Source organism: Mameliella sp. CS4, from assembly GCF_019392335.1.
Lineage (GTDB): Bacteria > Pseudomonadota > Alphaproteobacteria > Rhodobacterales > Rhodobacteraceae > Antarctobacter.
Genome location: NZ_JAHXRQ010000007.1, coordinates 1 through 57,671, shown reverse-complemented (window position 1 = coordinate 57,671; position 57,671 = coordinate 1). Strand labels below are relative to the sequence as shown.

Below are 57,671 nucleotides of genomic sequence, written 5' to 3'. Positions count from 1 at the left end.
ACTACGAGTTCCTCTACAACGCGGGGGTCAAGGCGATCTTTGGCCCGGGCACCAACATCCCCGAAGCGGCGCAGGATATCCTGCGGCTGATCCGCGACGCCCGCGCTGACGCGGCCTGAATTGGGTTTCGGCCCGCTGACGCGGGCCGATCCGCGCGCGCCCTGGCGGGCGCGCGAAGCGGGCCCTGCGGCCCCGGTTTTGAGTATTTTCAGAGAGAAGAAACAGGGGGCGCTCCTGGCATGGCAGCCCGGGGAGAGAGCTGGTCTGTGGTCCTGTTCATTCCGGCGATGTGGGTCTATCGTCGCCGCCGGATTGGGGTGAAAGGGCCTGCGCGATGATGGAACTCGATCATGTGGCCGTTGCTGGCAAGGATCTGGCGGCGGCGGTTGCCTTTTGCGAGGCGGCATTGGGCGTTCCGATGGGGCCGGGCGGTCAGCATGCGCGGTATGGTACCCACAACCGGCTGATCGGACTGGTGCCGCAGATGTATCTCGAGGCCATTGCCATTGATCCCGATGCCCCGCCGCCGCCCGATGCGCGCTGGTTCGGGCTGGACGATTTCAGCGGGCCGGCGCGGCTCGACAAGTGGATCTGCCGGGTGCGGGACATCGACGCGGCCATCGCCGCCCTGCCGATGGCCGGGCGCCGGGTGGACCTGGACCGCGACGGGCTGCGCTGGTCGATGGCGGTGCCTGAGGATGGGCGGCTGCCATTTGACGGGCTGTTCCCCGCGCTGATCCAGTGGCACGTGCCGACCCCGCCGGGACAGAGCCTGCCGCCTTCGGGGCTGGTGCTGGACCGCCTGACCGTGGCCCATCCCGAGGCCGGGCACTTGCAGGCGCTGCTGGCGCCGCACCTGCAGGCGCCGCTGGTGCGGTTCGAACCCGCCGAGGCCCCGCGTCTTTCGGCCGGGCTGACCGGCCCGCAGGGCGCTTTGCGCCTCTGACCCGCGACGGGTGTTCGCAGGTGCAGAATTTTCCCCGATCCGCCCCTGACAGCGCCTGCCGGAGCGCGTAGACTTGCCCCATGTCGATCTGGACACGCATATCCCGGGCCCTGCAGGCCCTGACCTCGGGCGAGGGGCTGACGGCCGTCTTTGACCGGCTGCGCGCGCCGCCCGAGCGCAGCGTGGCCTTTACCATCGCCGTGATTGCGCTTTCGGCCAAGATGGCCAAGGCCGACGGGCTGGTGACGCGTGACGAGGTGACGGCCTTTCGCGAGGTGTTCCAAATCGCCCGCGAGGACGAGGCCGGGGCGGCGCGGGTCTTCAACCTCGCGCGGCAGGACGTGGCGGGATATGAGGATTACGCGCGCCGCATCGCCACCATGTTCGGGCAGGGCACCGGCACGCTCTGCGACCTGATGGAGGGGCTGTTCCACATCGCGCTGGCCGACGGCACCTATCACCCGGCAGAGGATGCCTTTCTTGCCGAAGTCGCGGCCATCTTCGGCATGGACGAAAGCCAGTTCCGCACCCTGCGCAGCCGTTTCGTGCCCGATGCCGCGCCCGATCCCTACACGGTGCTGGGGGTCAGCCCGGACATGCCGCTGGACCAGATCCGCAAGACCTGGCGGCAGCTGGTCCGCGAAAGCCACCCGGACGCGATGATTGCCCGTGGCGTGCCCGCGGAGGCGGTCAAGATCGCCGAGAAGCGCCTGATCGACATCAACCGCGCCTGGGAAGAGATTTCCGCGCGCGAAACCGCCTGACGGGCCATGCGCCTGGCCAGCTACAACGTCGAATGGTTCGACTCGCTGTTCGACGACAAGGGCCGTCCCCTGATCGACAACGAACTGGGCGGGCGCCATCGCATCGCCCGAGGCGACCAGCTGGAGGCGCTGGGCTATGTGTTTCGGCGGATGGAGGCGGATGCGATCATGGTGATCGAGGCGCCCGACACCAATCGCCGCCGGTCCACCACCCGCGCCTTGACCAATTTCGCCGAGGCCGCGGGGCTGCGCACGCGCGCGGTGGCCACGGGGTTTGCCAACAACACCCAGCAGGAAATCGCGCTGCTGTACGATGCGGACAAGCTGCGCGTGCGCCACGATCCGCAGGACAGCAAGGCGGCGCCGCGCTTTGACACCGAGTTCGAGATCGATCTGGACATCGATGCCCGTGCCGACCGCGTGGCCTTTTCCAAGCCGCCGCTGGAACTGGCGGTCGAGACCATGAGCGGCGAGAGCCTGCGCATTGTCGGCGCGCATCTGAAATCCAAGGCGCCGCACGGGGCGAAGGGCCGTGAAGAGGTCATGAGACTGGCCATCGCCAACCGCCGCAAGCAACTGGCCCAGGCGGTCTGGCTGCGCCGGCGGATAGCGGCGCACCTGGCGGCGGGCGAGGACCTGGTGCTGATGGGCGACCTGAACGACGGTCCCGGTCTGGACAGCTATGAGGGCCTCTTCGGGCGCAGTTCGGTCGAGATCCTCCTGGGCGATGGTGACGGCGCAGAGATGCATCTTTACGATCCGCACGCGGCCGAGGCGCTGCAGCGGCGGCTGGGGGCGCAGCCCACGACCGCGCGCTTTTTCCTTTATGACGAGAAACGTTACCTTCAGGCGCTGCTGGACTACGTGATGATTTCCCCGGGTCTTCGGGCGCGGAACCCGCGCTGGCGCATCTGGCATCCATTCGACGATGCGGAATGCTGGCAGGACGAGGCCCTGCGTGCCTCGTTGCTGGTGGCCTCGGACCATTTCCCCGTCACGCTGGACATCGACCTCTGAACCCTTCCCAGCGCCCCGGGTCCTGCCTATATCTAAGGGCATGAAACAGCTTGCCATGCCCGCCCTCGTCCTGACCCTTGTCGCCGCGCCGCTGGCCGCCGAGGAAGAACCGGATGGTTTGAACCTGATGGAGGAGGGGGCCAAGCTCTTTCTGCGCGGGTTGATGACCGAGATGGAACCGGCGCTGGAGGAGATGGACAAGACCCTGCGCGAGATGCAGCCCATGATGCGCGATTTCGCTGCCGAGATGGGCCCCGCGCTGGGCGAGATCCTGGAGCAGGTCGAGGACTGGACGCTCTATCACCCGCCCGAGATGCTGGAGAACGGCGACATCATCATCCGTCGCCGCGTGCCGTTGGAGCCGGAAGCGCCCGAGCTGCCAGAGCCCGAGGTGGCGCCGGACGAAAAGATCGACCTGTAGTCCCGCCGGGCCGCAGTCGGGGTCAGACGATCGTGACGTCGCGGCTGTCCGCCCCCAGCGCATCGGCCAGGGATTTCAGGCGCGACTCGCCGACCTCGCCGTAAAGCGGGGCGGTGGTGCCATCCAGGCGCAGTTCCAGCGCCCTGGTCTCGGCATCCCAGGCCAGCCGCGGACCGGTTCCGTCCGCCTTGAGCGTCCAGAGCATCGCGCCAAAGCGCAGCGCCTTGCCCAGAACCTCTGCCTCTGTCTGGTGCGGTTCGTCCAGCAGGGCAAAGAGATCCTCGAACCGGGTGCCTTCGCGCTTGTTGCGATAGCGGTGCAGCAGCGCCAGCCCTAGGTAGACCCGCTCCCAGTGTTTCAGCCCGCCCATGTTGGCGCGCGTGGCGTTGTCGAAACAGACCTCGGCGCGATAGTCGGGATGCGCGCGCCAGCTGACGTCGTGCAACAGGCAGGCGGCGTGGATCAGCCGCCGCCGTGAGGCGCTGGCATCAGGAAAGAGCGGCAGCACGAAATCATAAAGCGCGGCGCCAAAGCCGGGCATCCGCGCATCCTTGGCCTCGGCAAAGCGGCAGGCCTCGACCAGCGGGTCGCGGTCGCGCAACTCTTGCGGCATCTGTTCGAACAGCATGCCCTCACGGATGCCGTAGCTGGAAATCGCGATATCCTTGGGTTCGAAACACTCCAGCAGGCGCAGCAGGACCTCGCTGGCGAAGGGGACCAGGGCCATCCGCGTGGCCGAGACGCCGCAGGCCTTGCGCAGCGTGTCGTGATCCTCGGTCTCTTCGATATAGGCGACGGTCTCGCGGACCGACTCGGCGTCCATCCGGTATTCGTGCAGCACCTGCAGCGGATAGCCCCGGCGGTGCATGTCGATCCGTGCAATCGCCCGCCAGCTGCCGCCGACCAGGAACAGCCGGTCGCGCTGGGTGCCCATGTGCTCTGCCAGGGCCTTGAGTTCGCGCTTGATCTGCTTGTCGCGCGCCTTGCGCCCGCCTTCGATGTCGCGCAGCTTCAGCGGCCCCAGCGGCGATGTCACCCGGCGGCCGACCTCGCCGTCGTGGATCTCGGCCAGTTCCATCGACGAGCCGCCGATGTCGCAGACAAGGCCGTAGCTGCCGGGCCAGCCCAGCAGCACGCCCTGTGCCGAAAGCCGTGCCTCCTCGGCGCCGTCGATCACCCAGACCCGCAGGCCGGTGGCGGATTCGAGCACCCGGCGAAACTCTTCTCCGTCCTCGGCGTCGCGCATGGCGGCGGTTGCCACGACCGTCAGGTCGGGCAGGTCCATGCCATTGGCCAGCGCACGAAAGCGCAGCATGGCGCGCAGCGCGCGTTCGCGCCCCTCCGGATTCAGGCGGCCGGTTTCGGCCATCCCGGCGCCCAGGCCGCACATGATCTTTTCGTTGTAGAAATAGGCCGGGCTGCGTGCAGCCCCGTCAAAGACCACCAGCCGGACCGAGTTCGAGCCGATGTCCACGACACCCACCCGGGACAGGGCCCGCGCTTTCGGATCGTTGAAAAGCGGTCTGCCAAACGGGTCCCAGTGCCCGTGCGTTTCCTCTTGCCCGTCCATCCGAATCCCGCTGTCGCTTGGCGGGGTTATGACCCTTTCGGACTGGGGGGGTCAATCAAAAGCACCAGACCTTGCGCGGCTGTGTCGCCCCGTTCTCAAGGTCTGGTGCCACTTGCTTAGCGGAACAGCGACAGCAGGGACTGCGGCGCGCGGTTGGCGATCGACAGGGCCTGCATGGCCAGCTGCTGCTGGACCTGCTGCGCCTGCAACTTGGCCGAGACCTCTTCGAGATCGGCGTCCACCAGCGTTCCGATGCCCGATTTCAGCGCGTCCGTCAGGCCCGAGACAAAGTCTTTCTGCGTGTCCAGGCGCATCTCGGCAGAGCCGAAGGCGGCGGCCGCGTCGATGGAGGTCTGGATCAGGCCCTCGATCTCGGTCAGGGCGCTGTCGACCCCGGCCTCGGAGGTGACGTCGATGTTGCCCAGTTCCGCCAGACCGCCGCCGATGGTGCTGGAGGCATCGGCAGCGTATTGCTGCACGGTGATCGAGAAGTTGTCACCCACCTGGTCGGCGCCGGTAAAGGTGATCTGGTTGCCGCTGGCGCTGGCGTCGATGGTGCCCTCGTTGCCAGCGCCCAGGTCGTCGGTGACATAGCTGTTGAAGGCGGCGGCAAGACCCGCGGCCACGTCCTCCATCGTGTCGCCGTCACGGGCGACATAGGAAATGTCGTTGCGCCCGCCGGTGTTGGACGGTGCGTTGGCCGCCGTGGCCGAGATCTCGACCGAGAAACCCGTGCCCGCGGCAACGGTGGTGGTGGCCGCGGCGCCAAAGGTGGTGGTGCCGGTGGGGGCGGTGGCCGCGCCGGTCAGGGTGGCGGCAGCAGCATCGCCGGTGCCGGTGACGTCATTGGCGCCGGCGGTCAGCGCGGTCAGCCCGCTGCCGATGCTGGCGGCGCCCTGGCCCAGATCCTGCTTGGACACGCGGATGTCGCTGGAGGTCACACCATCCATCGTCCGGTTGATCGAGGACAGCACGTTGATCCCGCCGGACCCTGCGGTCTGGTCGGTATTGGTCAGCATGGCCTGGCCGTTGAACTGCGCCGCGCTCACGATCGAGCCGATCTGGTCGCGCAGGGCGTCGATATCGGTCTGGATCTTGGCCCGGTCGACGTTTTCTTCCTGCGCGGCGACGATCTTGCCCTTCACCTCTGTCAGCAGGTCGGTGACCGTCTCGGCCCCCTGGCGGGCGACGGAAATCGTCGCCTGGCCCAGGCTGAGGCTGTCCGAGACGCGCTGGAAGCCCTCCACGTCGGCCTCCATGACCTTGGAAATCGCCCAGACGGCGGCATTGTCCTGCGAGGACGCCACCTTTTTGCCGGTCGCGATCTGGTTCTGGGTGTCTCCCATCGAGGCGTTGATCGCCTTCAGGGTCTGCAGGGCCGCCGTGGCCCCTGGATTGGAATTGATACTCGACATTTAGCTTTCGCCTTTCTCGTCAGAGGGCGCGTTTCGCGCCCGGCAACATGGCCGCCGTTCTGACGCTGCGGACGACATCAGGTCGCCCGCGCCACGAAAAGCTCGTGCAGGGTGACTATTGCCCCTCTGTCTTTAACCCGTCTTTAACGATTTGCGGCGCTGGGGCGGTCATAGTGAGGCAAGACTATGGCGAGGATTGTCCGGGATTTTTTGAGGTTCTGGAAACGGAGGTTGCCGATTTCGAAACAGGGCGGGGGCCTGTCCCGCATATCCATAACCTGACCAGTCGAGCGGAAATCATCGTGCTGCGGTGTCCGGCGAAATCTTGACAGACCGACGGAGGGAACCCCGGCTGTGGAAAGGACTGCCTTTCAAAGCTGAGACCGGCTGTGACGAAAACGCGGCTCGGGGGGGAGGACCGTTGCAGAGAGGAAATCGCCATTGCCGGGTGAGCACGGGTCCCTTTCCCAAGTGCCGGGCGCACTCTCGACGGCCACCGACCTCGCTGCCGGCAACCCGACGGGCTCCGCGGACGGTTCTGGCGGTCCGCCTTGGGCGCAGGTTGGGGGTGGAGGAAGACGCCCTGACCGCGCTCTACTACGCCTGCATCACCCGTTTCATCGGCTGTACCTCGACCTCCGAAGACACCGCCGCCATGACCTTGGGCGACGAACTGACCCGGTATTTCGCCTTCAGCCTTGCGGACCTTGCCGACCCGGATGGTGTGCGGGGCGAGCTGGAGGCCCGCGCCGTGCCCGATGCGCCGCAAGAGGCGCGGGAGGCGTTGTTACGGCCTCGTTGCCATAGGGCCCGAGGTGCTGCGGCTGGGGGGCGCGCAGTGTGCGCAGGCCGTGTCCCTGACCCGCCGGCTGCCTGCGCGGACCGCTCCGACGCGCCGTGGTGCGACGCGGCCTTGCTTGCCGGGCCGCAGCCGCGCGACGCGGTCCGCCTGGTGCTGGACCAGACCGGGCAGAGCTCCGCTGGTCCCCGCGTCTATCCTGACGGCATGACCCCGCGCGAGGCCGAGGTTCTGAAACACCTCGCGCGGGGCAAGACCAACAAGGAAATCACCCGCGATCTGGATGTGTCGCCCAAGACCGTCGACAACCACCTGCAAAACCTGTTCCGCAAGATCGGTGCGAACACACGGTCCGTCGCGGCCATGTAGGCCTTTGAACAGGGGATCTTCGATCCCTGGGGTATTCCCCCTATAGGGCGGATCCCTTTGGAACGATGGGCTTTTCTGCATCCCCGGACGCGGTGTCCGGGCCAACGGAAAGGAACGTTCCATGTTCAGTTTCATCAAGAGTTCGGCGCGCGTTGCGGCAGCCCTGTCCGTCCTCCTGTCGCCCGGCGTCGCATATGCCGAGGGCCATATGGCACGAGACGCAATCAACCCGGTGACCTGGCCGGCAGCCATCTTCAACCAGGGCGAGGTTGTCACCGCGCCGTGCCGGTTTCTCACCATCGCCGGACAGGCGTCGTTGCAGACCGATCCTGACGCGCCCTTCGGCGTTTCGACCCTGCATCCCGGCGACATGCGGGCACAGATGACCGAGGTTCTGAGCAATATCGACGCCGTTCTGGAGGGCGCCGGAATGACCAGAGACGACCTGACCGAGTTGACGGTCTACGTCACGGACAGCGGGGCCGCACTCGGCAATTACGACGTCCTGATGGGGTGGCTCGGCGATGCCCGGTCACGCTGACGTCCGGTTTCTTTCCTGCGTGGCCATTGGCCCCAGGCGCGCCAAAACCACCTCTTCTGGTCTGACCGCCTCCTTGATCGCAACCGGCACCGACCGGAGCCTCGCCAAGACGGCATCGCTGCGGCACGGCTTTCCAGACACGGGTGTTCGTGGGCTCTGCAACACCCTCCGGCAGGTCAAGCTCCGTAGAGCGCACGGCGGTATCGGTCGCCGCGTGGCTGTGACGGCCTGCTAATTCTTGAGCGATCTGGCGACAGACCAAATCAGCCTCAAACCGATCCGCAAAGACGTTTCTCCATCGCGAAATTGGTCAGCGTTACGCCCGCTCGCTCGATCCGTTGTTCCTGTACAACCATCCATCCCTGCTGCTCAAAGAGGCCCCGGACCAAATAGCTTGCATCCGAGTAAAGGCGTTGGATCCCCGCCTCGCGCGCCAAAGCTTCAATCCGTGTGTAGAGCAGTCTGCCGACACCCCGGCGCTGAAACGCAGGAGCAACAAAAGCCTGGTCGATATAGCCGTCGTCTGTGAGTGTCATGAAGCCGACCGGCCGCTCCGACTGACGCGCAACCATTGTACGTTGCGAGGTCAGCCGGTAGGCCCAGTTTGGCCCTGACGGCACTTTTGACGCCCAGGCCCGCCGCTGATCGTCATCGTAGACGCCTGCCGCGCTCTCGCGTACGGCGTCGAAGAAGATGATGCCAAGCTGATCCGCTTCGACAGGGGTGAAAGAACCGATCTTGATGGGCGCGTCATACATACCGCTATCTAGGTCGGGAAAGCAGGCAGAGGAAGCCCCGACGGTCGCGGCACGCTTCGCAATTGCAGCCATTCACGCCGGGAGCAGCGTCCCGTAAATCTGGCTCGAAGCGGACTTGTAGGGTTGCGCCTGCGGCTTCGGGCCCATCGTGGACAACCGGGCGATGCTTGCCAAATGACCGGAGCCATCGCCGGGCGGACATGCAGTGGTCTGGACGCGACACCCTTTTTGTTCCGATGCTGACCTGTTCAGGCAGAGGTGTTACCCCGCGAACCTGGGCTCTGAACCCGGGCAAACCCCGGTCTCCCCAACCTTGATGGGCGTCGGGAAGTCGAGGCAAAGGCCGAAAGTAATGCTTTGGATTCAAGGGCAAAGAGAGGACGCTATTCACGGTGGGCGATCTTGCACTAGGTCGTTGGTAATACTGCTTCGATGGAAAAGAGGTGTTGAAACCTATGGCCGCACCAGCTCAGGTGACTTGGGCGGAGTTAGCCGAAAACGGCGCGGAGGTTGCCGCGATTGGAGGAATCCGCAGAACTTTGTTCGGAAAAACGCGGTGGCGTCTTTCGGTGGACGACGCGATTGAACTGATGGAAATGGACGAGTGGCGTTTCTTCATAGAGACCGATGAAGAAAAGAACTGGCTCGACATATGCGAGGACGGCGACGGGGCGAAGACAATCAGCGCCGACGGGCCGATCAAAACCCTGCTCTGACAAGTCTTGCGGGGCACTCCGAAAATGCCTGCGCGGTGCCTGTCACGCCCCCTGGGGTTGAAACGCACCAGGGGCGGGCTAACCTTTTGTGCAGAAACCGACGAAGACCCAGCTCGCCGGGATCGCATCTCCCCTCATCGGTGTTTGCGTGGACGACGAGAGTGGGCGCATGCCTGTGCGCCATTGGGTCCGACTGAAGAGAGGACAAGTAATGACCGACAAGAACCCGGAAAAGGGATATGTTGCCCTGCTCGGCTGGAGCCTCAACGCCATCGACGCCGTCGATCGTTTCGACCGCCGTTACGTGGTGGTCGCTCCGCCCTGGGCCGAGGACTACTGCAATCAGAACGGCATTCCCTTTGTCCCCTGGGACTTTGACCGGCTCAATGAACGCTCGCATGAACTGGCGCATCAACTGGACGAGATGGGCGTCGACGTGGCCATCCCGATCTTCGAGGAAACTGTTGAATGGGCTGGTGCGGTGAATGCCGTCCTGCTGAAGAACCCGCGCCTGCTGGGCCAGGCGATGCTGTTCCGCGACAAGTCGCTGATGAAGCGCCGCGCGCAACTGGGCGGCATCCGCGTGGGCGTCTTCGAAGAGGCGCATGACCGCGGTGACGTGATCCGCTTTCTCAAGCGGGTGAACCAGACGCTGCTGAAGCTGGACGGCGACCCGAACGACCCGATCCACTTCAAGGCCTTCGACAAGTCCGGCACCGCCGGGCACCGGGTGATCCGGACGCCGGAAGATGTGGACAACATCCCCGACGAGGAGTTTCCCGCGCTGCTGGAAAGCCACCTGGATGGCTGGGAGTTTGCCGTCGAGGCATGGATCAAGAACGGCAAGATCCAGTTCCTGAACATCTCGGAATACGTGACGCTGGGCTATTCGGTTTTTGTCCCCGCCACGCCCGAGCTTGAGGCGCACAGGGACCGGATCACCGAGGAGATCGAAAAGCTGATCGAGGTTTTCGACATCGATTTCGGCTTTATCCACCCGGAATACTTCCTGACCAGCGACAACAAGCTCTACTTCGGCGAGGTTGCCTATCGTCCGCCGGGCTTCAACGCACTGGAACTGATCGAACGCGCCTATGGCTTTAACGGTTACCAGGGCCTCGTGCTGGCCTTCGATCCGAAGACGACGCAGGAAGAGCTCGACGCCTTCTTCCCGAAAGAGATCGAGGACGCCAAGGGTCATGCGGGCTGTTTCGGCGTCTATCCCCGCCGCCGTGTCGTCAGCCGGCTGGAGATCCCGGAGGAAACCGCGAACCACCCCTATTTCGAGTTCCACGAACTGTCGGATCCGCGCGAGCAGAAGGTGGCCAAACGGTCAGCTTTCGGCACGCATTGGGGTCTTGCCTATTTCTTCGGTGACAATGCCCACGACTTGCGGGACCTTCTGAAGAAACAGGAAGAGTTGGATTACTACGTCTGATGACAGTAAAGGACACGTCCGCCACGGATGGACAAAGCGGAGACGCCGCGCTGGCGCGGCTCTCCGGAACGCTCGATGTGGCGATCGAGCGGCTGGAGCGGGCCCGCCCCTTTGCAAAGGCCCGCTACCAGGGCCCGGTGCTGGACGTGCTGGGCCGCATCATCGCGCAGCCCGGCGGGCTGGGCGTGGTGCGTCAGCGCGCCGCCCGCATGGATGCCGCGGGTCTTTTCGCGGGGTCGGACTGGGACCGGCCCGAGGTGCTGATGCCGCAGCTTGTCGGCGGAACGCTGATGTCGGAAGATCCGGCGTTTCAGGCGCTTGAGGCCGCGAACCTCGCGCGTTTCCTTGCCGTGGCGGATGGAGAAGCGCGGCACGACAATCTGCACCAGGAGGGGGCGCGGCATTTCCTGACACAGGTTCTGGCGCTCAACCTGAAGGACATCTTCGGTGTGCCGGACGAGGCGGCCCGGACCTTGGGCGCCCGCTATGATCTGAAACGCAAGGTTCTGACCCATATCGCCGATCACGTTGGCCTGAACGACGTGCTCAGCGTGCTGGTGTCGGAAATCTGGCGCCTGCTGGAGCAGCGGTCCGTCCAGGTCGGCGTGGTCAAGGACATGATCGCGCAGATCGCCATCGCCCTGAACGAAAAGGGGACGGCGCCGGGCAGCTCGCGTCTTGGGGCCGAACGGCTGGTCAGCGCCCTGTTCGGCCCGACCACCGCCTCGCGCGATGATCCGGGCATCGCGGTCTATCTCGAACGCCTCTCGGTCTCGGATGAAAGCGGCCTCTCGCGTGAGGCAATGGGCTTTGCCCGGGCGATGCACGATACCGGCCTCGTGTCGGACTATCATGCCGCATTCCTGACCTGGGCCCTGGAGTACGGAGACCGTCCGCTGATCCCCGAGGCGCTTGGCCTCGGGAGCACCGGGCTTGACTGCTGGCGGCACTACCGCGGTCTGATCGAGAACCTCGTGCGCAGGGCGGTGACACCTGCGACGCCGCAGGCCGCCTATGGTCTTGCCATGTTGCTGGACCGCGGCATCCTGCATCACGCGCCTATGGTGCCCGCGCTGGAGCGGCAGCTTGCTCTGCGGATCGGCGGCGTCGCGCGAGAGCGCATCGCGCTTGGCTTTGGTCCGGCCGTATCGCCAGAGACCTATTTGCTTGCCGGTGTCCTGCGGGTGCTGGGGCAGCCGCTGGGCGTCGGTCAGGGCGCCAACCCGACGTGCCAATCGGCCCGGGCCATCGCGCTCTGGGCGCTGAACGATCCCGATTACCTGCTGCATCTCATCACGCAGGTGGCCGAGTTCGACACGCTTCTGATGCAGTTCGAAGGCACACCGATCAATTCCGCCGATCTGCCCGCCGGCCTTGCCGGCACTGGCCCGATCGACGCGGACCCGGTGTCCGTCCTTCTGGTCGCCCATCTCGACCGGATCTATGCCGAGATGGGGCGTCTCTGCGCCGGGCGGCCCGGTGATCCCCACACCTGGATCAACCCGCAGTTCCACGGCTGGTGGGTGTCGCGCGACTGCGCCGTGGCCGTTGACGTGGCGACCGGGAAACTGGCGGATTACGACGACTTCCTGCGCCGGTTCTTTGCGGCCTATCATCCAGACTACAACGGCGGGCGCCCGATGGGCCATCCGCAACCCGCCGGCATCGCGGTCACCGACGCGCAACAGACCTTTGTCGGCTGGCATGCAATCGCCATCCTCCGGGTGGCCGAGGACCAGTCCGGCCGGATGCGCGTCTACTTTTACAACCCGAACAACGACAGCGGTCAGGACTGGGGCGATGGTGTCGTCGTCTCCACCTCGGGCCAGGGGGAACGCTATGGAGAAGGCTCGCTCGAATTCGAAGCCTTCCTGTCTCGCGTCTATCTCTTCCACGACGAACCCCTTCGGAGCCAGTTCGGCCAGGAGATCCCGGAAGAGGTGATCCGCATCGCAAGGGATCAGGCCATATCCAGCTGGGCTGCCGACAGACAGACCGGGTGACCGAACCCGGTCTCTAGGCTCCGGAGTTGAATTTTGAGGCGCACAACCGCGTCCCGCCTCGGGTCATGGACGCTGCGCCCAGCCATCGACCTGTCTGCGGACACCCAAACACTGGAAAACGCAAAAAGCGCCCCCGAGTGGGGGGCTTTCGGTCCGTGTTCCAAGGGTCGCGTCAGTCGCTGGTATGGGTCAGCTTGGGCACGTCCGAGGCGCCCGCAGAGCCGCGCCCGGACAGGGACGGGTTCTCCATGAAGAAGCGGTGACAGTTGAAGGCGAACTTGCCCTCGGGCACCGGGTGCCGCACGAACTTCCCCGACGGTTCCATGATCCAGCTTTGTGCCGTGTCGGCGAGGTTCGCCGCCATGACCTGGCTGACGATCTGCGCCTTGACCGTCGGGTTGTGGATCTCGACCCCGGTTTCGACCCGGCGGTTCAGGTTGCGGCCCATCCAGTCGGCGGAGGAAATGAAGACCCGCGCCTTTTTGCTGGGCAAGCCGTGGCCATTGCCGAAACAGACGATGCGCGAATGCTCCAGGAACCGCCCGACGATGCTTTTCACCCGGATGTTGTCGGAAAGCCCCTTGATGCCCGGACGCAGCCCGCAGATGCCGCGCACGATGCAATCGACCTGCACGCCGCCCTGGCTGGCGCGATAGAGCGCGTCGATCATGTCCGGCTCGATCAGCGAGTTCATCTTGATCCAGATATGCGCCGGACGGCCCGCCTTGGCGTGCTCGATCTCCTGGTCGATCATCGCGATCATGCCGGTTTTCAGCGAATGCGGCGAGATCAGCAGGTTCTCCAGCCCGGCAGGCATGGCATAGCCCGAGAGGTAGTTGAAGATCTTGGCCGCGTCGCGTCCCAGCGCCGCGTCACAGGTAAAGAACGACAGGTCGGTATAGATCTTGGCGGTGATGGGATGGTAGTTGCCGGTCCCCCAGTGGGTATAGGTCACCAGCCGGTCGCCCTCGCGCCGGACCACCTGGGAAATCTTGGCGTGGGTCTTCCAGTCGAGGAAACCATAGACCACATGCGCGCCCGACCGTTCCAGCCGCCGCGACTGGCGGATGTTGGCGGCCTCGTCGAAGCGCGCCTTGAGTTCCACCAGCGCGGTCACCGATTTGCCGTCCTCCGAGGCCTCGCAGAGCGCCTCGACGATGGGAGAGTTCTTGGACGTCCGGTACAGCGTCTGCTTGATGGCCACCACGTCCGGGTCCTGCGCCGCCTGGTGCAGAAAGCGCACCACCATGTCGAAGGTCTCGTAGGGGTGGTGCAGCAGCATGTCCTTCTGCTTGATCGCCTCGAACATGTTGCCGTCATGGTCCTGCACCCGTTCGGGCACCCGGGGCGTGAACGTGGGCCACAGAAGGTCGGGGCGCGCGTCGATCACCAGTTCCTTGGTGTCGGCCACGCCGATCATGCCTTCCAGTTCGATCACTTCCTCGGGGCGGGCGTGCAGCTCGTCCATGACGATCTTGCGCAGGCCCTCGGGCGCGCCCTTGGTGACGGTCAGGCGCACGACCTCGCCCCGGCGGCGTCGCTTCAGCGCCACTTCGAATTCGCGCACCAGGTCTTCGGCCTCTTCCTCGACTTCCAGGTCGCTGTCGCGCAACACGCGGAAGCCGAAGTGATCCTTGATCCGGTAGCCCGGGAAGAGGCTGTCGATATGCAGCAGCAGCACTTCTTCGAGCTGGATGAACCGGTGCTGTCCATCGCTGCCGGGCAGTTCGATGAAGCGGTTGATCTGTTGCGGAATGGGCAGCAGCGCCTGCAAGGGGCGCTTGTCGCGGATGCGTTCCAGTTGCAGCGCCAGGCAAAAGCCCATGTTGGCGATGAAGGGGAAAGGGTGCGCCGGGTCGATCGCCAGCGGCGAGAGCACCGGGAAAACCTGCGCCAGGAAGGCCTCGGCGAGGAATTTGACATCCGACTCTGTCAGATCGGACCGGGTGACGATGGACATGCCTTCTTCGGCCATCAGCCCGCGCAGCTGCGTCAGCACGCGCTGCTGTTCGGCCATCAGCCTGCGGGCGTCCTCGTCGATCAGCACCAGCTGTTCGGCCGGGGTCAGCCCGTCGGCGGCGGGCGTGGTGTTGCCCGCGTGGGCCAGTTCGCGCAGGCCGGCGACGCGGACGGTATAGAATTCGTCCAGGTTCGCCGCCGAGATCGACAGGAAGCGCAGCCGTTCCAGCAGCGGAACACGGGCGTTTTCGGCCTCTTCCAACACGCGCCAGTTGAAGCCGAGCCAGCTCAGCTCGCGGTTGTGGAAGCGTCCCGGGCCTGACGGATCGAGGTCCGGCAGGTCGGTAGCGGGCGGCAGCGGGGCTTTGAGAAAGTCGGCTTGGGTCATGGGGCGCTTATGCCTCCGCAAGTGAAACAGGTTTATGACGGCGCGCGGGTGGCGTGCCAGTAGATCGTGGCCGGGGCTGCCCGGCAAGGGCCGGGGCGGATGGATCAGTCCTGCGCGCCACCGGGATCGTGCCGCGAGGTGCCGCGATCCTCGGCCCCGGGCGGCACCAGCCGCGACAGGACCCGCGCGGCCATCGGCCGGGTGATGTCGCGCTGATGGGCCAGGGCCTCGGCATCCAATGCCGCCACCAGCCGCGCGGCTGTGGCATAGCTGCGCGGCATATGGCGCACAAGATAGGACAGAACCTCTGGCCCGGGCAGCAACTGTCTGTCGGCGAACAGCTTGGCCAGCAGGGCCGCCAGCAGGGAATCGTCGGGCTCGCTGATCTGGGCCAGCTGGGCGTGCATCATGCGGCTGGCCAGGTCCGGCAGGGCCAGCGGCCAATGCGCCGGCGCGCGCGTGGCGGTGACCATCAGCGTGCCGCCGTTCGCCAGCACCAGGTTGTGCAGGTGAAACAGCATTTCCTCGGACGGGCGGTCGCCGGCGATCTCCTCGATGTCCTCGACGCAGACGGGGCAGCCCGCCAGCGCCGGGATGGTTTCGGCGTCCAGGTCGCGGGCCTTGACGATCCGCGCGCCCGACTGCGCCGCCCAGACATGGGCGAGGTGGGTCTTGCCCGATCCCGGCGGACCGACCAGCACCAGCTTGTGCGCAGGCCAGGCGCGCCAGCCTTCGATCTGGGCGACCGCCAGCATGTTGGCGGGGCTGACAAAGAAATCCTCCCAACCCAGCGCCGTGCGCGACGGCAGGGGCAGGGGCAACTGACTGGCTGTGCTCATCTATCGTCGCTTTCGAAAAAGCTGCTGCCCGCGGAGATGCCCAGGAACAGGCGAGAGCCCTTGTACTGCTGGATCGCAAAGCGGATCAGCACCCCCAGGGCCGCCGCCAGCGGCACCGCCACCAGCAGGCCGACAAACCCGAACAGCGTGCCGAAGACCGACAGCGCCAGGAGCAGCCAGACCGGATGCAGACCGACCGAGTTGCCCACCAGGTTCGGCGTCAGGATATTGCCCTCGACGAACTGGCCGAACTGGAAGATGGCGTAGACCGCCAGGATCCACCACCATTCGCCCCAGAACTGGAAGATCGCCAGCCCCACGGCCAGCAGGCCACCGACGATGGCGCCGACATAGGGGATAAAGGTCAGCGCCCCGGCGATCACGCCCACCACCGGCCCGAACTGCAGCCCGACCGCCCAGAGCGCCAGCGCATAATAGGTGCCCAGGATCAGGCAGACAGAGCCCATGCCGCGAATGAAGCCCGCCAGCACCCGGTCGACCTCTGCCGCCAGGCGGCGGATCACCGGCTTGTGGTCCAGCGGCAGCATCTCGTCGACGCGCCCGACCATCCGGTCCCAGTCCATCAGCAGGTAGACCGCCACCACCGGCGTGATCAGCAGCAGCGTGACCAGGTTCAGCAGCGAGCCGACAGAGGCCAGCGCCGCCTGGATCAACTGACCGCCGCGCTGCTTGATCGCGTCGCCCAGGTCGATCAGAGTGCTTTGTACCACGCTGCCCTCGTCCATCATGTTGGGAAAGCGTTCGGTCAGAAAGGCCTGCAGGTCGCGGAACAGCTGCGGCGCGAATTCGAACAGCGCGATGGCCTGCTGGATCAGCAGCGGGATCACCGCCAGTGTCATGATGACGAAGAGGATCAGCGCCACCACCGTGATCACCGCCGTCGCCGCCCCGCGCTTCAGCCCCGCGCGTTCCAGCGCATCGGCCACCGGGTCCAGGCAATAGGCGATGGCGCCGCCCAGGATGAAGGGCAAGAGCACATCTCCCAGGAACCAGAGCACGACGGAAAAGACCGCCGCGGCGATCCCCCAGTACTTCATCTGATCCCTTACGGGCAGGGCCATGCGCTATCCTTTCGAGTACGTCCTTCATCGCCCGTATATGGCCGGGATTCAAGGATTTGCGCGTCTCGAAGCGGTGAAAACTGGGGAGCGTTCCGTGGAGGACTGGCCTTGATGGATCACCTTGCCGTGTCCTTGGGCAATCCCGGCCCGTAGGGCGGGGTTTGCCCCGCCGCTCACTCTGCCGGCTGTTCCGCCGCATCGTCCGGCGGCTCGGGCGGCTCATACCTCTCAGGATCGGCCTGCCACTTGCGCCATTCGTCGCGGAAGGCGTGCTCTCCGAGGAAAGGCAAGACCCATGCCGGCCATTTTTTGGGCCAGGCCACGCCCTCGGGCAAGGTCACGCTGCCATCACCAAACATGGCATTGACCTGCTCTTGCGACAGGTCGATTCTGGACAGGTCAACCTCCTTCAGCGCGGTGGCCGTCAATGAGGCCACCGCGCTGAAGGAGGTTGAAAGCCGCGCCTCCCCGAGGAACGCCCCCTCCATCCGCGCCCGCCAGAGGAACGCCCCTTCCATCCGCGCCTCCCCGAGGAACGCCCCCTCCATCCGCGCCCCCCAGAGGAACGCCCCCTCCATCCGCGCCTCCCCGAGGAACGCCCCCTCCATCCGCGCCTCCCCGAGGTCCGTCCCCTCCAATCGCGCCTCCCCGAAGAACGCCCCCTCCATCCGCGCGCCCCAGAGGTCCGCCCCCTCCATCCGCACCCGCCTGAGGTCCGCCCCCTCCATCCGCGCCTGCCCGAGGTCCGCCCCTTCCATCCGCGCCTCCCCGAGGAACGCCCCCTCCATCCGCGCCGCGTCAAGGCGCACGCCGGAGAGGGTCAGTTTGGACAGATCGGCCTTTTGCAGGTTGGTCTTGCGCAGATCGGGCCGATAGCCGGAATAGCCTGAAATCTTCCCATTCCAGTCTTGCAGCTTTTGCTTATAGCTTTTGATGGCCCCTTCCGGGTGGCGCTTTCCTTCGGGCGGTTCCGGCAGGTACGGGCAAGGCGTGTCAAAGACCCACTCGGCCTTGTCAGAAGCCTCCGGCCCCCAGCGCGCCTCGACACGCAACTGCTCCTTGTCCCGACGTCCGATGATCCGCAGCGCGAGGGCGATATCCGCACGGGGGTCGGGCAGCGATTGGGCCCACTCCTGTGCCTTTGATCCGTTCTCGCCTTCGAAGCGATCCTCGCGTTTCTTGACGTGGTTTTCCCGCTCTTCCTCGGTGGCATCGTCTTTCAACGGCTCCCACTCCGGCAACGGGAAATCAACTGCGTCCTCTGCCGGCGCGTTCTCACGCACATAGGCGCAGAGAATCTCCATCACCCGCACATGGTCGCGCCCCTTGTCGTAATTCGTCGAATCCTGCGCGATGCGTTCCAGCGACAACAACCCGCCGATCCGCACCTCGATGTTGGGCACCGTTTCTTCCGGTTTGCCATCGCGCTTGACGCTCTTCTCCGCCCCAAGCTGTTCCACCGCCTTGGAAATCCGCTCGGTGATATGGCCTTCCTTCTGGAACTCCACCGTCCGGTGTTTCAGCACCGCGCCCCAGATCACGAAGGGCCCGCCCAGAAAGGCCGCGACCACCGCGCCCATGCCAAAGCCCACGTTGTCCAGGAACGAGTCCAGCCCCGAGAACAGCAGCCACAGGTGCCAAAGCGTCCCCGCCAGCAGCAGGAACCAGAATGGCAGCAGGACCCAGCCAAGGGCCGTCAAGGCGTCCGTCAGCAGATCGCGCCGTCGCTCGGCCCGGTCGGGGGCGTTCAGCATCAGCCAGACCAGCCCGCTGCTCAGGATCAGCCCAAGCATCGCAAGCAGGACCTTAGCCCCCGTCAGCGTAATCGGGAGCGTCACGGTCAGCCATTCGGGTGTCACGGGGTCCCCGAACAGCCAATCCAATATCCACATACCCCAAATCCCCGTCGCCAATCAGCGTCAGTCTGGCCCATCGCGGCGCGTCGGGAAAGGGGGCAGGCGGGGCGCGCGCGCCAGGCCATCCCCGCGCGCCCTTGCCTGCCTGCATCCAACCGGCTACGAGGGGAAAAACCGCTGTTCCAGAGGACCCTTATGCGCCTGTCCCGCTACTTCCTGCCCGTTCTCAAGGAAACGCCCTCCGAGGCGCAGATCGTCAGCCACCGCTACATGCTGCGCGCCGGCATGATCAAGCAGGCCTCCGCCGGGATCTATTCCTGGCTGCCGCTGGGTTTCAAGATCCTGCGCAAGATCGAGAACATCATCCACGAAGAGCAGGCCCGCGCCGGCCATATCGCGATGCTGATGCCGACGATCCAGTCGGCCGATCTGTGGCAGGAATCGGGACGCTACAACGCCTACGGGCCCGAGATGCTGCGAATCCGCGACCGGCACGACCGCGACATGCTGTTCACGCCCACCGCCGAAGAGCTGATCACCGACATCTTCCGCGCCAATGTCTCGTCCTACAAGGACCTGCCGCTGACGCTCTACCAGATCCAGTGGAAATTCCGCGACGAGATCCGCCCGCGCTTCGGCGTGATGCGCGGCCGCGAATTCCTGATGAAGGACGGCTACAACTTCGACCTGACGAAGGAAGACGCGCTGCACGCCTACAACCGCCACCTGGTCAGCTACCTGCGCACCTATGAGCGCATGGGCCTTCAGGCGATCCCGATGCGCGCCGACAGCGGCCCCATCGGCGGCGACGACACGCATGAATTCCTCGTGCTGGCCGAGACCGGCGAATCCGAGGTGTTCTACGATGCCGAGATCACCGACCTGAAATTCGGCTCGCGCGACATCGACTTCGACAGCGTGGAACAGTGCCAGGCGGTTCTCGAGGAGTTCACCTCGCGCTATGCCCGCACCGACGAGACCCATGACGAGGCGCTGTTCAACCAGATCCCCGAAGAGCGCCGCCGCACCGCGCGCGGCATCGAGGTCGGGCAGATCTTCTATTTCGGCACAAAATACTCCGAGCCGCTGGGCGCCACGGTGCAGACGCCGGACGGCAACAAGGTGCCGGTGCACATGGGCTCTCACGGGATCGGTGTCTCGCGCCTGCTGGGGGCCATCATCGAGGCCAGCCACGACGACAAGGGCATCATCTGGCCGGAGGGCGTGACGCCCTTCCATTGCGGGATCGTCAACCTGAAATCCGGCGATGCCGAGGCCGATGCCGCCTGCGAGGCGATCTATGCCTCGCTGACAGCATTGGGGCTGGAGCCGCTTTACGACGACACCAACGAGCGGGCGGGCGGCAAATTTGCCACGATGGACCTGATCGGCCTGCCCTGGCGGATCACCGTCGGGCCGCGCGGGCTCAAGAACGGCGTCGTCGAACTGACCTCGCGCCGCACGGGCGAGAGCGAAGAACTGCCGCCGGAACAGGCGGTGGCGCGGATCGCGGCGATTTACAACAAGGTGCTGCCGGGGGCATGATCCGGGGGCATTTGCCCGCGGAGTCCCCATGCGTCATGTCATCCTGTCACTGTGTCTCGGGCTGGGCCTGACCGGCCCGGTCCTGTCGGAAACCGTGGGGCGCTTTGGCGTCTCGGCCAGCTTGCCCGAGGGCTACGAGATCGACTCGCGCCCGGGCAATGACGACGGGCGGGCCTTCTTCTATCCCGATGGCGCGGAAATCCGTCTTTGGGGCGGCTGGGTGATGGAGCCGCTGGCCGTGGAGCGCGCCAACCGGCGTGGGTACTACTTACAGGACGGCGCCGAGATCACCTATGACGCGGCGGGGGCGGACTGGTTCGTGCTCTCGGGCTACGCCGGCGAGACCATCTTTTACCTGCGGGTCGAGGCGGGCCGCACCTGCGGCGGAGAAGAGGCGCTGGCCTCGTTGGAAATCCGCTATCCCGAAGCGCTGCGACCCCGCTATGATCCGCAAATCGGGGATATCGCCGGATCTCTGGGGTTCGGCCCGTGCTGAGGGCACTTGCGCTGCTGCTGACACTGGCCGCCGCGCCGGTCCTGGCACAGTCCGACCGCGTGGCGCTGGAATGGAACAAATGGCTGGAGGCGCAGGGAAATCCGCCCGGCGTGCTGGTCTTCATGATCGGGGACAGCCCGTTGCTGGCGCAGGACAGCGGCTATGACCCCGATTTGGCGGTGCCCGTCGCCAGCCTGTCCAAGGGGATCACCGCGCTTTGTGCCGCGGCCTTGGTGGACGAGGGCCTGATGGCCTGGGACGATCCGCTGAACCGCTGGATCGAGGGCGGTGGCCCAATCACGCTGGGCGAACTCGTGACCCATACCTCGGGCCTCTGGCCGGACCAGACGCAGGGCGCGATGGCCGAATGGCGCGGGGACACCGCGCGCCGCTGGCAGGAGGTGACCGCCCGGGCGCTTGACCGGCCCCGGCAAGAGGGAACGCGCGGGCAATACCGCTACAACAACGAGAATTACGCCGTGCTTGGCCTGGTGATCGAGGAAGTTGCGGGGGATTGGTACGACAAGGCCTGCGCTCCCCGGGTGCTGGCGCCGCTGGGGATCACCACGGCGCGACTCTCACCCGAGTATGGCGGCTATGGCCCCTGGGGCGGCTGGCAGATGTCGATCAGGGACTACGCGCGGCTGATGCGCGGCGCTTTCGCGAGGATGGACCCAAGGGACACCCCCTCCGCCGACCTGGGCGGCGGCGTCCACTACGGTTTGGGGATGCTGTTCCGTACCTCGCGCGACACGGCCAACCATTGGCATTTCGGCGCGCTGTGTTTCAAGGACGCGGGCCTGGGCGCCTTCGCGGTCAACTGGGCAGGGAAATACACCCTGGTCGCGGCCTATGGTGCCTGTGTCGACGGGGACGCGATGGTGGCGCTGGATGCGGCACTGGCGCGCGCGGTTTTCGCCGACTGACGCCCGGCACGCGCTTTCCCCTCGTCCGGGGAGGGGTTTTCTGGCATCCTGTCCTCAAGATCGCCAAAAGACGCGACGGGAGGCACAGGCAGATGTTCTTGCGGGTAGTGACCCTTGCGGCCGGGCTGACAGGCGCGGCGGGCCTGTCGCAGTTCCCCGAGTTTTCCCAGCAATACATGCAGCGCCTCGGCGGCGCGGTGGACGAGCTTTCCCGACAGGTCACGCGGTACGAGGGTGACGCCGCGCGGATGGGGATGCAGCTGGACGGCTACCTGGCGGCCCTGGCCGAAGAGGGAGAGATGGCACGTACCCAGGCGGGCAACATGGCCAGCGACATTGCCCGGCACGAGCGCCTCTCGGCGGCGCTGGCGCAACTGGAAGGGGCCGGGCCCTTCATGCGGGCAAAACTGGCTTTCGAGGTGCTGCCCGACAGCGAAGTAGCCAAGCGCGCGCTGGAGACGTTCAAACCCGCGGTGCCGGCCACCTTCGAAGGCGCGATCTTTGCCGGGGCGGGGTTCCTGGCGGGCTGGGCGGCGCTGGCGCTGGCTTTCTCGATCCTGCGTCGGTCCTGGCGGATCATGACCGCCCCCCTGCGCGGGCGGGGCGAGACCCCGAACCGGGGCGAGGCCTGAGGCGGAGGGCGCTTTTCGGGAGGCCTGTCCCGGCGGCGCGGCAAAACGGCGAGAGGTCCCGGGTCACGCCCGGGACTCGGTGGCGAAAACGGTCAGGCGACCGCCTCGACCTCGGCCACGATGCCGTTGACGACCTGGCTCAGCAGGTCCTCGTCCTCGCATTCGGCCATGACGCGGATCAGCGGTTCGGTGCCCGACTTGCGGATCAGCAGGCGGCCCTTGCCGGTCAGCATCCCCTCGGCGTCCTCGATCGCCTTTTTCACGCTGTCCACGTCCAGCGGCAGCGCGCCGGCGCCATAGCGCACGTTCTTGAGCAATTGCGGCACGCGGGTAAAGCTCTGGGTCAGGTCCGAGGCGCGCTTGCCCGTGCGCACCATTTCCGACAGGAATTGCATTCCGGCCATCAGCCCGTCGCCGGTGGTGGCGTAATCGGTCATCACGATATGGCCGGACTGTTCGCCGCCCAGGTTCCACCCGCCCGAGCGCATCGCCTCGACGACGTAGCGGTCGCCGACCTTGGTCCGCTCAAGCCGCAGGCCCCGGTCGTCCAGGAACCGTTCCAGCCCGAGGTTGGACATCACCGTGGCCACCAGCGTGCCGCCCTTCAAGCGGTCCTCTTCGGCCCAGCGGGCCGCCAACAGGGCCATGAACTGGTCGCCGTCGGCGACCTGGCCGTTCTCGTCGATCAGGATGATCCGGTCGGCATCGCCATCCAGGCACAGGCCCACGTCGGCGCCGTGCCGGCGCACCGCCTCGGCGGCGGCGGCGGGTTTGGTCGAGCCGCAGTTGTCGTTGATGTTCAGACCGTTGGGCGCGGTGCCGATCTGCACCACGTCGGCCCCCAGCTCCCAGAGGACCTCGGGCGCGGTCTTGTAGGCGGCGCCGTTGGCGCAATCGACCACCACCTTGATCCCGTCCAGCCGCAACCCGTGGGGCAGGGTGCTCTTGACCCGTTCCTGGTAACGGAAACGGCCATCGTCGATCCGCCGGGCGCGGCCGATGTTGTCGGGCATGGCGGGGCGCACGCCGGCCTCGACCAGCGCCTCGATCTCGGATTCGACCCCATCGGACAGCTTGAAGCCGTCGGGGCCGAAGAACTTGATGCCATTGTCGGCGGCGGGGTTGTGGCTGGCCGAGATCATGATCCCCAGATCGGCCCGCATCGAAGTGGTCAGCAGCCCCACGGCGGGCGTGGGCACCGGGCCAAGCAACAGCACGTTCATACCGGTCGAGGTCAGACCGGCGGTCAGCGCGTTTTCGAACATGTAGCCCGACAGGCGCGTGTCCTTGCCGATCACCACCCGGTGCACGCCCGAGTGTTCATTGCGGAAATAGCGCCCCACGGCCGCGCCCAGCATCAAGGCCATCTCGGCGGTCATCGGGTAGGTGTTGGCGGTCCCGCGCACACCGTCGGTGCCAAAAAGCTTGCGGCTCATGGAAAGCTTCCTTTCGAAATGGCCCGCCACATGGCCAGCGCCTGGGCGGTTGCTGAAACATCGTGGACACGGACGATCTGCACCCCCTGGGCGGCCACCGCCTGGGCCACGGCAACAGAGCCGGACACCCGTTCGGCCGAGGTCTCGACACCGGAAATCTTGCCGATGAAGCCCTTGCGCGAGGCGCCCACCAATACCGGGCAGCCGATGCCGTGGAACAGCGCCACGTCACGCAACAATGTCAGGTTGTGCTCGATCGTCTTGCCAAAGCCGATACCGGGATCGACGATGATCCGCGCCCGCGGAATGCCCATCTCTTCGAGCATGGCGACCTGCGCGGCCAGGAAGTCGTAGACGTCCAGCAGCACATCGTCGTAGCGCGGGTCCTGCTGCATGGTTTCCGGATCGCCGCGCGCGTGCATCACGCAGACGGGCAGCTTCCGGTCGCGGCAGTAATGCGCCAGCATCGGATCGTAGGTGAAGCCCGAGACATCGTTGACCAGCGCCGCGCCGGCGCTGACCGCCGCATCCGCCACGGCGGACTTGCGCGTGTCGATCGAGATCGGCGTGGCCAGTTCGCGCGACAGGGCGGTGATGACCGGCTCTACCCGCGCGATCTCGGCCTCTTTGGGGACGGGCTGGGCGCCGGGGCGCGTGCTTTCGCCGCCGATGTCGATGATATGCGCGCCCGAGCTGACCATGCGGCGCGCCCGTTGCACCGCCTTGGCGGCGGTCTGGTGGTTGCCGCCGTCCGAGAAACTGTCCGGCGTGACGTTGAGGATGCCCATGATGCGCGGGCTGTCCAGGACCATGCCGGCGATGGCGGGCCGGGGGGCGGACAGGCGCGTGCGCCAGTCCTCGGGGATCTCGGACAGGGCAACGGTGCGCGGCGGCGCATCGCGGCGATGACAGACGGCCTCCGAGAACCAGCCCGGCCCCCCCGCAAGGTCGAGCGCCTCATCGGGGCGGAGGCTGTCAAATCGGACGACGGGACGGAAATAGACGCTCATGCGGGGTGACTGACCGATCCGGAAAGACTTGGCAAGCGGTTAGAACAGCGTGGGGCCCGGGGGCAGGGCGCGGGCGGGAACCCTGGCCTCTTCCGGCAGGTCTTCGCCGATCACCAGCAGTTCGCAGGCATCCAGTTCGTCCGCGAACCAGGCCGCCAGCGCGACGGAGTCGCGCGGTTTCGCCTGCGGACCCTGGGTCGCGTCCAGCACGATTTTGGAGGGCGCCCAGACGCAGATCTGGCCGTTCTTCATCGCCCAGTCCAGTTCCGTGCGGGTGGCGACGACCTTGGCGCGGTCGTCGCGCGCGGCCAGGCACCAGGCGTTCTGTTCGATCGACAACAGGTCGACCCGGCGCTGCGTCATCTTGTGGCCGGTCTGCGGGATCTCTGTGTCGGGACGCCCGACACAGAGGATCAACGGCGCGCGGCGGGCCTCCAGTTGGTCCAGCCAGGAGGGCAGGCGGGGATCGACCATTGCCGCGTTCGACAGGTAGACGACGCGCGCATGGGGACGCTCCTGCGCCATTTCCTCGGCGATCTCGCCCAGCTGGTCGGCCACGTCGCGGCGTGAGCGTACGATTTCCACCCCCAGCGCGCCGGGGCCACGATCCAGCTTTTCGACCCGCACGAAGGCGCGCAGGGCCTGGGGTTCCAGCAGGATACGTTCCGCAATGCGTTCGGCCAGCGTTTCCAGCAGGTTGAGGCGTTCCGCCTCCAGCTCGTGGCTGATCGCCTCTGTCACCCGGTCATAGGACAGGATGCGGTCGACGTCGTCGTCCAGCGTGCCGATGAAGGGGATGACCTCGACCACCACGTTGAACCGCACGCGCTGTTTCTGGCCGCGTTCGGCCTGGAAGGCGCCGATATCGACCTCGACCACATGGTCGCGGACCGAGATCCGGTCATGTGGCGTGTCGCCGGCGGTGGCCACGCTGCGTTCGGAAGGATGGGCAAAGGCTAGGCGGATGTCGCTGGGCATGTCGGCCCCTGTCTGTTGTCTGATGGCCCGTGGTAACGAAAAGGGCGCCCGACGGCCAGCCGCAGGCGCCCTTTTGCGAACCGTTGGCGACGGATTATTCGCCGCGCCAGGTGTGCCGGTAGAAGATATGGACCCCGTGCGCAAAGGTCTTGGTGTATTTGCGCGACCAGTCGGGCGAGACCCAGGTGGCATGGTAATGCGTGGCGCCCTTGGTCAGGCCGGTGGCCTTGCCGTCCAGCACCGCGCGGGCGACCTTGCCCACCCGGGTCCAGGCGCGCTTGTCGCCGATGTGCTCCGGGCGGCCGTCGCAGGTATAGGTGAACTGGCAGGCGAACTTGCGCCCGGTGCCCTGGTTCACCACGCCGCAGACCGAGTTCGGAAAGCGTTTCGACGACACGCGGTTCATGATGACCTCGGAGACGGCGAAAAGCCCTTCGACGGTCTCGCCCCGTGCCTCGAAATACAGCGCCTCGGCCAGGCAGCGCCATTGCGGGCCGCCTTCGGGCGCGGGCTGCCGGGACAGCCAGGTCTTGTCATAGAGAAAGCCGCCGCCGCCGGTCACCGTGCCTGCCGCGACAGGTATCGGTTTCACAGGCGTGACAAGCCCCTTCAGATGGGCATTGCCGACGCGCGCCAGCGCGCGGCTTTCCAGCGAAAGAAGTGTCTGCGCGCTTCGGGCCGGGTCGGCAGAAACCGGGCCGGAAGTCAGGGCCAGAGGTGCGGCAACAAGCGAAAAGGCCGCAAGAACAAGGCCACGGCGCAGGGCAGTGGTCAGTAGTTTCATGTCGAAAACATCCCCCAATCGAACATGCATCGCGTGGTGCCTCACGTCACGCGACGGACCCAGCCATACCGAATAATGACATTTGCGTAAAGAATACCCGGGGACGCACCGGCGGATTGCCCCCGAACTGTGACCCCGGACCCGCGCCCAGAGCGATTTCGGCCTTGCAGGCTTAGCGATTGCGCGGTCCGTCCAGTCCCCGGTCGCGCAGCGCAAGCTGGGCCGCGGCCAGTCGTGCGACCGGCACCCGGAAGGGCGAACAGCTGACGTAATCCATCCCCGCCGAGCGGCAGAAGGCAATCGATTCGGGGTTGCCGCCATGTTCGCCGCAGATCGACAGGGTGACCGACGGGTTGGTCGCCCGCCCGCGCTGCACGCCTGTCGCCACCAGCTCTCCGACGCCGTCGATGTCGAGGACGTGGAACGGGTCTTCGCGGAACACGCCCTGGCTGACGTAATCCGACATGAACCGGCCTGCATCGTCGCGCGACAGCCCGTAGGTCATCTGGGTCAGGTCGTTGGTCCCGAACGACAGGAAATGCGAAAAGGGTGCGATCTCGTCGGCCCGCAGGCAGGCGCGCGGGGTTTCGACCATGACGCCCAGCCGGTAGGTGATGTCGCGCCCGCGTTCGGTGCGCACCTCGGCGGCGACGGTCTCGATCCGGGTGCGCAGGATGTCGACCTCGCGCTTGGCCGAGACCAGCGGCAGCATGATCTCGGGCACCACTGGCGGCGCACCCTCGCGGCTGGCGTCCAGCGTCGCCTCGAAGATGGCGCGCGCCTGCATGTCGTAGATTTCGGGCACGGTGATGCCAAGCCGCACGCCGCGCAGGCCCAGCATGGGGTTGTATTCCCCCATCGACTGCACCCGGCGCGTGACGTCCGAGACCGGCAGATCCAGAGCCTCGGCCAGGTCGCGCAGGCCCGCGCGGTCGGTGGGCAGGAATTCGTGCAAGGGAGGATCGAACAGGCGGATGCAGACCGGCAGCCCCTCCATGATGCGGAAAAGTTCCGTGAAATCATTGCGCTGCATCGGCAATAGCACCGACAGCGCCGCCTGCCGGTCCTCGACCGTATCGGCAAAGATCATCTCGCGCATGGGCGTGATGCGGTCGGCCTCGAAGAACATGTGCTCTGTCCGGCAGAGCCCGATCCCCTGGGCGGCGAAATTGCGCGCGGTGGCGGCGTCGGCCGGCGTGTCGGCATTGGCCCGCACGCCGATGTCGCGCGCCTCGTCCGCCCAGCCCATCAGTGTGTTGAAAGCCTCGTCCAGCGCCGCCTCGACCATCTCGGGCGCGCCGCGCAGCACCTGGCCGGCGGTGCCGTCGATGGTGACGGTCTCGCCGTCGCGGTAGGTGCGGCCGTCCTCGCCCTGGATGGTCTTGTTCTGGAGGTTGAAATTCATCCGGGCCGCGCCCACCACGCAGGGCAGGCCAAGGCCGCGCCCGATCACCGCGGCGTGGCTGGTCATGCCGCCGCGTTCGGTCAGCACGCCGACGGCCGCGTGCATGCCGCGCACATCCTCCGGAGAGGTTTCGCGGCGCACAAGGATGCAGGGCTCGTTCCGCGCGGCGCTGGCCTGTGCCTCGGCGGCGGAGAAGACGATCTTGCCGGTGGCCGCGCCGGGGCTGGCGGCGATGCCGCGCCCGATGACCTCGCGCCGGGCCTCCGGGGCAACCTGGCGGTGCAAGAGTTCGCTGATGGCGCGGGGTTCGATCCGCAGCACCGCGTCCTCCGGCGTGATGATCCCGTCCTGCGCCAAGTGTACCGCGATGCGCAGCGCCGCGCGCGAACTGGCCTTGACGCGCACCCCGTCCAGGATGTGCACCTCGCCGTTCTGGATGGTGAACTCGATCTGCATCTCGGCGCGCAGGCGCGCGCGCATCAGGTCGGCGTGCGCCTTGAGATCGGCAAAGGCCTTGGGCGCCAGTTCCTCCAGCGAGGGGCCGCGCGGATCGCGTTCGAGGTAGAGGCTGGCGGCCCCGCCATGCAGGGCCTCGCGGCCCTGGCTCTGGCTGAGGTAGCGGCCGGTCAGCTGGCGTTTGCCGGTGTCGGAATTGACCAGTTGCAACACGCCGGAACCGCATTCGCCGTGGCCCAGCCCCAGCGCCATTTCCTGCACCACGAGGCCAAGCCCCGCATCCACCGGCGCGCCCTTGGCCTGGCGCAACAGCCGGGCCGAGGTGCCTTCCCAGGCGCGGGCCATGCTGCGCAACACCTCGCGCAGCTGGCGGGCGGGGTCCTGGGGGAATTGCTCTTCGGCCTCTTCCTCGTAGGCGCGCAGCGCGGCGGAGAGCCCGGCGGTGCCGGTATCCTCGATCTCGTCGAAGATGTCGGGATCCAGCCGGGCCACGTGGATCGCATAGGCCTGGACGAAGCGCAGGTAGAGCCCGGCGGCGGCCTCGTTGCCGATCTGGTCGGACATGTCTACGAAGCGCGCGTCATTCATGCCGATGTTCAGGATTGCACCCGGCCCACCCCAATCCGGGTCCTCGGAGGAGGGGCGCACGCAGAGCAGGGCGTCCGGATCGAAGGCGGCGATGAGCGCCTCCATGTCGGGGAACTTGCCCGACGCGATGCGGTGCACGGCGTCAAAGGAGAGTGCAACCGTCCGCGGCACGGGCAGGTCGAGACGCACCAGCCGTTGCAGGCATTTTGCCCGCCCGCCGTGGCTGGGCGTGGACATGGGCGCGTCCTGCGTGATCAGGGTCACGTGCGGGTTCTGGATATCGGGTTTCTGCACTGCAGCACCTCTGGTCTGTGGTGCAGCATAGGAAGTTGGCGGGTCTTGGCAAGGCGGGAAAACGGATCGGGTGGGATAGGGGCCAGGACACGCCTCCGGCCCATTGGTTTTTTGACGCGCCTTTGGCCCATGGGTTTTTGACGCGCCTCCGGAGCGAGCGCGCGGCGTCGCTCCCGCCCACCCACCCCGCGCCGCCGCGCGCCGCTGGTGGGATCGTCCTGCAAGACTGCGGACGGGGCGCCTTTGGCAGGGCTGTGGGGTGTCTGCCGAGAGGCGTCTGAGGGGCAGGTCTGCCCTCAGAGCGCCCTTTCAAGGGTCCAGGCGAGTCGCCGTCCGTCAAGGACAAGCCGCGCCTCCGGCGCGGGGCTGCGCCTCCTTGACCGACGCCGAATCGCCGGGCGCGGGCGGCAAGCGCCTGCGTGACGCCCGCCTGGGCGGTGCGTCAAATGCCTGCGGCCCGGGGCTTCGCCCGTGATAGCCTCAAACTGTCCACTGGACAGTTTTCCCGCTCCTAGGGCGCGGGTTCAGGCAATCACCCCTCGATCTTCGTCAGGTCGGCCACCTGCAGGCAGGTCTTGCGGATGCTGGCAAGCATGTTCAGCCGGTTGCGGCGCACCACCTGGTTTTCGGCATTGACCTGCACCGCCTCGAAAAACGCGTCGATGGGCGCGCGCAGTGCGGCCATCGCCTCCATCGCGGTGCCGAAGTCTTCGGCTGTCATGGCCGGGGCGATGCGCGCTTCGGCGGCCTCCAGCGCGGCAAACAGCGCGCGTTCCTCCTCGGTCTCGGCGAATTTCACATCCGCGCCGAAACTGTATTCCACGCCGTCCTTCTCCTCGGCCTGGGCCAGGATGTTGTTGGCGCGCTTGAAGCCCTGCAAGAGGTTCTCGCCATCGTCGGTCTTGAGGAAATCCGACAGCGCCCGCGCCCGCGTGACCAGCAGCGCCAGGTCGTCGGTGCCCGGCATGGCCAGGCAGGCGTCGATCACGTCGTGGCGGATGCCGTGGTCGCGCAGCCAGACCTTGAGCCGGTCGTGGAAAAAGCCCAGCAGGTCGTCCGAGAGATCGGGAACCGGGGCCACAACGGGGGCGATCTCCTCGCCGCCGGTCGAGAGGCGTTCGCGCAGGGCGGCCCAGGCGGCACCAAAGACGCCGTGATCCGCGATCTCCTCCACCAGTTCCTCAAGCTCGGCGCGTTGGCTGTCGTCGAGGTCGCCATTCTTCAGCGCGATCTTGTGGCGCACCAGTTGCGCGTCGATGAACCGGTCGAGGTTGATCCGCAGCCCGTTTTCCAGCACCAGCCGGATCACGCCAAGGGCGGCGCGGCGCAGGGCATAGGGGTCCTTGGAACCCGTTGGCTTTTCGTCGATGGCCCAGAAGCCGGTCAGTGTGTCCAGCTTGTCCGCCAGCGCCACGGCGACGGACACCGGGGCCGTCGGCACCGCGTCGGAGGGGCCCAGCGGCGCGTAATGGTCCTCGCAGGCGGCGGCGACCTCGGTCGGCAGGCCCGCGGCCTCGGCGTAGTAGCGGCCCATGAGGCCCTGCAGTTCGGGGAATTCGTAGACCATCTCGGACGACAGGTCGGCCTTGGCCACATCCGCCGCCTCGCCAGCCAGCTGCCGGTCGGCGCTGACGGCGGGGGCGATGCTGCGCGCAAGCGCCGTGATCCGTGCGATGCGGTCGCGCTGCGACCCCAGCGCGTGGTGGAAGGTCACGTTGCCCAGCCGCTCGGTCCAGGCCGACAGCCCTTCGGACTTGGCCACGCGCAGGTCGTTTTCCCAGAAGAACTTGGCATCCGACAGTCTGGCGGCCAGCACCTTCTGGTTGCCGGCGAGGATGGTGGCGCCATTGTCCGCCGTCTCGATATTGGCGACGGTGACGAATTTCTCGATCCGGCCCGTGGCGGGGTTCTTCACCGAAAAGAACTTCTGGTGTTCCTTCATCGAGGTCTGCAGGACCTCGGGCGGCAGGCCCAGGAAATCCTCGGCGATGTCGCCCATCAGCACGACGGGCCATTCCACCAGCCCCGCGACCTCGCGCAAGAGCCCCGCGTCCTCGACCACTTCCAGCCCGCGGGCAAAGGCCATGTTGGTGGCGTCATGCCAGATCGCATCGGCGCGCGCCTGCGGGTCCAGGATGACAAAGGCGCGTTTCAGGCGGGTCTCATAATCCTCGAAACCCGTCACCTCGAACGGCCCGTCGCCCATGAAGCGGTGCCCTTCGGTGATCTGGCCGGCCTTGATGCCATCGATGTCCAGCTCGATCGGGTGATCGCCCGCCTCGTCGGTCAGAAGGCAGAGGACGCGGTGCAGGGGGCGGACCCAGCGCAAGCTGCCCGCGCCCCAGCGCATCGACTTGGGCCAGGGGAAATTGCGCAGGGTCTTTTCAAGTTGTTCGGCCACGATCTCGGCGGCCGGGCGGCCCGGCGTGACCACGGTGGCGTAGTAGAAGGCGCCCTTTTTCTCTTCGCGCTCTTCGAGCAAATCGCGGGTGACACCGGCGCCCCGCATGAATCCCTCCAGCGCCTTGTCGGGCGCACCCACCTTGGGGCCGCGCCGTTCCTCGCGCAGGGTAGGGCTTTCGGCGCTCAGCCCGTGGAGTGTCAGCGCCAGGCGGCGCGGGGTCGAGAAGGCCTCGGCGCCGGTATAGGTCAGCCCGGCCTCGACCAGGCCGTCGGTCATCAGTTTCTTGAGGTCCTGGGCCGCCTTGCCTTGCATGCGGGCGGGGATCTCTTCGGAGAAGAGTTCGATCAGAAGATCGGGCATTTATTGATCCTTCTCGAAACTGTCGCGGTCGGGACAATCGTCCCCCAGCGGCGTGCCGTCATAGGCCTTGTCGCCGCAATCGTTGATTTCGTGCCAGACATAGCCCCGGCCGTCGTCGGTGATCGCCACGACGCGGTCGATGCCGAATTCCATGTTGCGATGGCCGGTAAAGACGCGGGCCGTGCCCGCCTCGATCGCGTCGCCGATGGCCTCGGCGTCGAAACAGTCGAACCAGCCGGGCGCGTTGCGCGGTTCGGCGCCCTCGTAGGGCTTGTAGGTCTCTGCGGCCTCGGCGGGGGTCAGCGTGGTGGTAAAGCAGGCGCGGTAGCGGATGGGGGAACTGTCGGCGTCGATGCCCTGGAAATCGGCATAGGGGATCGCGGTGCGCGCACCGTCGAGCGTGGTCAGCATGACGTCATCCGTGCCCGTCGGCACCACCTCTTCGTAGAAGTAGTAGACCTGCAGGTAATAGATCGAGACCCCCGCGATCAGGCCGCAGAGGAGGATGGCGATGGCCATGAGCTTGCCGAGGTTCACGCGGCATACCCCCCGGCGTCGGTCTGGGTGAAGGCATCGGCGCACATCTTGGCCAGCGCGCGGACCCGGCCGATATAGCTTTGCCGCTCGGTCACGGAAATCACGCCGCGCGCGTCGAGCAGGTTGAAGATGTGGCTGGCCTTGATGCACTGGTCATAGGCGGGATGCGCCATGACGATGCGGCGGTCCATCTTGGGGTCGTCGGCGGGCTGGTCGAGGATGCGGGCGCATTCGGCCTCGGCCTCCTCGAAGTGGCGCAGCAGGACCTCTGTGTCGGCCACGTCGAAGTTCCAGCGCGAATATTCTTCTTCGGTCTGGCGGAAGACATCGCCATAGGTCAGCGGCTGGGGGCTTTGCGGATCGTTGAAGGGCATTTCCATGACGTGATCGACGCCCAGGACATACATCGCCAGCCGTTCCAGCCCGTAGGTCAGCTCACCCGAGACGGGGGTGCAGTCATGGCCGCCGACCTGCTGGAAATAGGTGAACTGGCTGACTTCCATGCCGTCGCACCAGACCTCCCAGCCCAGGCCCCAGGCGCCCAGCGTCGGGCTTTCCCAGTCGTCCTCGACAAAGCGCACGTCGTGCAGCGCCATGTCGATGCCGATGGCCTCCAGGCTGCCAAGGTAGAGCGCCTGCAGGTCCGGCGGGCTGGGTTTGATCAGCACCTGGAACTGGTAGTAATGCTGCAGCCGGTTGGGGTTTTCGCCATAGCGCCCGTCGGTCGGGCGGCGCGAGGGCTGGACATAGGCCGCGGCCCAGGGGCGGGGCCCGAGGGCGCGCAGCGTCGTGGCCGGGTGAAAGGTGCCTGCGCCGACCTCCATGTCGTAGGGCTGCAGAATCGCGCAACCCTTGGCGGACCAATAGGTCTGAAGGCGCAGGATGATCTCCTGGAAACTGCGTGGCTTCTGCAGGCTCTCGGCCATGTCAGGGCTCCTTTTTTCGGCTTGCGCCTGATTAGGGCGGTGCGTGGGCGGGGTCAATCTGATAGGAGGGGCGCGCCTCACGCCCTTTTTGCGTGCATATGCCGGGGCTTCTGATAAGACTCGGTCGGTGGATAAGGTTGAGATTGCAGAGCCAAAGGGTCCATAACTCCCATGATACAAAGACTAATTTCGGTCTTCTTCGCGATGGTGCTGGTTGTCGCTTCGACACTGGTGCAGGACGGTGCATCGGCGCAGGCGGCGGATGACATCGTCTTCATCCAGGTCGAGGCGCGCACTTCGCTGGCCAGCGCGCAGGACACCGTGCGTGACTACTCGGGCCGTCTGCCCGATGTGAACGGCTTTGCGCTGGGCGGCGGCTGGTACGGGATCGCGCTGGGCCCCTATACCCGCGCGCAGGCCGAGGCGCGGCTGAACGAGCTGTTGCAGGCGCGGCGCATCCCGGCGGACAGCTACATCGAGGCGCGCGAAACCTTCGGCCAGCAGTTCTGGCCGGTGGGCGTGAACAACGACGGCGCCCCGGTGGTGCCGGTGCCGCAGGACACAGCCGATCCGGCGGCGCAGCCCGCGCCGCAGCCGGCCCCGCAGGCGGATCCGGTGGCCGAGGCACCGGTTGTCGCGCCCGAGCCGATCGCCCCCGAGATCCCCGAGGAAACCCTGCAGGAGGCCCGCGCCTCTGAACGTGCGCTGACGCGCGAGGAACGCGATGCGCTGCAGATCGCCCTGCAATGGGCCGGGTTCTACAACGGCGGCATCGACGGCGCCTTCGGTCCGGGCACACGGGCCTCGATGTCGCGCTGGCAGGAGGCCAATGATTTCGATCCGACCGGCGTGCTCAGCACACGCCAGCGCGCGGTGCTGCTGGGCCAGTACAATGCCGTGCTGGACGGCATGGGCATGGAACTGGTGCAGGATGTGCGCACCGGTATCTCGATGGAGCTGCCGCTGGGCGTGGTCGAATTCGACCGCTACGAGTCGCCCTTCGCGATCTACAAGCCCAAGGGAGATCTGGGCGCGCGGGTGATCCTGGTCAGCCAGCCCGGCGACGCGGGCAACCTGGCGGGTCTCTACGAGATCATGCAGACGCTGGAGATCATCCCGGTCGAGGGTGAGCGTCGCCGCGATGCGCGCGGCTTTACCATCACCGGCGAGAACGACCGCATCGTGACCCGTTTCGAGGTCGGCCTGCAGAACGGCGAGATCAAGGGGTTCGGCCTGGTCTGGCCCGCGGGCGACGAGGAACGCCGCACCCGCGTCCTGAAGATCATGCAGGACAGCTATGCCCGCATCGACGGCGTGCTGGACCCGGCGCTGGTCAGCGACGACGATCAGTCGGTCGACCTGGTGTCCGGTCTCAAGGTGCGCACTGCCAAGGCCAGCGCCACCGGCTTTTTCATCGAGGCGCGCGGTACGGTGCTGACCTCTTCGGCACTGGTGGCGGGTTGTGAACGGTTGACGCTGAACGGCGTGCACGATGCGCGCGTCCTGGCGGTGGACGAGGGGCTTGGCATCGCGGTGCTGACTCCGGTCGAACGGCTGGCGCCGCGCCGGGTGGCGCAGTTCCGCTCGGGTGACCTGCGCCTGCAATCCGAGGTGGCCGTGGCCGGCTTTTCCTTTGGCGGCGTGCTGACGGCGCCGACGCTGACCTTCGGTACGCTGGAGGACGTGCGCGGCCTGGGTGGCGAGGACAGCGTCAAGCGGCTTGCGCTCTCGGCGCTGCCGGGGGACGTGGGCGGTCCCGTCTTCGACTCGGGTGGCACGGTGCTGGGGATGCTGCTGCCCAAGGAGGCGCCCGGCGGGCGTGTCCTGCCAGAGCAGGTCAGCTTTGCCGCCAAGGGCGAGATGATCCTGGATTTCCTGCGCAACAACGGCATTCAGCCGGTTTCGCGCGGGGGGCTGACCCCGCTGGCGCCTGAGGACCTGACCAATCTTGCCGCCGAGATGACGGTGCTTGTCAGCTGCTGGTAAGCCTGTCGTCAGCGCAGCGCGAATGCCGCCCCGGTCGTCTGACCGGGGCGGTTTTCTTTGTGCCTTTGCCCATTGGGGCGGATGCAAGGCCGGCGGCCGCCGGAAACGGATCGCAAGCGCCGGGGTGCCACTCCCGGCCCTGGGGGCGTGAAACGCCCCGTTCTGCGCAGATCGAACGGACCCCGAGGGAGGGGTGCTGATCCGGTTTGCTGGTCGACCGGGACGGGTTTTGCCCGATCCCGGTTAACCCTTGCTTGACGCAGCGTGCGGTGCCTAGCCGCGCAGCCGATGGTGCAACAGGATCGGCACGACAAGATCCTCCTCATCGGTCAGGTGCCGGGCAAGGAACCCGCGCAGGGTTTCCGACAGGTCACGCACCGGGCGGGCCTCTTCGCCCATCTGGCGCGGCTCCAGCGTGGCCAGTTGCACCGTCCGATTGGCCGCCCGCGTGAAGCGGTCCAGCAAGTCGTCCAGCGCGACATGGTCGCTTTCCAGCATCTCCAGCCCAGAGGCAAAGCGCGGGTCGGCCTCTTCCAGCTCGGGGAAAAACCTGTGGTCTTCCCAGCTGTGGTGCCCGTGCAGGTTACCCACCAGCAGGTTGCCGAAATGGGCCAACCGCCCGGCATAGGCCTGGTCCTCGATCCTGTTGTCCAGAAAGGCCTCGGTCTCCTCCTGCAGGATCTCGCCAAGCTGGCGAAACCCCTGGTGCGCGCGCATCCAGTTGCGGGTGCTGTCGGCAAGTCCCGGGTGCGCCTGCCAGCCATCGCGTGGCAGGACCCGGAGCAGGGTCTGCATTTCAGTGGGCAGACCGCTGCGGGTCTCGATGTCGTAAGTCATGAGACCCAGATGGGGCGTGCGTTATAGTATAACAATTCGCAGGGCTGCACAGGGCAGGGGCCCCGAACGCACAGGAGGGCGCACTGGGGGAGGCACAGGAGGACGCATTGAGGCGAAGGTCAGAGGGCAAAGTCATCCGCCGTCAGCCCGGTGACATTGGCCACGCGGATCTCGGCGTCCGCATTGCCGTCGCCATCCACGTCGATCTGAACGATGGTCGAGCCGGTGGGCGTTTCGAACAGCCGCAACTCGGGGTTGCCGGAGGGGGCGAAAGCGGCGGTGCCCTTGAACTCGAAGACACCCGGCGACAGGGCCGCAACCGTGATCAGGTCCACCCCCTGTTCGAAATCGAGGATCTGGTCGCGCATGGCGCCCACCACTGTCTCTGCCGCGCTTCGAAAGACAAAGATATCCGCATCCTGCCCGCCGGTCAGCATATCCATCCCCAAGCCGCCGGCCAGGGAATCTTGGCCAGTACCACCGCGCAGGATGTCGTTGTCGTCGCCGCCCTCCAGCACGTCATCGCCATTGCCGCCGTCCATCGTGTCGTTTCCGGTGCCGCCATCCAGACTGTCCGCGCCGTCCTGCCCGACGAGGATATCATTCCCTCCGTCCCCGGACAGGGTGTCTTCGCCGGCGTTGGCGTTCATCGTGTCGTTGTTGCCGCCGCCGCTCATCGAGTCGTTGCCATCGCCCCCCAGCAACTGGTCGTTGCCCGCGTCGCCGGAGAGGTCGTCGTCGCCGCCGCGCCCGACGATCAGGTCGTCGTCATCCCCGCCGGACACCCTGTCGGTCTCTGCGCCGCCGGCAATCGTGTCGTTGCCACCTTGTCCAGTGATCACACCCAGCACCTGCCCCAAGGCACCGTCGTAGCGATCGTTGCGCCACCCCAGGTCGACGCTGCCGTTGAAGGTGCCGGTGTTGTAGATGCTGTCCGGTCCGTCGGTGCCACGATAGGCCAGGGTCCCGCCGCTGATCGTGCCGTTATTGATCAGGCGGACTCCGCCGGGAAAGTACCCGTAATACCCGAAGGCGTCGATGCCATAGCCGCTCTGGCCGGTGATCGTGCCGTCGTTCACGATATAGGTCACCTGGCTGCCCGAGATGACTTTGATGCCGTTGCTCCGCCCGTCGATGATCCCGTGGTTGCTGATCCGCGTATTGAAGCCGTTGACCGGTAGATCGGTCCAGACGGTGGCCAGAACGCCGTTGACGGCGCCGATGATCGTGCCGGCATTGGTCAGGGTGAAGGACAAGTTGGGCTGCACATGCACGGCGTCACCGCTGTCCGACTGCATGTAGCCCTCCGGCCCGACGACCATCGACATGTTGGCCCCGTAGAAATCGAGCACGTCGTACCCGCCCGCGCCGCTGGTCTGCGCGGTGCCGTTGACCGAGAGATAGACGCGGTCAAAGTCGTTGACCCCGAGCGTGACCTGGATCGCGTTTGCGGAACTGACCAGCAGCGTGCCGTCCCGCGTGATGACCCCGGTTTCGCCTTGGGCGAGCGCTTCAGGAACGAGGCTGAGCGTGTTCAGAACGAAAGAAGCCATTGGATACTCCGGATACATGAGAGGTCAGGGCGCCCGTCGAGGCTGTACCGGGCCGGACGACCCGTCCTTGATTCAAATCACCCGATGCGCGGAGCGGCGGGGCGCCGCTCCTACACACGTCAAGCTGTCCTCTGGCGCGTTTGCCGTGCCTGTGGCGGGGGGGGCGGCGTTTACAGAACGAAGTCATCCGCCGTCAGCCCGGTGACATTGGCCACGCGGATCTCGGCGTCCTGGGTTCCGTCGCCATCGGCATCGATCAGAACGATGGTCGATCCCGTCGCCGTTTCCTGCAGCCGCAATTCCGGGTTGCCGGAGGGCGCGAAAGCCGCTGTGCCGCGGAACTCGAACACGCCGGGCGAGAGGCCCGCCACGGCGATCAGGTCGACGCCCTGTTCGAAGTCGAGGATCTGGTCGCGCATGGCGCCGACGACGGTTTCGGCCAGAGCACGGAAGACAAAGACATCCGCGTCCTGTCCGCCGGTCAGGAAGTCGCGGCCAAGGCCCCCGGCAAGCTCATCCTCGCCGGAACGCCCGCGCAGGATGTCGTTGCCCGCGTCGCCTTCGAGCACGTCGTCACCGGCGCCGCCGTCCAGGGTGTCGTCGTTGTCGCCACCCTCCAGCCGGTCGTCGCCGCCCTGTCCCACCAGCACGTCACCGCCCGTGTCGCCCAGGATCTGGTCGGCGCCGGAATTGCCGTTCAGCGTGTCATTGCCTCCGCCGCCGAGAAGCTCGTCGTTGCCGGTGCCGCCGAGGATGAAGTCGTTGTCGAACCCGCCGTCGAGGCTGTCATCGCCGCCTCGCCCGACCAGCAGGTCATCCTGATTGCCGCCCGACAGCGTATCGGCGCTGTCCCCGCCGACCAGCGTGTCATTGCCGCCACTGCCCAGGACCGTGCCCAGCACCTGGCCGCTGGCGGCGCTTTGGAACAGGTCATTCCCCAGCGCCATCTGCACATCGCCGACGATCAGGCCCGAGTTCACGACGCTGTCCGCGTTGAACCCGGCGTTGATCACATTGCTGCCCGGCCCGTTGGCCCCATGGATCTCGCCAGTGTTGACGATCCGGGTCGCGGTCGAGTTGCTCATCAGGATCAGGGTGGTCTGGATGATCCCCGAATTGGTCAGCCGGGCCGTGCCACTGGCGTCGATGTTCAGCGCGCGCCCCTGGATCAGTCCGGTGTTCCAGACCGTCCCGCTGGTCATGAGGCCCGACAGGTAGATGATGTCCTCACCGCCGGTCGAGATCATCCGGCCGTTGTTGATCAGGTTCAGGGAAAAGTCGTTGGCGCTGTCCACATCGATCGTTTCCTGGCCCGCGATGATATCGCCGTTATTGACGATCCGGACGGTGGTCCCACTGGTGGAATGTTGCAGGTCGATCCCGTCCAGGGTGCTCTGGATCACCCCGTTGTTGACCACATAGGCGTTGGACGAAAAGATCTCGACCGCGTCAACTACGGCCAGAACCGTGCCGTAGTTGTGAAATTCCGTCCGGGCGCTGCCGCCGGCCGAAAGGTTGACGCCGTCGGTTGTGCTGGTGATCACTTCGCCGGGCAACAGGTAGGTCTCGTCCCCGTTTGTGATGGCGACGGGTCCTGCGACGCTGGTGATGAAATTGACGGCCATGGGAAAGTTTCCTTGTTGTCAGGAGGTCCTTGATTAGGACTGCGGGGTCTATGTGGGGCCGCTCTGGCGCCGGGATAAAAACGTGTTGAGAAAGCGTTAAGCCATTTCGGTTGCCCGAGGAAGGCAGGACCGCAGGAAGTGCATGGCACGGGGCCTGTCCGCGCCTAAAGCACGAAATCATCCGCCGTCAGCCCGGTGACATTGGCCACCCGGATCTCGGCATCGGCGATGCCGTCACCGTCATTGTCCAGCTGCACGATCGTCGATCCGGTTGCCGTTTCCAGCAGCCGCAGCTCGGGGTTGCCCGAGGGGGCGAAAGCGGCGGTGCCCTTGAACTCGAAGACACCCGGGGAAAGGCCCGCCACGGTGATCAGGTCGATCCCCTGCTCGAAGTCGAGGATCTGGTCGCGGTCGGCGCCCACAACGGTCTCGGCGGTGCTGCGGAAAACAAATGTGTCGGCATCCTGCCCGCCGGTCAGGAAATCGCGCCCGAGGCCGCCCGCCAGTTCATCCTCTCCGGCGCGGCCGCGCAGGATGTCGTTGTCGGCGCCGCCTTCCAGGATGTCATTGCCGTTGCCCCCGTCCATCGTGTCTTCGCCGGTGCCGCCATCCATGTCGTCGGCACCATCCTGGCCGACCATGAGGTCGGCACCGCTTCCGCCTGCCATCGTGTCGTTGCCATCGTTGCCGGTCAGCGTGTCGTTGTCCGTGCCGCCGTCCATGGAGTCGTTGCCGTCGCCGCCGATGATGAAATCCGATCCGGATTCGCCCAGAAGGATGTCATCGCCACCCCGACCGACCAGTTGGTCATCGTTGGCGCCGCCGAAGACGTGGTCGGCCTCGCTGCCCCCGGAAATCGTGTCGTTGCCGCTGCTTGCCTGGATTTCGCCCTGCACGATGCCGCCGTTGCCATCGTAGAGGTCGTCGCCGAGACCGAGAGAGACATCTCCGATCATGGTCCCCGCGTTGCGGACCGTGGTCGCCGCGCTTGAACTGTCGGAGAAGCTGTCGGACTGGCCAATGACGGTGCCGGTATTGTGGAATGTTCGGGCCCCGGACGAACCGGATTGAAAATTTACGGCGCGGCCAAGGATCGAGGAAATCGTGCCGGTATTGACCAGGTAGGCATCGCCAGTTCCGGCCTGGACGGTCACCGCCGTGTCCCGGTTCTGGATCACGCCGAAGTTTGCGACCCAGATGTCGGCGCTGCCGTCACTTTCGGTCAAACGCACCTGATTGTTGAGAATGCCGCTGTTTTGCAGCTTCATCGAGGCCGTCACGTCAATGCGGATGGCATCGGCAAAGACGGTGGTTATGCTGCCGTTCGGCAACACGTTCACGACCACTGTGCCCGATGAGAGATCGATGCCGCGCCCGGTTCCCGACGTGGATTGATTGATGACGGGACCGTCGATTGTCAGGTTGGCGAGGCCCGGGGTTCCGGTGATCGCCCCGGTGGTATCGGTCACGATAAGCTGGGCGTCAGGCCCGCTGATGACACCTGACACGGAGAGCGTTTGTGACGTGGTGGTCAGAGTAGTGATGACAAAAGACATGGCGTCCTCCCTGGATCGCGTGGTTTTCGTTTGCGATGTGGCCAAGCAAAGCATGGCCGGCATTTTCGTGACAACTTCGTTGCCAGTAGGCGTATGTCCTGCTCAGCGGTTGCGCGCGGGTGTCAGAGCACGAAGTCGTCCACCGTCAGGCCGGTGACATTGGCCACGCGGATTTCCGCATCGGCGTTGCCGTCGCCATCGGTGTCCATCTGCACGATGGTCGATCCGGTGGCTGTCTCCAGCAGCCTCAGTTCCGGGTTGCCCGATGGGTCAAATGCCGTCGTGCCGCGGAATTCGAAGACACCCGGCGACAGGCCGGCCACGGTGATCAGGTCCAGGCCCTTTTCGAAGTCGAGGATCTGGTCGCGCAGCGCGCCTGCCGGGGTCTCGGTCACGGCACGAAAGACGAAGGTGTCCGCCCCCTGGCCGCCGGTCAGGAAGTCCAGACCCTCGCCGCCGGCCAGCTCATCCTCGCCCGAACGGCCGCGCAGCACGTCGTTGCCCGACCCGCCATCAAGGATATCATCACCCGCGCCGCCCTCCAGCGTGTCGTTGCCAGCCCCGCCGTCGAGGCTGTCGCTGCCGTCCTGCCCCAGCAGCAGGTCCTGGTCGGAAGAGCCGCTCAGGGTGTCGTCACCGCCGTTGCCGATCAGCGTGTCATCGTCCAGACCGCCATCCAGCAGGTCATTGCCCGCGCCGCCAAGCAGGGTATCGTTTTCCGACCCGCCGGAGAGCAAGTCATCGCCGCCGCGTCCCACCAGCAGGTCATCCCCGCTGCCGCCGTCAAAGATGTCGGCATAGATCCCGCCGGACAGGCTGTCATTGTCCTCTTCGCCCCGAACCAACCCGTTGACGACGCCGTCGGGACCCTCGTAGCGGTCATTGCCCTCTCCCAGATAGATGTCTCCAACCATCTTGCCGGAATTGCTGACGATATTCGCGCCTGTGCCGACTGACGCGGAATAACTGACGGCCCGGCCGATGACCTCGCCGGTGTTGTTGAAATAGGCGGTGCCGCTGCTGGCCGCGAGGTGATTGTGATACACGGCGATGCTGGCATCCGAAATGAGGGTGCCGCTGTTGATCAGGGTGCTGGTCACCGTCCCGCTGTCGAACTGGACCGCCTGCAAGCGGGCCTGGATCAGCCCGCTGTTTGTGAAATACATCGCGGCGCCCCCGTCCGATGCAGTGGCCTGCACGGCATCGGATTGAGAGATGATGGTGCCCGCATTGCGCAGGGAAAAGGTGCTGTCGACGCTTGCCTTGATCGTAACGCCATCGGCGCTGCTCAGAAACCCGTCGGGACCGACTTGGATGTTGATCCCGTGGCCGCTGGCATCGACGGCGCTTGCCCCGCTCAGGGTCGATGCCACGAAGCCGTTGACGATCAGGTCGTTCTCGGACGTCCCGGTCGACACGATGGCGTCCAGCAAGACGACCAGCGCGCTGGTCGAGGTCGAGAGGACCCCGTATTGCCCGCCTGTCAGCGTTTGTTGCGCGGTATAGTTTCCGGGGCCAAGAACGAAATTGGGCATGCTATCTCTCTTTCCGTGGTGCAACCGGTGCAGGCCCGGCGGGGAGGGGGCGCGGCTCGGGAAGCCTGGCAAGCCCGCCCGCGCGTTTACAAAACGAAATCATCCGCCGTCAGGCCGGTGACATTGGCCACCCGGATCTCGGCGTCCTGAGTGCCGTCGCCATCGGCATCCAGTTGCACGATGGTCGATCCCGTGGCCGTTTCAACAAGACGCAGTTCCGGGTTGCCCGAGGGGGCGAAACCGGCGGTGCCCCGGAACTCGAAGACCCCCGGCGACAGTCCCGCCACAACGATCAGGTCCACCCCCTGTTCGAAGTCGAGGATCTGGTCGCGGTTGGCACCGACGACCGTCTCTGCCAGAGCGCGAAAGACGAAGTTGTCCGCATCCTGCCCGCCGGTCAGGAAGTCGCGGCCAAGGCCCCCGGCCAGGTCATCCTCCCCGGCGCGCCCGCGCAGGATGTCGTTGCCATTGCCGCCTTCGAGGATGTCGTCGCCCGCGCCGCCGTCGATGGTGTCATTGTCGGACCCGCCGTCCAGTAGGTCGCTGCCGTCCTGACCCAAAAGAAGGTCATTTCCAGTCCCGCCCAGGATCGTATCGTCTCCGGCGTTGCCCTGTGCGGTGTCTGCGTCCGGTCCGGCATCGATCGAGTCGTTGCCATCGCCGCCCAAAATGACGTCCAGTCCGCTGCCCCCGATCAGGTTGTCATCGCCGCCGCGCCCCACGAGCTTGTCATTGTCGGCACCGCCGTCCAGAAGGTCGGCCTGGGAGCCGCCGGAGAATGTGTCATCACCTGCCTCGCCAAAGACGCCCTCGGAGACGAAGCCGTTGCCGAAGGCTTCGTAGCGGTCGATGCCGTCGCCCCCCCTGATTACGCCGTAGATTGTCCCGGAATTGGCCATGAAATTGTTGTTGTCGCTGCCGAATATCCCGGCGTTGAGGGCTGCTGAAACAATCGCGTCTGGGGACCTGAGCCCGGTGATGGTGCCCGAGTTGAAGAACAAGCCGTTCAGATCCGATCTCATGTCGATGAGGTTGGTTTCCACGGTCCCGCTGTTGCGGAAATGGGAAACGCTATCGCCGTTCATCGCGATGACCGCGCCGCGCATCAGGCCACTGTTGTCGATATAGACAGCCCCAAGATTGTTGGGGCCGACAAACCCGGCATTGACGACGCTGTAGTCGGCAAGGGCAATTCCGGCATTGTTGAAGAACAGGTCAATGGTACCCGTGGCCTCTTCGACGTCGATCAGGTGCGCGTCGGCAGTGATCGTTCCGGTGTTGACGATGACCGCTTTGCCGTCGCCTCCGCCGAGGTCAATGGCATCCTGCGTCACGCCGTGAATGCTGCCTTCATTGACGATCCGCGTGTTGGAGGCGTTCACATTGACGGCGAGTATGCCGAAAATGTCGCCTTGATTGAGAAGCCCTGTCCGACTGTTGCCGGAGGACAGCGTGACGCCGGTGCCGGACACGTAGATATCGATGGCCTCGCGCACCACAAGATCGTCGCCGTTGGCGACGGTCACCATGCTGCTGGAACTGGAGGATTGGTATACGATGGTCATGGCTTATCTCCGATAAATTTCATGAAATACCTGTCGGCCGGGGCCGATACCGAGAAAGGCACAATCAACAGAGTACAGTATTCATCGTAATCCCTATAGCGGGCAGGGCTGACACGACACTGGCGGGCGTCTTGGCAATCGACGCCCCGCCGCGCTTGCACTAAAGCACGAAGTCCTCCGCCGTCAGGCCGGTGACATTGGCCACCCGGATCTCGGCGTCCTGGGTGCCGTCGCCATCGGCGTCCAGCTGCACGATGGTCGATCCGGTCGGGGTCTCGAACAGCCGCAGTTCCGGGTTGCCGGAGGGGGCGAAACCCGCCGTGCCTCGGAACTCGAACACACCCGGGCTGAGGCCCGCCACGGTGATCAGGTCCACACCCTGTTCAAAGTCGAGGATCTGGTCGCGGTTTGCCCCAACGACGGTCTCGGCCAGCGCGCGAAAGACGAAGACATCCGCATCCTGCCCGCCGGTCAGGAAGTCGCGGCCAAGGCCGCCCGCCAACTCGTCCTCTCCCGCACGTCCGCGCAGGATGTCGTTGTCCGCCCCGCCTTCGAGCACGTCGTCGCCATTGCCGCCGTCCATGGTGTCGAGCCCGGCGCCGCCCTCCATGAGGTCCCGACCGTCCTGGCCGATCAGCAGGTCGTTGCCGCCCGCGCCATCGATGGTGTCGTCGCCGGCATTGGCGTTGACGGTGTCATTGTTGTCTCCGGCGTCGATCTCGTCGTTGCCCGCGCCGCCAAGGATCGTGTCCTCGCCCAAGTACCCAGTAAGGGAGTCGTCCCCGGCGTTTCCGATGATCAGGTCGTTGCCCGCCGCACCATTGACGGTGTCGTTGTCATCACCGCCGATCAGCGTGTCGTTGCCCGCCGCGCCAAGGATCTGGTCGTCGCCCGCGCCGCCGCGGATGATATCGGCGGTTGCATCGCTGGCGGTGGAGTCGGCGCCATAGAGCGTGTCGTTGCCCTCGTTTCCGAGCAGCAGATCGCGGCCTGCGCTGCCGATGAAGTAGTCCCCCTGGCTGCCGCCGATCAGCGTGTCATTGTCCGCGCCGCCGGTGACCGTTTCCGTCACCAGGCCGCCCTTGCCGTTGTAGACGTCGGAACCGTCGCCCAGATAGACAAATCCAAGGATCTGGCCGGTGTTGAAGAGCTTGTCGTTGCCGCCGCGAAGGTCGACATTGCCCAGCATCTGGCCCGAGTTGTTGACACGGTCGATGCCGCCGTCATGACCCCGCAGCGCGCCCTCGTCCCCCGATATGATACCGGAATTGTTCACGACGAATGTGGGGGCGACGACGACGTTCGAGATATCGACGCCCCACCCGTTGGCCGAAGTGATTTCCCCGGCGTTGATGATGACGGTCCCGTCCGCACTGCCGGCCACACGGAGGCCGGCGGCTTCGGTCCCGACCGCCGAGAGGACACCGCCCGCCAGGTTGGTGACCCGGCTGTCCGTGTTCTCGACGATGACCGCGTTGTTGAAACGATCATCCTGATTGGCGTCATCGTAGGCATTGGCGGCAATGGTGCCCGAGTTCACAAGATAATCGCCCGATCCATTGAAGAAGAAGATCGGTGACGCGGCGGAAATCTGGCCCGTGTTGGTCACCGTGGTGCCGCCGCTGCTGACAATGGCGGTGCCCTTTTCGATGGAGATCAGGCCATGATTGACAAGGGTCTGCTCTGCGCCTGTGCCGCCATTGAAATACAGCACCGTGATACTGGGAGAGTCTGCGAAACTGATGAGCGATCCGGTCTCGGTGATGGTCAGCGAAAACCCGTCGCCGGTCTGGGTGGTGATGCCTGCCGCAGTGATCGCCTGCCCCGCGAGGGTGACGGAAATACTGTTCAGGGGTGTGGACCACAGGGCGCCGTTGCTCGACCCCCAGTAGATGCCTTCGGGGACGTACAGTTCGTCGCCGTCGGCGGCAAAGCTATGCGCCGTGCCCGAGATGAGCCCCGATGTGGTGATGACGGTCAGTGCCATGATACAAATCTCCCTGGTTTTTATGAAAATGCGCGGCGGATGCGCTCAGTATAGGCAATACTCCGGCGTTTTGTCGCGTTTGGCCGCCCTTCGCCTCGGTAGAGGCATAGAAGGCCCGGACTGCGCACCCGGGTCTTTGTCCGTTCGGAAGGGGAGGGGGAGGATCACAGCACGAAGTCGTCGGCGGTCAGCCCGGTGACATTGGCCACCCGGATCTCGGCGTCCTGGGTGCCGTCGCCATCGGCATCCAACTGCACGATGGTCGATCCGGTGGGGGTCTCGAACAGGCGCAGCTCCGGGTTGCCGGAGGGGGCGAAACCCGCCGTGCCGCGGAATTCGAACACACCCGGGGACAGGCCCGCGACAGAGATCAGGTCCACGCCCTGTTCGAAGTCGAGGATCTGGTCGCGGTTGGCGCCGACCACGGTTTCCGCCAGCGACCGGAAGACAAAGAAATCCGCATCCTGTCCCCCGGTGAGGAAGTCGCGGCCCAGTCCTCCGGCAAGCTCGTCCTCGCCCGCGCGGCCGCGCAGGATGTCGTTGTCGTCGCCGCCCTCCAGCACGTCATCGCCATTGCCGCCGTCCATCGTGTCATTGCCCGCGCCGCCATCGAGACTGTCGGACCCGTCCTGTCCGACAAGGATGTCGTTGCCGTCATTGCCCTGCATCGTGTCGTCGCCGGCGTTGCCGTTCAGCGTGTCGTCGTTTCCTCCGCCCGAAATGTCGTCGTTTCCCGCGCCGCCGAGGATGAAGTCATTGCCGAACCCGCCGTCAAGAAGGTCGTCGCCGCCGCGACCCAGGACCGTATCGTCGTTGCTGCCGCCTTGCAGGTGATCTACCCCTTCCCCTCCTTTCAGCGTGTCATTCCCGAGTCCCGCATCGACGACGCCCCGTACCCTGCCCAGAGAGCCATCGTATTGGTCGTCGCCCCCGCTCAGGGTGATGTCACCGTCCATGAGCCCGGAGTTGAAAATGATGTCTGGTCCGTTGCCGCCCCTGTAGGATCCGGCTTCGCCGACAATCGTCCCCGAGTTGTGCAACAGAGTATCGCCGGTATCGGCCACGTTGGTCCGGATGCCTTCGGCCATCAGGCTGGAGATCAGCCCGGTGTTGATGATCCTCGTTTGCGAGGTCCCGCTTCTCAGGTCCAGGCCGTCCTGGTTGGCGGTGATGATGCCGTGGTTCCGGATATCGATTTCTATCGCGCCATCGGTATCGAACGCGATCACGCCATTGCCACCTGAATCGATCGTGCCGTGATTGGACAGGACCAAACCCTGTGTATTGCGCACATCGATTGTTTCGCCCGTGGCGGTGGTCACAAAGCCGTTCGGCCCGATCACGATATAGGTGTTGTCGGCCGTGACCTGAATTGCCTCGAAACCGCCAGAGCCCAAGGCGACGACGCTGCCGTTGACGCCGATCCGGCTGAAGCCCGCGCCCGAACTGGTAATGACATCGCTGCCACTGACCACGAGCTCTCCGTCCTTGGTGATGTACCCTTCCTCGCTGCCAACCAGGCTGCGCGCGGTCGTGTTGTAGCTGGTGATAACAAAATCTGTCATTGGTTTATCCCTTTTTTCAAAGCGCCAATGGGCGCAAAATGCTGTTGAAAGGTCTGTAACAATTCACTGCAACGTACCGTTTGGGGACCTGTTGCAGAGAGGGGAGGGAGCCGAGACAAGCTTTGGGGGGCGCGGCTCCGGTTCGTCCTGGCGGTCAGAGCACGAAATCATCCGCTGTCAGCCCGGTGATCCCTGCCACCCGGATCTCGGCGTCCGCCGTGCCATCGCCGTCGGCGTCGATCTGAACGATGGTCGATCCGGTGGCCGTCTCCACCAGTCGCAATTCCGGGTTGCCCGAGGGGGCGAAAGCCGCCGTGCCGCGGAACTCGAAGACGCCGGACGAGAGACCCGCCACGACAATGCTGTCCACGCCCTGTTCAAAGTCGAGGATCTGGTCGCGATTGGCGCCGATCACGGTTTCGGCCAAGGCGCGGAACACAAAGACATCCGCATCCTGACCGCCGGTCAGGAAATCGCGGCCCAGCCCTCCGGCCAGCTCGTCCTCTCCCGCGCGACCGCGCAGGATGTCGTTGCCTTCGTCGCCTTCGAGGATGTCGTCGCCCGCGCCGCCGTCCAGCGTGTCGTTTTCGGAGCCGCCCTCCAGCCGGTCCGACCCGTCCTGGCCCACCAGGATGTCATTGCCCGATCCACCCAGGAGGGTGTCCTCTCCGGCATTGCCGTTCAGCGTGTCGTCATTCGCGCCGCCGTCGACAGAGTCATTGCCGTCGCCGGCCAGGATCATGTCGTTGCCGTTCTCTCCGTACAGGCTGTCGTCACCGTCGCGCCCGACCACAAGGTCATCGTCGAGACCGCCGTTCAGCGCATCGTCCAGCCCGCCGCCGACGACCGTGTCATTCCCACTTGCGCCCAGCACCGTGCCGACGGTCACGCCGTCGCCGACGGCCTCATAGCGGTCGGCGCCACTGCCCATCAGGACATTGCCCAGGATCTCGCCACCGTTGCGGATGGTGCTGAGGACGGTGTTGTTGGCGGCAATGGCAAGGCCCGCCGGATCAAAGGACTGGATCAGCCCGAAATTGACCAGCGTATAGGCGGTCTCGTCCGAGTCGACCCGGATCGCGGGACCGGCCATGCCCTGGATGGTTCCGGTGTTCAGGATCTGCCAGCCGCCGCCATCCAGCCGGAGGCCCGCGCTCCCCCCGGTCAATGCGCCGTGGTTGGAAAAACTCGAGTTGATGGCGCTTTCCATATGCGCGCCGTAATTGGCGCCGGACACGCTGCCGGTTGCGCCGATTACGAAAGTACTGTCTACCAGAGTTCCGCTGCCCCCTAGGTAGCCCCAGAAGTTCAGTCCGATATCAGCGGCGGCCACGGTGCCATGAACTTCCAGACGGACGTTCGGATAAGGATCAGACGGCAATCCCGTCGGCAGGCTGTAAAATCCGTCGGTGGCGGAGGTCGCGAGCACTCCGGGCGCCATAAAGACAAAATCGTCGGCATTGACCAGGTAATTGGTGGTCTGATTTGTTGTGACGGGTTCGAATGCCATGAGAAACTCTTTCTCTATATCAGGGTAGGAAAATATTGGCTGTGGAATAAAGGGATGCGTTTCAATCGTGCAAAGAATTACAACACGAAATCATCCGCTGTCAGACCTGTGACACCGGCAACGCGGATTTCTGCGTCCTGGGTGCCGTCGCCGTCCACGTCGAGCTGCACGATGGTCGATCCGGTGGGCGTCTCGAACAGGCGCAGTTCGGGGTTGCCCGAGGGGGCGAAAGCCGCCGTGCCGCGGAACTCGAAGACACCCGGAGACAGGCCCGCGACGACGATGCTGTCCACGCCCTGTTCGAAGTCGAGGATCTGGTCGCGGTTCGCGCCGACCACGGTTTCCGACGCACTGCGGAAGACGAAGGCATCCACGTCCTGTCCCCCGGTCAGGAAGTCCCGGCCAGGGCCACCGGCCAGCTCGTCCTCACCCGCGCGGCCGCGCAGGATGTCGTTGCCATAGCCGCCTTCGAGGATGTCGTCACCATCGCCGCCGTCCATCGTGTCGTTGTCGTTGCCTCCGTCGAGCAGGTCGGATCCGTCCTGTCCCACCAGCAGGTCGTTGCCGCCCTCGCCATAGATCGAGTCGTCGCCGGCGTTGGCGTTCACCGTGTCATTGTCGTCACCCGCGTCGATGTCGTCATTGCCCGCGCCGCCGAGGATGTAATCGTCTCCGCTGTCGCCGTTCAGCAGGTCGTCGCCGCCGCGTCCGACGATGGTGTCGGCATCGGCGCCGCCGCTGAAATCATCCGTGTTCTCGCCGCCGGCCAAGGTGTCGTTGCCGGTTCCGGCAAGGACGGTGCCATTGATCACGCCGCCGTTGTTGTCCAGCCGGTCGTTGCCGTCGCCCATCTTGACATCGCCGTTCATGATGCCGCTGTTGAAGATGCGATCGACACCAGACCCGGTCTCGGTCGTGTAGGACATGCCGCTACCGCCTGAGATCGTGCCGCTGTTGCGCAAAACGGTTGTGCCTGTACTACCGGTGAAGAAGTTCGAAAAGATCCCGGACGCGTCGCCCTCGATTGTGCCCGAGTTGACGATCGTGACCTTGGCCGACCCGGAATCCAGAACAAGCCCGTCAGAGCCGCCGATGATCGTACCGCTGTTCACGATCTTGATCGGGGCGGCCCCGTCCGTTTGGCGGACGTCGATTGCGTCAAAAGCGGACAGGATCGTGCCAGTGTTGTGCACCCGCATCGTATACGTTCCCTTCAAGTCGAACGCATCACCTTCGAGCGAGTTCACATAGCCCGAAGGACCGACATAGGCAAAAAACGTGTTGCCATCGTGATCGACGGCGTTGTGGGTGCTAGAAGAATACGCGATCACGGAACCATTGATGCTCAGACTGTTGCCATCGCCGGTGGACGTGATGGCATCGCCGTTGACCACGAGGTTGGCATCGGCATCGGTGAGGATGCCGGTATCATAGCCGGTCATGGTCTGCGCCGTGGTCGAATGACCGGTAAGAGTAAAATCAGCCATTTGAAAAATCCTTTTTTGGTTCGGGGCCGCCCCGTGCGCACGGAGGGCCGGTTTGGATCAGGCAATCGAACGCTTGTTCGCCACCGTCCTGAAGGCCGGGTTCGCGCCAGCCTCCGTAGGTAAAGCGGGGGGCAATCCCACAGGGCACCCCTACGGATCATGCCCGAGTTTTTACAAAACGAAATCCTCTGCCACCAGCCCAGTGACACCCGCCACGCGGATTTCCGCATCCGCCGCGCCGTCGCCATCGGCGTCCAGCTGCACGATGGTCGATCCCGTGGGCGTCTCGAAAAGCCGCAGTTCGGGGTTGCCGGAGGGGGCGAAAGCGCCCGTGCCGCGGAACTCGAAGACGCCCGGGGAAAGCCCCGCGACAGAGATCAGATCAACGCCCTGTTCGAAATCGAGGATCTGGTCGCGGTTGGCGCCGACGGGCGTTTCGGCCAGCGCCCGGAAGACGAAGAAATCCGCATCCTGTCCGCCGGTCAGGAAATCGCGACCCTCGCCGCCCGCCAGCTCGTCCTCACCCGCGCGACCGCGCAGGATGTCGTTGCCCGCGCCACCTTCGAGGATGTCGTCACCCGCGCCGCCGTCCATCGTGTCGTTGTCGTTGCCTCCGTCGAGCGTGTCGTTCCCGGATTGGCCAACCACGATATCGTCGCCGATGCCGCCCATGACCTCGTCATTGCCGGATCCGCCGCTGGCAGTGTCGTTGCCATCACTGCCGGTCAGGAGATCGTCGCCGGCGCGTCCGATGAGGCGGTCATCGTTCGCGCCGCCATCCAGGTTGTCGGCGGCGTCACCGCCGATGAGCGTGTCGTTGCCCGCGCTGCCGTTCACCGACCCGGACACCAGCCCGGCGCCACTGCCGACATAGGTGTCGTCGTCGGTGCCCATGTCGACATTGCCCAGGATCTGACCCGTGTTGACGACGCGGTCATTGCCAGCGTTCAGGCGGACATCGCCCTGGATGACACCGGCGTTCTGGATGGACTCGGCGGGAGTGCCCGTATGGATCGCCAGATCCCCGACGCCCGAGATCGTACCGACATTGACCAGCGACAGTTGTGCGTCGACGTCGATAACAGGGTCGATCAAACTGCCCGCGCCGGTGATCTGACCGCTGTTATACAGGTGCAGGATGCCGCCGCCGTTGATCTCCTCGATGGCCGAGCCCCTTTGCGAGCTGAGGATGCCGGTGTTGGTGATCCTGTTGGCGCCAGCCAATTCCTGGAACACCAGGGCCTGTTGCTTGGCGGAAACCAGGCCGTGGTTCTCGATGACCAGGTCGGATGCCGTTGACATGATGATGCCCTGAGCGGACGAAAAGATGGCGCCATTGGCCCCGACAATGACGGAGGGAAGAACGACGGTGGCGATTCCGGTATAGAAGTTGATCCCGTCATCCTCGGCGACAATGGTGCCCAGAACGTTGACCGTCACCGAAGACAGTTCGGTATCCCCACCCGGGTTTCCCTGCATGGCGCGGCCGGCGGACGACAGAACCACACCTTCGAGAAGGGTCACGACGTCGAAGTCGTCAACAGTGTACAGGGCCGCGGTGTCCGTGTTGATCAGTTCAAATGCCATGATGTGGTTCCTTTCTGTTCAGATCGGGTTCCAGTGGCGGCGGGCGCGTATTGCGCCATGACATTTGGAGAGGGGCCGCCAATGGCGGCCCCTCGGGGACGATTTGGCAGTTGCGTGGCTGGCCTCAGAGCACGAAGTCGTCCGCCGTCAGGCCGGTGACATTGGCCACGCGGATCTCGGCGTCCTGGGTGCCGTCGCCATCGGCGTCGATCTGAACGATGGTCGAGCCGGTGGGGGTCTCGAACAGCCGCAACTCGGGGTTGCCCGAAGGATCGAAGGCGGCGGTCCCGCGGAACTCGAACACACCCGGGCTGAGCCCCGCCACGGTGATCAGGTCCACCCCCTGTTCGAAGTCGAGGATCTGGTCACGGTTTGCGCCGACCACGGTCTCGGCGAGGCTGCGGAAGACGAAGGTGTCCGCATCCTGACCGCCGGTCAGGAAGTCGCGCCCCAGGCCGCCCGCCAGATCATCCTCGCCCGCGCGGCCGCGCAGGATGTCGTTGTCGTTGCCGCCCTCCAGAATGTCATCGCCATTGCCGCCGTCCATGGTGTCCAGGCCTTCGCTACCGTCGAGGTAGTCGCTGCCATCCTGGCCGACCAGCAGGTCATTGCCCCCCTCGCCGTAGATCGAGTCGTCCCCGGCGTTGCCGTTCACGGTGTCGTTGTCCGCGCCCGCGTCGATGTCGTCGTTGCCCGCGCCGCCAAGGATGAAATCATCGCCGCCGTCGCCGTTCAGCAGGTCGTCACCGCCGCGTCCTACGATGGTGTCCGCGCCGGCACCGCCGGCAAAGTCGTCGGAAAGATCGCCGCCGGCCAGGGTGTCGCTGCCCGAGCCGGCATCGACGGTGCCGTTGATCACGCCGCCGTTGTTGTCGAGGTAATCGTCGCCCGCACTCAGATCAACGTTGCCCTGGATCGTGCCGGTGTTGCGGACAACGTCATCGCCGCCGTCAAGGTCGATGGCGAAAACGCTGGCGAAGCCGCCGCGTACCTCGATCAGGCCGGAGTTCAGCACGCGCACATCGGTGTCCCGCGAGGTTGAAAGCCCGCCGAACCAGCCGGAGATCGTGCCCGAGTTGCTGACCTGGAAACCGCCGGTGTTGCCAAGGGAGAAGGACACAGCCACCCCCTCAAGCGCCTCGATGGTCCCGGTGTTGTTCAGGACGTGGTTGTTTGTATTCGTGCTGTCCGACGTCAGCGTCAGGCCATTTGCTTCGCCCGAGATGAACCCGGAATTGCTGAGGTACATGTAGGTGTCGCCGGTGTCGGCATCCACGGCGTCACCGTCGTTGCTGGTGATGCTGCCGGTATTGACCAGGTTGAACCGGGCCGCGCCGTCGCTGTCCTGAAAGTTGATCGCATCACTGTTCATCGAATGGATGGTGCCGTGATTGACGACATTGGCCAGGGTGCTCACGTCGATGTCGATGGTACCGCCGGTCGGGTTTTCGGCGTCGATGCTGCCGTCTTTGCCGTTGAACATCTCAAAGACGCTGCCGCCTGCGTCGATGGCCGCAAAGCCGCCGCCATAGGCATAGATGGCACCGTGGTTGGTCAGCCAGTTGGTGCCTGCTGTGGCCTCGATCGCGTCGCTGCCGCTGATGTAGAGCGTTCCGTCGCGGTCGAGACAACCGGATTCGCTGCCGACGAGGGTACGTGCGGTGGTCGAAAATGCGCCAAGTCCGAAAGATGCCATGGTTCAAGTCTCCTGGGGTCAAGGTGTGAAAAGATAAATTGAGTCATAAAAGGGACGTGTCCCGGCGCGAATTGTCAGCGCGGACTGTCTTGGCGTCAACAGTTTTCGTGCCGGTGTGGCGGGTTCGGACCTACAGGACGAAGTCATCCGCCGTCAGGCCGGTGACATTGGCCACCCGGATCTCGGCATCGGCAATGCCATCGCCATCGGCGTCCAGCTGCACGATGGTCGAGCCGGTCGCCGTGGTGATCGCCCGCAACTCGGGGTTGCCCGAGACCGAGAAGCTGCCCAAGGCCCGGAATTCGAACACGCCGGGCGAGAGGCCCGCGACGACGATGGTGTCCACACCTTTCTCGAAGTCGAGGATCTGGTCGCGGTTGGCGCCCACCACGGTTTCGGACAGGGAGCGGAACACAAAGAGGTCGGCGCCTTCGCCGCCGGTCAGGAAATCGCGGCCCAATCCGCCGGCCAGTTCGTCCTCGCCCAGGCGACCGCGCAGGATGTCGTTGCCGAGGCCGCCTTCGAGGATGTCGTTGCCCGCACCGCCATCCATCGTGTCGTTTTGATCCCCGCCGTTGATTGTATCCGCGCCGTCCTGGCCCACCAGGATATTGGCGCCGGTGCCGCCAAAGATCTGATCGTCGCCGGAACCGCCCGAGATCGTGTCGTTGTCGGTGCCGCCCGACAGGATGTCGTCGCCCGCGTTGCCCTGGATATTGTCGTTGCCGCCACTGCCCGACAGTTCGTCGTCGCCGCCGTGACCCACCAGCAGGTCGTCGCCGGCGCCGCCATCGAAGACGTCGGTGCCGTTGGCGCCGATCAGGGTATCGCTGTCATTTCCGCCAAAGACCCCGCCGACAATCTCGCCGAATTCGACGGCGCGCAGAAAATCGTTGCCGTCGCCCAGCGTCACGATGCCGTTGATGAGACCGGAATTCACCACCCGGTCATTGCCGGTGCCGAAATTCAGGTTGCCAAAGATCGTGCCCGAGTTGGTGACGCGCGTTGCGTCATCCGCGTCGCCCTGAACGGCGGTACCAAGGAAACTGCCGTTCCCGACGATGCCGCTGTTGACAAGGCTGACGAAATTCCCGGTGCCCGCGTCCAGCAGGACAACCGGCGCGCTTGCCGAGTTCGGTGCAGAGAGCGTTCCGCGGTTGATCACCAGCCCGTCGGCGGATGTCAGATCCACGGCGGACCCGCTGACGGTCATGACCACGCCATCGTTCACGATCAAGCCGCCGCTGCCGTCTACCGTGATCCCGCGACCGCCGCCCAGGGCCGCGATTGTGCCGCGGTTCACGACGCTTGCATCGGGTGAGGTGATGAAGACGCCTTCCAGGCCCGTGATGTTGCCTTCGTTGATGACAAGGCTGCTCTGACCGGTGGTGGGCAGGATGGCGATCCCGGCTCCGTTCGTTGCCGAGATGTTGCCGGTGTTGGTGACCATCGTGTCACCGCCGGTCAGGCTGATCCCGATGTCGGACGCGGCGATCTCGCCCGCGTTGATGATCCGGGCGATCCCGGAATCCGTCACGATGCCAGAACCGCCCACGGTGATCTTGTTGTTGTTGGTGATGACGTCCTCTTCGCTGGACCTGCCCCCCAGGACCAGGATGCCATCCCCAACGCGCGAGGAGATGAGCCCGTCATTGACGGCCTCGTTGTCACCGCCTTCCAGGACGATGGTCGTTCCAGGTGAGGAGATCGTGCCGCTGTTGGCCACCAGGTTGTCACCGGCGCCGATCCGGATCGCGGCAAGACTGCCGGTCAGAGTTCCCGAGTTGGTGATGAAGTGCCCGCCGAGCTCGAGGTCGATGGCCTGCTCCAGAGCTGTGATCGTGCCGCTGTTGTCGATGATGTGCCCCGCCGCAGCGAAACCGCCAGTCGAAGAAATCGCGTCAAAAGTGGCGCTGATGGTGCCGCTGTTGGTCACTCCGGCAGCGATTGACAGCACAACGCCCTGGTTTCCGCCGCTGATCGAACCGGAGTTGGTCAGGTTTGTGCCGACCGCGGTCGAGATGACGTAAACGCCAAAGTCCGCGCCCATAATATCTCCGCGATTGTTGATCACGGTGCCTTCGCCGCTGATCTGGAGCCCGTGACCGCCGCCGCTGACCGAGCCGGTGAAGGCGATGTTGACCGTAACGGAACTGGCGTCGATCTGCAGCCCTTCGGCGACGCCGCCGGCAAAGAGGCTGCCTTCGATCCGGGCGGTGCTTCCATCGACGGATGCGAAACGCAGCGCGTCAAAGCTCTGGTCGCTGACCAGCACACCTTGGCGCAGGATGTAGTCGTCTCCATTGACGATGAAGTCGCCGGTGGTCTGATCGGTGTTACGAATGATGAGGGCCATGAAAAAAATTCCTGTTGAAGAGGCGTTGGATTGGACCGGGGCGATTTACGCCCCGCCGTTAACCTTTTCAGCATAGACACTACGGGCCATCGGCCAAGGGATTATGGCGCGTCGGCGGATACTATCGCTGAGGCTGCCTTGGTCCCGATATCGACAGGAGCGGAGGCCCGGGAGACGGTTACAGCACGAAGTCGTCCGCCGTCAGGCCCGTGACTTTGGCCACCCGGATCTCGGCATCCGTGAGCCGTCGCCCTGACGGTCGATTTGCAGGATGGTCGAGCCGGAGGCGGTCTCTATCAGGCGCAGTTCCGGATTGCCCGAGGGGGAAAGGGGGCCGTGCCGATGAATTCGAGCACGCCGGGCGCGAGGCTTCCAAGCACGATGGTGTCGAGCCCCTGTTCGAAATCGATGATCTGGTCGCGGTTCGCCCCCACCACCGTCTCATTGACATTGCGGAACACAAAGCTGTCGGCCCCCACGCCGCCGATCAGGAAATCGCGCCCGTCGCCCCCGGCCAGTTCGTCCGCGCCGGCGCCGCCCCGCAGGATGTCATTGCCTGCGCGGCCTTCGAGAACGTCATCGCCCGACCCTCCGTTGAGGGTGTCGTCGCCGCTGATGACGCCGACGACCGCCCCGTCGCCGATCAGGCGCAGACGGTCATCGCCCGCGTTCAGGATCACGCTGCCGACGGTCCCGCCAATGAACACCCCGTCCCCCGTGTCAGAGCCCTGGATCCAGCCCGTCACCGTTCCGGTGCCAGACCGGCAGCATATCGCCGTCGATGTAGCCATCGTTGCGTATGGCCCTGGAGCCGCGCCGAAAGACACGGTGCCGTGGATTTCACCTGTATTCACGATGCTTTTCCGGACGGACGCGCCGTACAGGTTTATGTAGCCGAAGATCAGACCGGTATTGGTCACCTGGTCCGCGTCGCTGTTCGAAACGATCGCGGCGCCATCAGGCGCCGTGATCGTGCCCGCGTTGCGCAGGCTAAACGATGAGGGTTCTAGTGTTCCGAGTCTGACGCTTGCTACCTGTTTCCACGGATTTCATCGAGGGTGTCCAGCGCGCGGCGTTCCCGGGTCAGGATGTCCTCGGCGGTCTTGCTCCAGGTGAAGGGTTTCGGGCTGGCGTTGTGCTGGAGCAGGTAGTCATAGATGGCGGCCTC

The 57,671-nt window shown here is 65.4% G+C and carries 44 protein-coding genes (1 of these 44 running past the window's edge); 15 read left to right on the top strand and 29 right to left on the bottom strand.

Going from position 1 to position 57,671, the window contains the following annotated elements; translation table 11 throughout:
• The 5 genes from scpA to KZZ07_RS10665 all read left to right on the top strand — a co-directional run.
• Window positions 1-119, top strand: partial view of a methylmalonyl-CoA mutase gene (scpA, locus tag KZZ07_RS10685; protein WP_219514263.1) — the 3' portion only. It extends 2,020 nt beyond the left edge of the window; the window shows 119 of its 2,139 coding nt (coding positions 2,021-2,139); its start codon lies off the left edge, out of view; its stop codon occupies window positions 117-119.
• A gap of 215 nt (window positions 120-334) precedes the next feature.
• Window positions 335-946, top strand: coding sequence for a VOC family protein (locus tag KZZ07_RS10680; protein WP_219514076.1), 612 nt, complete (start codon window positions 335-337; stop codon window positions 944-946).
• A gap of 80 nt (window positions 947-1,026) precedes the next feature.
• Complete coding sequence (locus tag KZZ07_RS10675; RefSeq protein ID WP_219514075.1) at window positions 1,027-1,710, top strand: molecular chaperone DjiA; 684 nt, start codon at window positions 1,027-1,029, stop codon at window positions 1,708-1,710.
• Window positions 1,711-1,716: 6 nt separating this feature from the next.
• Complete coding sequence (locus KZZ07_RS10670; protein WP_219514074.1) at window positions 1,717-2,727, top strand: endonuclease/exonuclease/phosphatase family protein; 1,011 nt, start codon at window positions 1,717-1,719, stop codon at window positions 2,725-2,727.
• 55 nt (window positions 2,728-2,782) lie between these two features.
• The gene (locus KZZ07_RS10665; protein ID WP_255564286.1) at window positions 2,783-3,148 is read left to right on the top strand and encodes a hypothetical protein; all 366 of its coding nucleotides are present in this window, start codon (window positions 2,783-2,785) and stop codon (window positions 3,146-3,148) included.
• 22 nt (window positions 3,149-3,170) lie between these two features.
• On the opposite strand, the gene KZZ07_RS10660 is transcribed toward KZZ07_RS10665, so the two are convergent.
• Both KZZ07_RS10660 and KZZ07_RS10655 read right to left on the bottom strand, forming a co-directional pair.
• Window positions 3,171-4,718, bottom strand: a complete 1,548-nt coding sequence (locus KZZ07_RS10660) for a Ppx/GppA family phosphatase (protein ID WP_219514072.1) — start codon at window positions 4,716-4,718, stop codon at window positions 3,171-3,173.
• Window positions 4,719-4,834: 116 nt separating this feature from the next.
• Window positions 4,835-6,133, bottom strand: a complete 1,299-nt coding sequence (locus tag KZZ07_RS10655; RefSeq protein WP_219514071.1) for a flagellin N-terminal helical domain-containing protein — start codon at window positions 6,131-6,133, stop codon at window positions 4,835-4,837.
• A 568-nt stretch (window positions 6,134-6,701) separates the two neighbouring features.
• On the opposite strand from KZZ07_RS10655, the gene KZZ07_RS28070 reads away from it, so the two are divergent.
• Together KZZ07_RS28070 and KZZ07_RS10645 are read left to right on the top strand one after the other, a co-directional pair.
• Entirely contained in the window at window positions 6,702-7,301 is a 600-nt protein-coding gene (locus KZZ07_RS28070) for a helix-turn-helix transcriptional regulator (protein ID WP_219514069.1), read from the top strand.
• Between the two features lie 121 nt (window positions 7,302-7,422).
• Window positions 7,423-7,842, top strand: a complete 420-nt coding sequence (locus KZZ07_RS10645) for a RidA family protein (protein ID WP_219514067.1) — start codon at window positions 7,423-7,425, stop codon at window positions 7,840-7,842.
• A gap of 269 nt (window positions 7,843-8,111) precedes the next feature.
• On the opposite strand, the gene KZZ07_RS10640 is transcribed toward KZZ07_RS10645, so the two are convergent.
• Window positions 8,112-8,600, bottom strand: a complete 489-nt coding sequence (locus KZZ07_RS10640; RefSeq protein ID WP_219514065.1) for a GNAT family N-acetyltransferase — start codon at window positions 8,598-8,600, stop codon at window positions 8,112-8,114.
• A 455-nt stretch (window positions 8,601-9,055) separates the two neighbouring features.
• Here KZZ07_RS10640 and KZZ07_RS10635 point away from each other — a divergent pair, with 455 nt between their 5' ends.
• From KZZ07_RS10635 to KZZ07_RS10625, 3 genes are all read left to right on the top strand, one after another.
• Window positions 9,056-9,316, top strand: coding sequence for a hypothetical protein (locus KZZ07_RS10635; RefSeq protein WP_219514064.1), 261 nt, complete (start codon window positions 9,056-9,058; stop codon window positions 9,314-9,316).
• Window positions 9,317-9,527: 211 nt separating this feature from the next.
• Window positions 9,528-10,754: an ATP-grasp domain-containing protein gene (locus tag KZZ07_RS10630; protein WP_219514063.1), complete on the top strand. Its 1,227-nt coding sequence runs from the start codon at window positions 9,528-9,530 to the stop codon at window positions 10,752-10,754.
• Window positions 10,754-12,757: a hypothetical protein gene (locus KZZ07_RS10625; RefSeq protein WP_219514062.1), complete on the top strand. Its 2,004-nt coding sequence runs from the start codon at window positions 10,754-10,756 to the stop codon at window positions 12,755-12,757. The genes KZZ07_RS10630 and KZZ07_RS10625 overlap by 1 nt, the downstream gene beginning before the upstream one ends.
• A 172-nt stretch (window positions 12,758-12,929) precedes the next feature.
• Here KZZ07_RS10625 and KZZ07_RS10620 read toward each other — a convergent pair whose 3' ends face one another.
• The 4 genes from KZZ07_RS10620 to KZZ07_RS27995 form a co-directional block, all read right to left on the bottom strand.
• Complete coding sequence (locus KZZ07_RS10620) at window positions 12,930-15,104, bottom strand: RNA degradosome polyphosphate kinase (RefSeq protein WP_219514061.1); 2,175 nt, start codon at window positions 15,102-15,104, stop codon at window positions 12,930-12,932.
• A gap of 104 nt (window positions 15,105-15,208) precedes the next feature.
• A complete protein-coding gene (locus KZZ07_RS10615) occupies window positions 15,209-15,943 on the bottom strand; it encodes an HdaA/DnaA family protein (RefSeq protein ID WP_219514060.1) in 735 nt (244 codons plus the stop codon).
• Window positions 15,940-17,025 (bottom strand): AI-2E family transporter, encoded by a 1,086-nt coding sequence (locus tag KZZ07_RS10610; RefSeq protein WP_219514059.1) that lies wholly within the window; start codon window positions 17,023-17,025, stop codon window positions 15,940-15,942. The genes KZZ07_RS10615 and KZZ07_RS10610 overlap by 4 nt, the downstream gene beginning before the upstream one ends.
• A gap of 173 nt (window positions 17,026-17,198) precedes the next feature.
• Window positions 17,199-18,917: a pentapeptide repeat-containing protein gene (locus KZZ07_RS27995; protein ID WP_219514058.1), complete on the bottom strand. Its 1,719-nt coding sequence runs from the start codon at window positions 18,915-18,917 to the stop codon at window positions 17,199-17,201.
• 159 nt (window positions 18,918-19,076) lie between these two features.
• Here KZZ07_RS27995 and proS point away from each other — a divergent pair, with 159 nt between their 5' ends.
• The 4 genes from proS to KZZ07_RS10585 all read left to right on the top strand — a co-directional run bounded on the left by proS (window position 19,077) and on the right by KZZ07_RS10585 (window position 22,480).
• Entirely contained in the window at window positions 19,077-20,426 is a 1,350-nt protein-coding gene (proS, locus tag KZZ07_RS10600; RefSeq protein ID WP_219514056.1) for a proline--tRNA ligase, read from the top strand.
• Window positions 20,427-20,454: 28 nt separating this feature from the next.
• Window positions 20,455-20,922 (top strand): hypothetical protein, encoded by a 468-nt coding sequence (locus KZZ07_RS10595; protein WP_219514054.1) that lies wholly within the window; start codon window positions 20,455-20,457, stop codon window positions 20,920-20,922.
• Window positions 20,916-21,848 (top strand): serine hydrolase domain-containing protein, encoded by a 933-nt coding sequence (locus tag KZZ07_RS10590; protein ID WP_219514053.1) that lies wholly within the window; start codon window positions 20,916-20,918, stop codon window positions 21,846-21,848. The genes KZZ07_RS10595 and KZZ07_RS10590 overlap by 7 nt, the downstream gene beginning before the upstream one ends.
• 92 nt (window positions 21,849-21,940) lie before the next feature.
• A complete protein-coding gene (locus KZZ07_RS10585; protein ID WP_219514051.1) occupies window positions 21,941-22,480 on the top strand; it encodes a DUF2937 family protein in 540 nt (179 codons plus the stop codon).
• A 92-nt stretch (window positions 22,481-22,572) separates the two neighbouring features.
• Here the strand turns inward: KZZ07_RS10585 and glmM are convergent, their stop codons facing one another.
• The 8 genes from glmM to KZZ07_RS10545 form a co-directional block, all read right to left on the bottom strand.
• Complete coding sequence (gene glmM, locus KZZ07_RS10580; RefSeq protein ID WP_219514050.1) at window positions 22,573-23,916, bottom strand: phosphoglucosamine mutase; 1,344 nt, start codon at window positions 23,914-23,916, stop codon at window positions 22,573-22,575.
• Complete coding sequence (gene folP, locus KZZ07_RS10575; RefSeq protein WP_219514049.1) at window positions 23,913-24,926, bottom strand: dihydropteroate synthase; 1,014 nt, start codon at window positions 24,924-24,926, stop codon at window positions 23,913-23,915. Before folP ends, glmM begins: the two co-directional genes overlap by 4 nt.
• Before the next feature lie 39 nt (window positions 24,927-24,965).
• Window positions 24,966-25,904, bottom strand: coding sequence for a dihydroneopterin aldolase (locus KZZ07_RS10570; RefSeq protein WP_219514048.1), 939 nt, complete (start codon window positions 25,902-25,904; stop codon window positions 24,966-24,968).
• 94 nt (window positions 25,905-25,998) lie between these two features.
• Window positions 25,999-26,688, bottom strand: coding sequence for a cell wall hydrolase (locus tag KZZ07_RS10565; RefSeq protein ID WP_219514047.1), 690 nt, complete (start codon window positions 26,686-26,688; stop codon window positions 25,999-26,001).
• Between the two features lie 172 nt (window positions 26,689-26,860).
• A complete protein-coding gene (locus tag KZZ07_RS10560; RefSeq protein WP_255564292.1) occupies window positions 26,861-29,374 on the bottom strand; it encodes a putative PEP-binding protein in 2,514 nt (837 codons plus the stop codon).
• A gap of 589 nt (window positions 29,375-29,963) precedes the next feature.
• Entirely contained in the window at window positions 29,964-32,195 is a 2,232-nt protein-coding gene (gene glyS, locus KZZ07_RS10555) for a glycine--tRNA ligase subunit beta (protein ID WP_219514044.1), read from the bottom strand.
• Window positions 32,196-32,714: a DUF6446 family protein gene (locus KZZ07_RS10550; RefSeq protein WP_219514261.1), complete on the bottom strand. Its 519-nt coding sequence runs from the start codon at window positions 32,712-32,714 to the stop codon at window positions 32,196-32,198.
• A 14-nt stretch (window positions 32,715-32,728) separates the two neighbouring features.
• Entirely contained in the window at window positions 32,729-33,658 is a 930-nt protein-coding gene (locus KZZ07_RS10545; protein ID WP_219514042.1) for a glycine--tRNA ligase subunit alpha, read from the bottom strand.
• Window positions 33,659-33,829: 171 nt separating this feature from the next.
• Between KZZ07_RS10545 and KZZ07_RS10540 the strand changes: the two genes are divergently transcribed.
• The gene (locus KZZ07_RS10540; protein ID WP_255564285.1) at window positions 33,830-35,644 is read left to right on the top strand and encodes a serine protease; all 1,815 of its coding nucleotides are present in this window, start codon (window positions 33,830-33,832) and stop codon (window positions 35,642-35,644) included.
• Between the two features lie 273 nt (window positions 35,645-35,917).
• On the opposite strand, the gene KZZ07_RS10535 is transcribed toward KZZ07_RS10540, so the two are convergent.
• The 14 genes from KZZ07_RS10535 to KZZ07_RS27990 all read right to left on the bottom strand — a co-directional run bounded on the left by KZZ07_RS10535 (window position 35,918) and on the right by KZZ07_RS27990 (window position 57,249).
• Entirely contained in the window at window positions 35,918-36,481 is a 564-nt protein-coding gene (locus KZZ07_RS10535; protein WP_219514041.1) for a hemerythrin domain-containing protein, read from the bottom strand.
• 119 nt (window positions 36,482-36,600) lie between these two features.
• Complete coding sequence (locus KZZ07_RS10530) at window positions 36,601-38,034, bottom strand: calcium-binding protein (protein WP_219514039.1); 1,434 nt, start codon at window positions 38,032-38,034, stop codon at window positions 36,601-36,603.
• A 170-nt stretch (window positions 38,035-38,204) separates the two neighbouring features.
• Window positions 38,205-39,659: a calcium-binding protein gene (locus KZZ07_RS10525; RefSeq protein WP_219514037.1), complete on the bottom strand. Its 1,455-nt coding sequence runs from the start codon at window positions 39,657-39,659 to the stop codon at window positions 38,205-38,207.
• 164 nt (window positions 39,660-39,823) lie between these two features.
• Window positions 39,824-41,215, bottom strand: coding sequence for a calcium-binding protein (locus tag KZZ07_RS10520; RefSeq protein ID WP_219514036.1), 1,392 nt, complete (start codon window positions 41,213-41,215; stop codon window positions 39,824-39,826).
• A 122-nt stretch (window positions 41,216-41,337) separates the two neighbouring features.
• On the bottom strand, window positions 41,338-42,750 hold the full coding sequence (locus tag KZZ07_RS10515; RefSeq protein ID WP_219514035.1) for a calcium-binding protein: 1,413 nt from the start codon (window positions 42,748-42,750) through the stop codon (window positions 41,338-41,340).
• An 86-nt stretch (window positions 42,751-42,836) separates the two neighbouring features.
• Window positions 42,837-44,315, bottom strand: coding sequence for a calcium-binding protein (locus KZZ07_RS10510; RefSeq protein ID WP_219514034.1), 1,479 nt, complete (start codon window positions 44,313-44,315; stop codon window positions 42,837-42,839).
• Between the two features lie 160 nt (window positions 44,316-44,475).
• Window positions 44,476-46,302: a calcium-binding protein gene (locus KZZ07_RS10505; protein ID WP_219514033.1), complete on the bottom strand. Its 1,827-nt coding sequence runs from the start codon at window positions 46,300-46,302 to the stop codon at window positions 44,476-44,478.
• Window positions 46,303-46,466: 164 nt separating this feature from the next.
• Window positions 46,467-47,867 carry a calcium-binding protein gene (locus KZZ07_RS10500; RefSeq protein ID WP_219514032.1) on the bottom strand — a complete coding sequence of 467 codons (1,401 nt, stop codon included), beginning with the start codon at window positions 47,865-47,867 and terminating at the stop codon, window positions 46,467-46,469.
• Window positions 47,868-48,021: 154 nt separating this feature from the next.
• Window positions 48,022-49,377, bottom strand: a complete 1,356-nt coding sequence (locus KZZ07_RS10495) for a calcium-binding protein (protein ID WP_219514031.1) — start codon at window positions 49,375-49,377, stop codon at window positions 48,022-48,024.
• A gap of 77 nt (window positions 49,378-49,454) precedes the next feature.
• Window positions 49,455-50,864 carry a calcium-binding protein gene (locus KZZ07_RS10490; RefSeq protein WP_219514030.1) on the bottom strand — a complete coding sequence of 470 codons (1,410 nt, stop codon included), beginning with the start codon at window positions 50,862-50,864 and terminating at the stop codon, window positions 49,455-49,457.
• A gap of 171 nt (window positions 50,865-51,035) precedes the next feature.
• A complete protein-coding gene (locus KZZ07_RS10485) occupies window positions 51,036-52,451 on the bottom strand; it encodes a calcium-binding protein (protein ID WP_219514029.1) in 1,416 nt (471 codons plus the stop codon).
• A gap of 124 nt (window positions 52,452-52,575) precedes the next feature.
• Entirely contained in the window at window positions 52,576-54,147 is a 1,572-nt protein-coding gene (locus KZZ07_RS10480) for a calcium-binding protein (protein ID WP_219514027.1), read from the bottom strand.
• Window positions 54,148-54,277: 130 nt separating this feature from the next.
• A complete protein-coding gene (locus KZZ07_RS10475) occupies window positions 54,278-56,503 on the bottom strand; it encodes a calcium-binding protein (RefSeq protein ID WP_219514026.1) in 2,226 nt (741 codons plus the stop codon).
• A 296-nt stretch (window positions 56,504-56,799) separates the two neighbouring features.
• Window positions 56,800-57,249: a M10 family metallopeptidase C-terminal domain-containing protein gene (locus KZZ07_RS27990; RefSeq protein WP_370631118.1), complete on the bottom strand. Its 450-nt coding sequence runs from the start codon at window positions 57,247-57,249 to the stop codon at window positions 56,800-56,802.
• Between the last annotated feature and the right edge of the window lie 422 nt (window positions 57,250-57,671).

Bases quoted from the DNA above. Each gene is read 5' to 3' on its own strand.
- KZZ07_RS10680 (WP_219514076.1), top strand. From the start codon at position 335: ATGATGGAACTCGATCATGTGGCCGTTGCTGGCAAGGATCTGGCGGCG.
- KZZ07_RS10675 (WP_219514075.1), top strand. From the start codon at position 1,027: ATGTCGATCTGGACACGCATATCCCGGGCCCTGCAGGCCCTGACCTCG.
- KZZ07_RS10670 (WP_219514074.1), top strand. From the start codon at position 1,717: ATGCGCCTGGCCAGCTACAACGTCGAATGGTTCGACTCGCTGTTCGAC.
- KZZ07_RS10665 (WP_255564286.1), top strand. From the start codon at position 2,783: ATGCCCGCCCTCGTCCTGACCCTTGTCGCCGCGCCGCTGGCCGCCGAG.
- KZZ07_RS10660 (WP_219514072.1), bottom strand. From the start codon at position 4,718: ATGGACGGGCAAGAGGAAACGCACGGGCACTGGGACCCGTTTGGCAGA.
- KZZ07_RS10655 (WP_219514071.1), bottom strand. From the start codon at position 6,133: ATGTCGAGTATCAATTCCAATCCAGGGGCCACGGCGGCCCTGCAGACC.
- KZZ07_RS10645 (WP_219514067.1), top strand. From the start codon at position 7,423: ATGTTCAGTTTCATCAAGAGTTCGGCGCGCGTTGCGGCAGCCCTGTCC.
- KZZ07_RS10640 (WP_219514065.1), bottom strand. From the start codon at position 8,600: ATGTATGACGCGCCCATCAAGATCGGTTCTTTCACCCCTGTCGAAGCG.
- KZZ07_RS10635 (WP_219514064.1), top strand. From the start codon at position 9,056: ATGGCCGCACCAGCTCAGGTGACTTGGGCGGAGTTAGCCGAAAACGGC.
- KZZ07_RS10630 (WP_219514063.1), top strand. From the start codon at position 9,528: ATGACCGACAAGAACCCGGAAAAGGGATATGTTGCCCTGCTCGGCTGG.
- KZZ07_RS10625 (WP_219514062.1), top strand. From the start codon at position 10,754: ATGACAGTAAAGGACACGTCCGCCACGGATGGACAAAGCGGAGACGCC.
- KZZ07_RS10620 (WP_219514061.1), bottom strand. From the start codon at position 15,104: ATGACCCAAGCCGACTTTCTCAAAGCCCCGCTGCCGCCCGCTACCGAC.
- KZZ07_RS10615 (WP_219514060.1), bottom strand. From the start codon at position 15,943: ATGAGCACAGCCAGTCAGTTGCCCCTGCCCCTGCCGTCGCGCACGGCG.
- KZZ07_RS10610 (WP_219514059.1), bottom strand. From the start codon at position 17,025: ATGGCCCTGCCCGTAAGGGATCAGATGAAGTACTGGGGGATCGCCGCG.
- KZZ07_RS27995 (WP_219514058.1), bottom strand. From the start codon at position 18,917: ATGTGGATATTGGATTGGCTGTTCGGGGACCCCGTGACACCCGAATGG.
- proS (WP_219514056.1), top strand. From the start codon at position 19,077: ATGCGCCTGTCCCGCTACTTCCTGCCCGTTCTCAAGGAAACGCCCTCC.
- KZZ07_RS10595 (WP_219514054.1), top strand. From the start codon at position 20,455: ATGCGTCATGTCATCCTGTCACTGTGTCTCGGGCTGGGCCTGACCGGC.
- KZZ07_RS10585 (WP_219514051.1), top strand. From the start codon at position 21,941: ATGTTCTTGCGGGTAGTGACCCTTGCGGCCGGGCTGACAGGCGCGGCG.
- glmM (WP_219514050.1), bottom strand. From the start codon at position 23,916: ATGAGCCGCAAGCTTTTTGGCACCGACGGTGTGCGCGGGACCGCCAAC.
- folP (WP_219514049.1), bottom strand. From the start codon at position 24,926: ATGAGCGTCTATTTCCGTCCCGTCGTCCGATTTGACAGCCTCCGCCCC.
- KZZ07_RS10570 (WP_219514048.1), bottom strand. From the start codon at position 25,904: ATGCCCAGCGACATCCGCCTAGCCTTTGCCCATCCTTCCGAACGCAGC.
- KZZ07_RS10565 (WP_219514047.1), bottom strand. From the start codon at position 26,688: ATGAAACTACTGACCACTGCCCTGCGCCGTGGCCTTGTTCTTGCGGCC.
- KZZ07_RS10560 (WP_255564292.1), bottom strand. From the start codon at position 29,374: ATGTCCACGCCCAGCCACGGCGGGCGGGCAAAATGCCTGCAACGGCTG.
- glyS (WP_219514044.1), bottom strand. From the start codon at position 32,195: ATGCCCGATCTTCTGATCGAACTCTTCTCCGAAGAGATCCCCGCCCGC.
- KZZ07_RS10550 (WP_219514261.1), bottom strand. From the start codon at position 32,714: ATGGCCATCGCCATCCTCCTCTGCGGCCTGATCGCGGGGGTCTCGATC.
- KZZ07_RS10545 (WP_219514042.1), bottom strand. From the start codon at position 33,658: ATGGCCGAGAGCCTGCAGAAGCCACGCAGTTTCCAGGAGATCATCCTG.
- KZZ07_RS10540 (WP_255564285.1), top strand. From the start codon at position 33,830: ATGATACAAAGACTAATTTCGGTCTTCTTCGCGATGGTGCTGGTTGTC.
- KZZ07_RS10535 (WP_219514041.1), bottom strand. From the start codon at position 36,481: ATGACTTACGACATCGAGACCCGCAGCGGTCTGCCCACTGAAATGCAG.
- KZZ07_RS10530 (WP_219514039.1), bottom strand. From the start codon at position 38,034: ATGGCTTCTTTCGTTCTGAACACGCTCAGCCTCGTTCCTGAAGCGCTC.
- KZZ07_RS10525 (WP_219514037.1), bottom strand. From the start codon at position 39,659: ATGGCCGTCAATTTCATCACCAGCGTCGCAGGACCCGTCGCCATCACA.
- KZZ07_RS10520 (WP_219514036.1), bottom strand. From the start codon at position 41,215: ATGTCTTTTGTCATCACTACTCTGACCACCACGTCACAAACGCTCTCC.
- KZZ07_RS10515 (WP_219514035.1), bottom strand. From the start codon at position 42,750: ATGCCCAATTTCGTTCTTGGCCCCGGAAACTATACCGCGCAACAAACG.
- KZZ07_RS10510 (WP_219514034.1), bottom strand. From the start codon at position 44,315: ATGACCATCGTATACCAATCCTCCAGTTCCAGCAGCATGGTGACCGTC.
- KZZ07_RS10505 (WP_219514033.1), bottom strand. From the start codon at position 46,302: ATGGCACTGACCGTCATCACCACATCGGGGCTCATCTCGGGCACGGCG.
- KZZ07_RS10500 (WP_219514032.1), bottom strand. From the start codon at position 47,867: ATGACAGATTTTGTTATCACCAGCTACAACACGACCGCGCGCAGCCTG.
- KZZ07_RS10495 (WP_219514031.1), bottom strand. From the start codon at position 49,377: ATGGCATTCGAACCCGTCACAACAAATCAGACCACCAATTACCTGGTC.
- KZZ07_RS10490 (WP_219514030.1), bottom strand. From the start codon at position 50,864: ATGGCTGATTTTACTCTTACCGGTCATTCGACCACGGCGCAGACCATG.
- KZZ07_RS10485 (WP_219514029.1), bottom strand. From the start codon at position 52,451: ATGGCATTTGAACTGATCAACACGGACACCGCGGCCCTGTACACTGTT.
- KZZ07_RS10480 (WP_219514027.1), bottom strand. From the start codon at position 54,147: ATGGCATCTTTCGGACTTGGCGCATTTTCGACCACCGCACGTACCCTC.
- KZZ07_RS10475 (WP_219514026.1), bottom strand. From the start codon at position 56,503: ATGGCCCTCATCATTCGTAACACCGATCAGACCACCGGCGACTTCATC.